The organism is Shewanella sp. 10N.286.51.B8 (genome assembly GCF_041469325.1).
GTDB lineage: Bacteria > Pseudomonadota > Gammaproteobacteria > Enterobacterales > Shewanellaceae > Shewanella.
In genome coordinates this window covers 1-57,671 of the sequence record NZ_JBFRKG010000015.1, presented here as the reverse complement: position 1 = coordinate 57,671, position 57,671 = coordinate 1, and the positions used below count along the sequence as shown (strand labels likewise).

Below are 57,671 nucleotides of genomic sequence, written 5' to 3'. Positions count from 1 at the left end.
TGTTCAAATAGCGAAACACTCTATTTTTATACATGTTCAATAAGTGAACAATGTTTGATCTGTATCAATATACCTATCCCTAACAGATCTATATTTAATAAAGCAGTTTGATCCTCCAACATGGATAAGGTTATCAGATGGATACACATGCAGCTTTATATCAACGATGTAAAACACGAATTGCGCAATTGCAGCAGTTACAACCACGTCACAGCGTTAGCCTAAAAGATAAATTAATAAAAAATGGCATTAGCCGACGTGAGTTTATGACTTGGAGTGCATCTGTTACCGCACTACTCGCATTGCCCCTGCCTTTCACCAATCTAGTTGCCGAAGCCGCTGAGCTTGCTGATCGAGTACCACTGATTTGGCTGCATATGGCCGAATGTACCGGTTGTTCAGAATCCCTTATCAGAACCGACAGCCCTAATTTAGACAGCCTCATCTTTGATCATATTTCTTTGGAATATCATGAAACATTGATGGCTGCAGCCGGTTGGCAAGCGGAAGAAAACCTTGAGCATGCTATGGAGGCATATAAAGGTAATTACTTATTAGCGGTAGAGGGTGCTGTACCAACGGCTAATAATGGCACTTATTTAACGGTCGGCTGTAAAGGCCATACCGGAATGCAAATAGTAAAAGAAGCAGCTGCTGGGGCGGCTGCAATTATTTCTGTTGGAACTTGCGCCGCATTTGGCGGCGTACAAGCTGCAGCCCCAAACCCTACTGGTGCTAAAGGTGTGCAAGAGGTTATTGATAAACCGGTGATTAATTTAGGCGGTTGTCCTCCTAGTGAAAAGAACATTGTCGGTACCTTGATGTATTTCATCATGTTCGGAAAACTGCCCGCGTTAGATATGTTTAATCGCCCTAAATGGGCATACGGCGCTAGAGTGCATGATAACTGTGAACGTCGTGGTCGTTTTGACGCTGGCGAATTTGTAGAAACCTTTGGCGATCAAGGTGCTAAAGATGGCTACTGCCTATACAAAATGGGCTGTAAAGGCCCTTATACCTACAACAACTGCCCCACTGAACGCTTTAATCATCATACCAGTTGGCCAGTACTTGCAGGTCATGGCTGTATTGGCTGCGCTGAACCTAATTTTTGGGATGATATGGCGGATTTCGAAAAGCCATTAGGCAGACAGTTGCTCCACGGTATTGATGCCACTGCCGATACCATTGGTACCGTCATTCTTGGTGCGACCGTTGTGGGCATAGGTGCTCACGCAGTAACTAGTCTTTTTGCTAAGCCGCTAGAGGAATAAACCATGAGTAAACGAGTCGTTATCGATCCTATCACCCGTATCGAAGGCCATTTACGTGTTGAAGTTGAAGTTGATGAAAATAATGTTATTCAAAAGGCCTGGTCATCTTCTACCCTTTGGCGTGGTATTGAAGTCATTTTAAAAGGCCGTACTCCTATGGATGTCGGCCTAATTGTGCAACGTATTTGTGGGGTATGTACCTATTCTCATTATCGCTGCGGTACTGAAGCGGTTGAAAATGCCTTAGGGGTTAAAATCCCGCTCAACGCAAAGTACTTACGCTCGTTAATGCAAACCTCTTTGTATATGCATGATCACATTGTGCACTTCTATCATTTACATGGTTTAGATTGGGTTGATGTGGTGTCAGCCTTAAGTGCCGATCCGGCATTAGCCGCCCAAGAAGCCAATAAATACACCGAAAACCCTATCGCCACTGGCGAAGGTGAATTACGCGCCGTACAGCAAAGAGTCAAAGGCTTGGTTGATACCGGAAAGCTTGGGCCTTTTGCTAATGCCTATTGGGGCAATAAAACCTACAAGTTCACGCCAGAGCAAAACCTCATTGCCCTATCCCATTACCTTAAAGCGTTAGAAGTTCAGCGTGTAGCAGCTGAAATGCTAGCAATATTTGGCGGCAAGTCGCCGCATCCGCAATCCCTTGTAGTTGGCGGTGTTACCTCTGTTAGAGACATGCTAAGTCCTGCACGTTTACAAGAGTGGAAACAAAAACACGCTATCGTCCATGACTTTATTATCCGCGCTTATAAAGCCGACATCGTTATGGCAGCTGCCGCCTTTGGTGGCGAGCCAAGTGTGTTAGGCGGCGTCAATGTTAAAAACTTTTTAGCCACCGATGACTTTATCTTAGCTGATGGTCAATATCTGTTTGAGCAAGGCGTGATAATGAATGGAGATTTAGCCGGGGTAAGCGATTTAGATCCCGATGCCATAAAAGAAGATGTCACCCACTCATGGTATGACGCAAAAACCGCCCAGCACCCCTATGACGGCACAACGATTCCAAATTACACCGGATTTGTTGAGCGCGATACCGTGTATGGCAAATTACCGACTGTCGATGGTGATGGAAAATACTCTTGGGTTAAATCCCCACGATATCAGGGCGAACCCGTAGAAGTTGGGCCGTTAGCCTGTTTACTGGTGAACTATGCCCGTGGCAACAAGATTGTTGTTGATAGTGTTAATGGGTTGCTCGCCGCAACAGGCCTGCCTATAGAAGCATTATTCACCACCTTAGGCCGCACCGCGGCGCGCATGCTGCAAACCGTGATTGTGGCAGAAGAAGGCTTAAAAACCTTTGATGCCATGTTAACCAATATGCAATCGGATGAATCTACCTATGTGACACCAGAAATAGACTCAGATCGCGATTACATCGGCCATGCGATGATTGAAGCGCCGCGTGGAATGCTCAGTCACTGGATCAGAATTAAGGGCGGTAAGATAGAAAATTACCAAGCTATTGTTCCTACCACGTGGAATTCTGGCCCTGTCGATGCTGACGGTAAAGTTGGCCCTTATGAAGCATCACTGATTGGGCTTGAACTTGAAGATCCAACCAAACCACTGGAAGTCATTCGAATTATTCACTCGTTTGATCCATGTATGGCCTGCGCGGTACACGTAATGGATTATAAAGGTAATGATTTAGGTGAATTCCGCATCGATCCTAACGGGTTTTAGCAAGTTTGCGGATCTAAGAGGAAAGGATTATGACTCAAATTGCAACCCATCGCAGAGAACTCATCTTCTCACCTGCCATACGGATATTCCATTGGCTTAGAGCACTGTCTATTTTGATGTTAGTGGTAACTGGTTTTTACATTTCATGGCCATTTTTGGTGGCGCCCGCATCTTCTGATGTCTTGGTTCAAGGTGGGATCCGCTTTGTACATCTCGTGTTTGGCTTTGTACTTACCAGTATCACCATAGTACGTTTTTACTTGTTCTTTTTTGCTAAAAGCGCCATTGAACGACGTTCAATCAGAGATGTTTTAAGCCTGAAGAGCTGGATAGCACAAATTAAATCCTATATCTGGATGGGACACTTAGATAAAGCTGGCGTATACGGACCTTTGCAGTTTGTGACATACGTTGCCATATCATTTGCGGCTTTATTCATGTGTATCACTGGCTTGGTGCTTTATGCCAATGTTTATCATCAAGGGTTAGGTGGCGCTATATGGGAAGTTTCAGCTTGGTTTACGGCCTTAATGGGCGGGTTAGCACAAGTACGAATTTGGCATCACATAGTCACCTGGGCTTTCATTATATTTGTGGTTATTCATATCTATATGGCGGTTTGGTCAGGCATACGCTTTAAGCATAACTCTGTTGACTCTATCGTCTCCGGTTATGACTACCATAAGGATCACTAGCCTTTGTCTACTAGCTTACTAATAGGTATAGGAAACGTTTTGTACGCTGATGAAGGGATCGGCGTACATTTTGTTAATTATATCGATGAAAAATACGCTTTCTATCAGCCAAACCATCAACTCGATATTTTAGATGGTGGCACCCTTGCTCAAGGACTTATCCCTATTCTTTGTCAATATGACAACTTAATTGTGGTGGATACCGTAAACAGTCCAGGGGTAAAGCCCGGAGAGGTGTATTCATTTAATTTTGATCAAGCGCCACCCGAAATTGATTGGCAAGGCAGTGCCCATGAGGTTGAGATGCTGCAAACCCTGATCATGATGGACATGGTCGGTGATAGACCCAATACTCACGTGATTGGAGTTACGCCGACAGTCATCGAGCCGATGACATTAGGCTTAACTGAGTCAATACAAGCTGCGGTGCCGACGATGGAAAAAGCCTTACTGGCACACCTTGAAAAAGCAGGTTTTAGCTATACAAAAAAACACAGTGTTAATATTAACGACTTAATCCCTGATTCCTATAAACGTGGATGTCAGCCCTATGCATAAAGTCAGTTTTAATTTTACCTGCCAGCGCCCAGTGGCCTTTTATGCGCAGCTTTGTAATCAATATATAGCCGATACCCGCTTTGACTTTAGCGCGGGTTTTAACAACAATCGCTATTTTTTAGAAGTTGAGGCCACAGAGCCACAACTCGCCGCCCTTGCCGATGAGATTGCCGCCAAATTTTTATATTCAATCTGGTTATGCTCTGCTGATGTCGGTGTCATCAAAACCCGTAAAGGCAGCCAAAAGCCGCTAGCCCATGCTGAGCTCAACATCAGTTACTGTAGTGAATGCCAGCCGCAGATGGTTAATGCCGCTAATGATAACTTTTTAAAGCTTGATCTAGTTTGTCCCCATTGTCACGGCCATGAGCGTATAAGCACCTTAGAGCAATCTATGGCGCCGCAAGATCTTATTGCAATTGCAGCGCGGTTAAAAAATGACACCAAGATTAGTTTAAGCAGCAGTGGCAGCACTTATTTAAGTTCTGAATTAAGTTCTGTATCAAGTTCGGATCCAAGTTCAAATTTCAGTTTGAGCTTACAACCTTTTGCCAAAAACGCTGGCCAACAACATATTTTAATCTGTAACCCCCAGCATTTAAGTAAGTATTTTGCAGTGCAGCAGTACCATACCCTCGCCTTATCCAGTTTAGAAAAACCGCGACTCAAACTGATGTCAGCTGATGCAGCAGTCTTTTCAGGTGTTACTACTGCTAAACATCAAGCTAAGTGTAAAGTCCAGCCAACACTTACTGATCCATACTATCAAGTGAGCTTTGCTGACAGTCGTTTACTTATGGCACTGGCTGATCAGCTAAACACTATTGGTATTGATTGGGTCTATATTGATATAAACGATTCAGTTAGCGCTGATACTCATAACGACTTACACAAGCCTTTAACTAAGTCCATAGCTAAGCCAAGCGTAACTCGCATCAATAATGCTTGGGTAGAAATCGCCAGCAATCACCAATTCTCCATTAATGGCGCCAGCCCATTACATGATGTTGCTCAATACAAACACTATGAAGCCAGCTGGAATAACAAACAGATCCATTGCCGTATGTCAGCAGCTGATAACACCGCTGTGACTGAATTAACAGTGACTGGAATAGACGCGGCTAGCTGCGCCATGCACGCAGGTTTGCTGAATTTGTCTGAAGCTGTGATCAGTCAAATTGCCAATCGAATGCTGTCGAATCAAACGCTAGCAGCAACAGACAAACAATCCATCACCAGTGCCACACTCTATTTTAGCCATGACAACCCCAGTGTAGTTATTACCCAAAATAAACAACAAAAAATTGCCCAGTTTTTACGATTACCGACTTTTGAGCAACATGGCGCTGATATTATTGCGCAATTACAGCACGAAGAATCAAAAGTACTCGCTAAGTTTACCCTAGCATTTCCACAACAAATCCATCAATTAGCACTAACCACACTGGATAAAACTAGTGATAATATTCAACATTTTATTGGCCTAGCTGCCATGTTGATTTTAAATGATGAGGCCTTAAATCAATTAACCAGTATTGACGCGAAAGCAGATGCGTTTCATGCACTGGCGCAGCAGTATCATGGTAATAATGCCCCTAGAATTGATTTTCCACTTTGTTCAGAAAACGGCTATAGGAGCATTAATTGGCGCCGTACCTTTGCCAGCTTAATGAGTTTTAAATTAGCTGGCGCCAATCCCGCCATTTTAGCTTTTGGCTTTTTTGATTCACTGGCTGATTATCTTAGTAACTGGCTTGATCATCTGGAGCAGCAACAAGGAATTGATGCCGTGGTGTTAGCAGGCAACGATTTAGTCTATAGCGTACTTGCTGAGCGCCTATGTATGCGGCTACAAAAGAATTACCCTCTAGTGGTAAACCATCAATTAGATCTCGATGGCGCCAACATTGCCATTGGTGGTTTGTATCTCGCCAAAAGACGCGGGTTAAGGTAAGCCTATGGGACTGCACCAAGCCTATCTTCAACAGGTAAAACTCAATATAAACGGCATAGTCCAAGGGGTTGGTTTTCGCCCTTACGTTTATCAATTAGCCACTCAGTCTAATTTGCTCGGCAGTGTGCTTAATAATGAGCAAGGTGTATGCATTCATCTACAAGGATTAAATACTGATATCAATCATGTGATCCATCAGTTAAGAGTTAATCCACCGCCATTAGCCAGAATCGATAAACTGAATGTGGTAGAAGAACGAATCGATACAAGACTAGCCGACTTTTCAATCAGCCAAAGTCAGTCTAATCAACAAGCAATAGTGTCAATTTCAGCCGATAAAAGTAGCTGCACAGATTGCTTAGCTGACATCGCCGCCCCAAATAATCGTCATTACCAATACCCTTTTACAAATTGCACCAATTGCGGGCCAAGATACAGCATTGTTAAGCAACTTCCCTATGATCGCCATCTTACCTCAATGGCTAATTTTGCTATGTGTGATGACTGCCGAAAAGCCTATGAAGATCCCTTAAATCGACGCTACCATGCTCAGCCAGTGAGCTGCCCTAAATGCGGCCCAAAGTTACGTTTTGACATGCTTACCCATGGGCAGATAACTGAGGTTATTGCTGTTCAACAGCAAGTGTTTTCAGCCATCATCAGCGCGTTAAATAATGGCAAAATTTTAGCAGTTAAAGGTCTAGGGGGCTTTCATATTATTTGTGATGCCACTAATGATGAGGCCATTAAAAAGCTAAGATCACGTAAAAAGCGCCCAGCAAAGCCCTTTGCCGTTATGGCAGCGAATATCGAGCAAGCCAAACAACTCGTTACTGGCACAAAAACAGAGTGGCAACTCTTAAGTAGTGCTGAAAAACCTATCACCTTAATGGCTAAACACGCCAATATTGATAATTTTATCAGCAAGTTAATTGCACCCGACATAGATAAATTAGGACTGTTTCTGCCCTACACTCCCATGCATCATCTGTTGCTTAATGCCTTTAACAAACCTATTGTTGCCACCAGCGCAAATCTTTCAGGCTTACCCATTATTACCGACGCCAACGAGATTATGTCGCAACTAGTCCATGTGATTGATGGCCTCGTTGACCACAACAGAGCCATTGTAAACCCTTGTGATGATAGCGTTGTTCAAGTAATTAACGAGCAAATTCAGGTTATTCGATTAGCAAGAGGCTATGCGCCATTAAGTATTGCCTTACCCAGCGCCATTAAATATCCAATTCTTGGGGTCGGGGCGCAGCAAAAAAATACTCAATGCTTTGCTTTTAAACAACATGCCTTTATTAGCCCGCATATTGGTGACTTGTATAACCTCGAAACTAACCAATTATTTGAACACACCTTAAACACATTTAAGCGACTGTATCGTTTTAGCCCTGAGAAAATCATCACTGATAAGCACCCTGATTATGCATCTAGCCAATGGGCTAATAATCAACACAATGTCCCGATTTCACAGGTTCAACATCACCATGCGCATATCCTTAGTGTGCTGGCGATCAATAACTACCAAAAACCAGTATTAGGATTTAGTTTTGATGGCACAGGCTTAGGTGATGATGACAGCCTTTGGGGCAGTGAGTGCATGTTGCTTGATGGCATTAATTATCGCAGTGTCGCTCACTTGAAGTCATTTAAGTTAATTGGTGGCGAGCAAGCGATTAAACATCCCGTAAGGATTTTATTAGCCTTGTTATTCGAGCACTTCAGCCTTGCTCAAATAAAAAACCTGCCCATCGAGGCAATTCAAACAATGCCTGCTCATACCTTAGATAATTTACATCGTATGTGGCTTAAAAATAGTGCTTGCATTGAATCACGCTCAATAGGACGGCTGTTTGATGCCATTGCTGTTGCACTTAATCTTATTGAAACGAATCAGTTTGAAGCCCAAGCAGGCATGTTAATTGAAACTTGTGCTAATAACTGGCTCAAGCAATCAATAGCATCTAATACAACAAATACTGCCAACACTGAGCAGCAATTACTGGCATTGTCTCCAGAGCCAACAGTAGCTGCTTCTGCAGTTAAAGTTTGGGATAGCAGCGGATTAATCAAACAAGTTATCGGGCTTATCACGGCTAAACAGCCGCCATCGACCGAACAATTATGTTTTGCATTCACTGCGAGTTTAAGCCGAGCTGTCGCTGATGTTGCTAATCAGTACCCTGAATATGCTTTAGTGTTTAGCGGCGGTGTGTTTCAAAATAAATTACTACTAACACAATGTCAGCAAGCGTTAAAGCAGCGGCAAATACTACCCAGTAAACTTATCCCTATAAACGATGCCGGCATCTCTTTAGGGCAATTATGGTTTGCCTATTTACAACAACAAACAACACAAATAGCCAATTAATATTTAAATAACGATTAATTGCTGATGTTAATCAAAGAATAATTTTTAACCGCCATTGATACTGAGATATAGCAAGAGGCGTTTCGAATAAGGAATATTGATATGTGCCAAGATTGCGGATGTTCAATTACAGATCATCAACATAGCCTACACTCTAACCCGCAGCTTAATGATACTAAGACCTTATCTGTTATTCATAAAATATTAGATAAGAATGATCATGAAGCCCAGCATAACCGTGCGCATTTTGAAGCCAATAACGTCATGGCTTTTAACTTAATGAGTAGCCCTGGTAGCGGTAAAACCACTTTACTGGAATATTTACCCACTCATTTAATGGCTAAATTCGCGGTCATTGAAGGCGACTTAGAAACCTCTCGTGATGCTGACCGCTTAATCGCTAAAGGCATTAGTGCTTATCAAATTCAAACCGGCTCAGCCTGTCACTTAGATGCCTTTATGGTGCATCAAGCGCTGCACCATATTGACCTTAAACCTATTGATGTCTGCTTCGTAGAAAACGTTGGCAATCTTGTTTGCCCCGCCAGTTACGATGTCGGCACCCACAAAAATATCGTACTGTTATCTGTGCCTGAAGGTGACGATAAAATTGAAAAGTACCCGGTGATGTTTCGCCGTGCAGATTTGGTACTCATAACCAAAATGGATTTAGCCGAGCATTTTGACTTTTCCTTAACCGAATGCGAGCAGCAACTAAAAAAACTCAACCCTGATGTGACCTTATTACCCATTTCAGTCAAAGACCCACAATCTCTTAACCAAGTGGCTGATTGGATAAACAGCGCAATTGGAGCGCAATAATATGTGCTTATCAGTGCCTTCTCAAATTACCGCTGTTCACGATGATACTAGTGTCACCGTCGATACCTTAGGGGTTAAACGCCGGGTCAGTAGTCACCTAATGACAGAGCCATTAAAGGTGGGCGAATTTGTGCTGATCCATATCGGATTTGTGATGAATAAAATCGATACAGAAGATGCCAAATTAAGTTTGGAACTCTATAAAGAGATTGTTGATAAACTTAATGATGAAGGAAATGATTTATGATCCTCACTGATCTATATCAACAGTTTCGCAATCCTGACACCATCAAAGCGTTAGCAGAAGAGATAAACTCACATGCTAGTCAGATAGATACTGATATTAACATAATGGAAGTATGCGGCGGTCATACCCACACCATAATGAAATATGGTTTAAAGCAATTGCTGCCAGCTAACATCAATTTTATTCATGGACCTGGCTGTCCTGTGTGTATTATGCCAAAAGAGCGTATCGACCACGCTGCTGCATTAGCACAGCTTGATGACGTTATATTATTGACCCTAGGCGATATGATCCGAGTGCCTGGTTCAAAAGGTAGCCTTGCTCAATTTCGTGCTAAAGGTTGTGATATTCGGCCTTTATACGACCCTATGGATGCGCTTAGTATCGCAAAAGACAATCCCGATAAAACCATTATCTTTTTTGCCATCGGCTTTGAAACATCAACCCCAATGACTGCCGTGTTAATTGACCAAGCTGAAAAACAGCAAATAAATAATCTGTTATTTCATATCAACCACGTACTAGTGCCACCAGCGATTGATGCCGTGATGGCCAACCCACAAGCTAAAGTAAATGCCTTTATAGGACCTGCCCATGTGAGCGTGATTAGCGGCGCTAAAATTTACCAAGCGGCTGTAGATAACTACAACACACCAGTGGTAGTAGCGGGTTTTGAACCTGTGGATGTGATGGAATCGATTCTTAGAATTGTAAAACAAAAACAGCAAAATATTGCCCAGCTTGATAATCAATACAGCCGCGCGGTCAGTTACGAGGGTAATCAAGCAGCGCAGGCATTAATCGACCAATACTTAACCCTTAGAGCATCATTTAGGTGGCGTGGTTTAGGGCCGATTGCAAAATCAGCATTGACCTTAAAACCCCAGTACGCCCATCGCGACGCCGAAATTATATTCAAACAACAGCTACCCACTGTAGAAATTGATGACCACAAAGCCTGTCAATGCGGTGATATTTTGCGCGGTCTCGCCAATCCACAAGATTGCAAAGTCTTTGGCAGAGGCTGCTCTCCAGACAATCCATTGGGCAGTTGTATGGTCAGCTCAGAAGGTGCCTGCAATGCATATTATCGTTATACAGGAGTAACGAATGCCAGCGAATAAATATCAACACGTGCAGTTAAGCCATGGTGGTGGCGGTAAAGAGATGAACAGTTTAATTACTGATATGTTCTTTAAAGCTTTTTCAAATCCAATTTTGGAGTCTCAAGAAGATGCTGCGGATTTAAATTTAACTGGCCATTGTGCATTTACTACCGACTCTTTTACCGTTGAGCCTTTATTTTTTGCTGGTGGTGATATCGGCAAACTGGCCGTTGCTGGCACAGTCAACGATCTAGCCATGATGGCAGCGCAGCCAGAATATTTAAGCTGCAGTTTTATTATTGAAGAAGGCTTTGCCATTAAAGATCTGAATACCATAGTGCAAAGCATGGCCGCTGAATTACATAAATCTGGTGCACGTATTGTCTGTGGTGATACTAAAGTAGTGCCTAAAGGTTGCGCTGACGGCATATTTATCAATACCTCAGGTGTGGGCCGAATTTTAAAACCCGGTATTTCAGTTAAAAACCTGCAACAAGGTGACGCTATTATCGTATCCCGCGACATTGGAAGGCACGGAGCAGCCATTTTAATGGCACGTGATAGCTTATGTTTAGAGTCTGAACTCACCAGTGATTGCGCCACACTCTGGCCCATAGTCGAGCAACTCATTGCAGCGAATATCGAAATCCATGCCATGAGAGATGCCACTCGCGGCGGCCTGTCTGCGGTATTAAATGAATGGGCCAATGCATCTGCTGTTGGCATTGAAGTCGATGAAAAATTAATTCCAATATCGCCACAAGTCCAAGGCCTGTGTGAACTTTATGGTTTTGAAGCCTTTGATTTAGCAAATGAAGGCACCTTTATTATGGCCCTGCCACAGGAGAGAGCTGAGCAGGCTTTAACTATCATGAAACAATATTGCCACTGCGATCAAGCCTGCATTATCGGCAATGTGACTAATCAACACCTTGGCAAAGTAGTATTAACCACACCATGGGGCAGTAGCCGCTATTTAGATGTTCCCCAAGGTGAGCTATTACCAAGGATTTGCTAATGCACGAGTATTCAATTGTGATGTCATTATTGGAGCAAATTGAGCAATTAGCGGCCCAAAATCAAGCTAATGAAATCATCAGAGTACAGATTAAAGTTGGGGTGTTAAGTGGCGTCGAGCCACGTTTATTGGCCACGGCGTTTGAAACTTTCAAACTTGAAGGGATTTGCCACAACGCTATGCTGGATATGAATATACAGGCGCTAATCATTCACTGCCGCCAATGTGACACGCAATCAGAATTAACCGAACGTAATATTGTTTGCCCAAGATGTTTAAGTACCAATACTCAGGTAATAGATGGCGAGCAGATGATGTTAATGCAACTTGAAATGAATACCGATTAAAGCTCAATTTGTAATAACTTTTATTAACCAATTAAAAAGAATTATTGAGGAACTAACAATGAAAACGAAACTAACCGCAATGCTAATGGCTGCATCCCCTACTCTTGCGTTTGCCCACGAAGGTCATGGCGCAGTCAGTCTATTTCATCATCTGTATGAACTCGCACCTGCTATTGCATTAGTAGCCATTGTCGCCTTAGTTATTTACAACAAAACGCGATAACTTGCTTAGACAGCACTTATTTAAAACAGCACTTATTTTAACAAAAGTCGCTTAGTCAATATTAGTTAGCCAGATACAGCCGGCTTACTTTTAATGCTATCCCTTTGAGCCACAGCTCCCCACTGCGCTCAATGGGTAGTTTTTTTGTATTTATCAGCCAGCCCCGCAAACATAACTAATTTGTCTGGCAATAATGCTAAGCTGCCTCACCTTCTATCTTGAAACAGTCGTGGTTAAAATAAATCCTCAGCAGTGCAAGCGTCTATCAAGCCAAAAATGATATTACCCTCTATTTTGTGTAGTTTATGTCATTCTTAAGGCTAATTTGTTCATAAAACCATCTAAAAAATCTAGTTCACGCTTATAAATCGGCTTTGTTTAGCTTAAGGTAATATTTCACCAAGACCACAAGTTAACTGATCCAAGGATGTACTATGTCAGCAGCTGCGATAATTGCCACTAACCGATTTGGACTTGGCGCGAGGCCAAACGAACTATCCCTAGCGACTAACGATCCAAAAGCCTACTTAGTTAAACAATTGGTGATCCCAGAGTTTGAAGCAACTGAATTCAACTCTGACGAAATAATCCGTCAAGTAAGCGAATTTTTAAGACAAGAGCAGCTAGCAAAAAAAAACCGTCAAACTGAAAATATGATGTCCATGCAAGGTCAATCTAATGCAAATAAAGCCAACAATAAAAAGAAATTTAACGGGCCAAAGCCACTGCCGCCACACAAACAAGCCTATTACCAGCTAACAGCCAGTGCATTTAATAGCGCAATCAATTCTCCAAACTCATTAAGCTGGCGTTTATTACATTTTTTTTCAAATCATTTTAGTGTCACAGTCAGTGGACGAGTGATGACAGCACTTGCCGCCACATTAGAGCGTGAAGCCATAGCGCCAAATTTATTAGGATCATTTGCAGACATGCTACTGGCAGTGACCAGTCATCCTGCCATGATACGTTATCTCAATAATGAAAAGTCGTTCGGTGCAAATTCCCCTCTTGGCAAGCGAGGCAAAGGGTTAAATGAAAATCTAGCTCGAGAAATCCTCGAACTACACACCCTTGGGGTTAATGGTGGTTACACTCAAGCTGATGTCATTGAGCTAGCAAACGGAATTAGCGGGTGGAGCATTGCCAACCCCAGAAAAGATAATGCCACAGGTTTTATCTATCGAGTCAATGGCCATGAGCCAGGACCTAGAACCCTACTTGGTAAACAATATCCTGCCGCACAAGACAATGCCTCTGGCGTTAAGCAGGGTCAAGTTATGCTAGCTGATATTGCCAAACAGCCACAAACTGCAACCCACCTGTGCTATAAAATAGTTAAATATTTTATAAGTGATAATCCTTCTGAAACACTGCAAACCAAGCTTGTTGAAACATGGAACAGCACCAATGGCAACATCAAACAAGTTATGCTGACCTTAATTAATGCAGACGAGTCATGGCAGCCTGAACAGCTGAAGTTTAAAACCCCCGTTGAACATGTCATCTCTAGTTACCGCGCAGTTAATAAGCCTGTCACTAACATGCAAAAATTACTTAAGCAGTTAGGTGAAATGGGTCAACAGCCTTTTAAAGCGGGCTCCCCTGAGGGATTTGGCGATCTAGAACCAGACTGGAACAGTGCTAATGCATTAATGACCAAAATCAACTGGACCACACAATTTGCTACCTCCCAACGAGATTCTGATACCGTTCAGGCAATTAATACCGTATATGGCAACTCATTATCTGAATTATCATTTAATACCATTACCCGTGCAGAAAGTCGTGAACAAGCTTTAGCGTTATTATTACTTAGCCCTGAGTTCTTAAGGAGATAACATGCAACGTCGTGAATTTATTAAAGGGATCAGTGCCAGTTTAGTGATGTTAAGCAGCGGCCTAGCGCCTAGCTCTGTGGCGAATGCAACATCCGCGTCCTCAGCTAAAACTAAAAAGAATATCGTCTGGGTCATACTTCGCGGCGCACTTGACCCATTACATACCATAGTGCCACTAAAGGAGCCTAACTTTTCTCAATTAAGACCCACGCTAGCCGATAATGTCGCCAATTCAAAACTCGTGTTAAACCCACAATTTAGTTTAAATCCAGTATTAACCAATATGCATCAGTGGTATCTCGACAAGCAACTGTTACCTATTGTGGCAGTATCGTCTGGTTACCCTGAGCGGTCACATTTTGCTGGACAAGACTTTTTAGAAAGCGGTGGAGAACTTAAAGAGCTTGAGTCTGGCTGGTTAGGACGAGCCATAAGTGCTTCACTAGATGATAAAAACAATAGCGCTATCGCCATTTCAAACGCTATCCCTATCAGTTTACGCGGGAGTGATAGTGTCAATACTTGGTATCCCACTAAAGGAGAGCCAGCTGATGAAGATATTTATCAGCAGTTAGCCCTGCTATACCAACAAGACAAAAAATTATCTCAAAACCTAATGGATGGGATCTCATTGAAAGAAATGGCCATGCGAGGTGGTGGCAATAAGAGTCGTAAATTTGTCGCCTTAGCTAAAGCCTGTGGTAATTTTTTAACCCAAAGCGATGAAATAGATTGCGCCATGTTAGAAATGGGCGGCTGGGATACCCATAGCAACCAACATAGTCGCCTTAACCGTCAATTGAGCCAATTAGATAATGGCCTTGAAGCACTTAAAACCGCTTTAGCTAATCAATGGCAAAATACTGTGATAATTGTTGCTACCGAGTTTGGCCGCACTGTAAAAGAAAATGGCACATATGGTACGGATCATGGCACTGGTAGTGCTATGTTTATCGCAGGTGGCGCAGTAAAAGGCGGTAAAGTCTTAGGGCAATGGCCGGGGCTTAAACCTGAGCAGTTATTTCAAAATCGAGACTTACAACCTACCAGTAATAGTTTTAGCTGGATAACGACTGTGATGCAGCAACATTGGCAATTAACAACTGAAGAGATAAATCACATACTGCCAAACAACACACCCTATGATGTACCTATAATTAGCTGAAACGATTAATAGTAAATTACAAACAAAAATGCCTGACTTATTGCTAAGTCAGGCATTTATTATCTAAGGCTATTAACCCTTTGGTTTAAACTTTAGGCTTTTAACGCACTATCAATCATGACTTGTGCCTGACTGATAATTTCAGCTAAATGCGCCTCACTGACAAAGCTTTCAGCGTAAATTTTAAATAATGCTTCAGTGCCAGATGGACGCGCGGCAAACCAGCCATTTTCGGTGGTGACTTTAATGCCGCCAATTGCCGCATTGTTACCTGGCGCATGAGATAAAATAGCCGTAATGGTTTCACCAGCAAGGACTGTATCGGTAAAGCTATCTGACGATAAGGTCTCAAACTTGGCTTTTTTCTTCAGGCTTATAGGACTATCGATACGGGTATAGTAACTCTTACCAAACTGTTCAGTTAGCTCGACATAACGCTGGGCAGGCGTTTTACCTGTTACCGCTAAAATTTCAGCGGCTAACAAAGCCAGAATAAAACCATCTTTATCGGTACACCAAGTAGAACCATCTTTATTTAAAAAGGCAGCGCCGGCACTTTCTTCACCGCCAAACGCAATACTGCTGTTAGCAAGACCGTCAACAAACCATTTAAAGCCCACTGGTACTTCTAAACAATGTCGTTGATGTGATTGACAAATTCTGTCGATAATTGCACTTGATACTAAGGTTTTACCAATGGCTAAGTCTGCCGCCCAATCTTTGCGGTAAGTCAGCAAGTAATCTATAGCGACAGCAAGGTAATGATTTGGGTTCATTAATCCAAAACCTGGGCAAACAATACCGTGACGATCGTAATCTGGATCATTACCAACACACACATCAAAGTTTTCGCTATGTGCCAGTAATCCCGCCATGGCATAAGGTGATGAACAATCCATGCGGATTTTTCCATCTTTATCTAACGGCATAAAACCAAAACTTGGGTCGACTTTGTCATTGACTAAGGTAATGTCTAAACCATATTGCTCAGCAATGTGAGACCAATAATAAATACCAGAGCCACCCAATGGATCAACACCAATTTTTATCTTGGCTTTTGCTATCGCTTCTAAATCAATAACACTGCTTAATGCATTAACATAAGGCGCGATAAAATCAACTTCATCAATCCAGCCTGACTCTACAGCAGTACCGTAATTGACTTTTTTAACGCCATTTAATTGATTAGCTAAATATTCATTGGCAGCGGTTTCAATTTGTTTAGTGATCTCGCCTTCAGCAGGTCCACCATGGGGCGGATTATATTTAATACCACCATCTTGAGGCGGATTATGCGATGGTGTAATAATAAGACCGTCAGTGAGATCGCCGCCATTAACATTGGCACTCACAATAGTTTGTGAGACGACCGGTGTTGGGGTAAAACCCTCATCTTTTTGCACTCTTACAGCGACTTGATTCGCTGTGAGTACTTCAAGCACCGACATATAAGCTGCATACGATAGGGCGTGGGTGTCAAAACCTACAATCATAGGCCCGCTGATACCCGCTTGTTGACGATAATCAACCACAGCCTGAGTAATAGCCCAAATATGATTTTGGTTAAAACTGGCCTTAAGTGAACTGCCGCGATGACCTGATGTACCAAAGGTCACTTTTTGCTGCACATCTTCAACATTAGGGACGATTCGGTAATAGTGGCTCATCAATTTGGGTAAATTAATCAAATCCTTTTGTATTGCTACAGTGCCTGCTCTGTCATGAATTGCCACGGTATACTCCCTATTTTAGAAATTTAAAATTGCCTTAGATTCTGTCTGAAATTGATTTTGCCAGCTCTTCATTACAGCCGAGTTGCAATAACACTTCTGATAAAATAGTGCGCTTTTTGGCGGTGTTGTTATTAGTGGTAACCCAATAACCGCTAGTACCAATTTCCTTCGGATTAGCAGACTGACTGGCTTTTAATAATTCCGCTTTTGAACGAGCAAAATATAAACGGCCCCGGCCTTGGATTTTTAATATTTGATCAAAAGTGGCTGGCGTCATTGCAGAAAGTGACTCTAACAAAAACAAAAAGCGCCCTACTGCGCCTTTTTGCTGAGATAACATATGTTCATGTACAACAGTGTTGAAATCGACCTCAGTGTTTACTTCTTCAATTACGGCAGGTTCAACGACTTCTGGTGTGATAACCTCAGCCTTTACTTTAGCAACGCTTTTAGCATGGGCGGTTTCTAAGCTAGGTTGGCTTATCGCTAAAGGCTCTACAGGTTCAACTGATTCAATAGAAAGATCCAACAAACGGCGTAAAATATCAGATGCACTTTCACCAATGCGTTCTGTTTTACTTGCAATATAACGATAGAGTTCTTCGTCTATCTCAATATATTTACTCATTAATGCTTCCTTTGGTCTTAATCTATAGTCAAAAACGTCAAGCCACTTACGACATTAAATAATGACCAGTGGCATTACCGATCGATTTAGATCGATCTTTATATAATGACAGTCTACCCATCTCGCGCCGATGGTAAAGAGTAAAAACAGCTAAACATCTCAAAATTAGTCAATTTCACATCATCAATGGCACTGATGGATGCTTTAATGAACATATAACAACTGACTAATTCATTTCAGTTCTTGATCATCATCCCCTTTTACAGGCAAAATCACGCCTTCGTTGACAATCAAAATGGACATTTCAATGCATTACGTTTCATCAGGTACTGGCCCTGCAGTGGTTTTAATTCATGGCTTATTTGGTAATTTGGACAACCTGAAAAACCTCGCAAATGCACTGGAAGCAAACCATCAGGTTATTCGTGTCGACTTACCTAACCATGGTTTAAGTGTACATTGGCAATATTTGGACTACCCACTCCTTGCCGAAGCTTGCGTAGAGTTGCTAAACAGCTTGAATTTAACCGAAGCACATTTTGTTGGCCATTCGATGGGCGGTAAAGTCGCCATGGCTTTAGCGTTATTACATCCCGAAAAAGTCACTAGTTTAGTCGTAGCAGATATCGCCCCTGTGGCTTATGAACCACGTCATCAAACCGTATTTGCAGGGTTAACATCCTTAACTCTAGATCAATCCACCAACAGAAAATCAGCATTAGAGCATTTAATCAGCGCTGATATTGATTTAGGTACCGCGCAGTTTTTGCTTAAAAACCTGCAGCGAACCGACAATGGCTTTGAGTGGAAAATGAATCTTGACGGTTTAATCGAGAATTATCCGCAAATCATTGCTTGGGATATCACCGACAAACAATACGATAAGGCCTGTTTCTTTATCCGTGGTGGTGACTCTCAATACGTGCTTGCAGAGCACACCAATGCCATCATGACGCAGTTCCCTCGTGTCAGTGCCAAAACCATCAATGGTACAGGTCATTGGTTACATGCCCAAAAACCTGAAATATTTAATCGATTAGTTTCTGAGTTTATCGATAGCAATAGCCAATAATTAACTTGTAAATTTTCATTAATAGAAGCCAACAAATATGGCTCATAGTATATCTATGTGATATATTCCCGCCCTCTTTTAGCCTTAAAGCATTACTAAAGGAAAAAACATGTTGAATCAGTATATGGATCAAATTGAGACATTAGGTCTAAACTTGTTTTTTGCTTTAATATTTTTCTTTATTGGTATGGCTATTCACGATGTCCTTAAGCAAGGCCAAGTGCCCAAATTTGGACGTTACATCGTATGGTTAGTATTATTCCTTGGCTGTGCCGGGTTTGTAGCAAAAGGTATTATTCAGATCACCTGGGAAGGTTCAGGGATCGGTTAAACAGAACGATGGCAAAAGAAACAACAGATAGAACCACCATTGACCTGTTTGCTTCAGAGAAGCGTCGTGGACGTCCTAGAAGCAACCCCTTAAGTCGGGAACAACAGTTAAAGGTCAATAAGCGCAATCAAATACAACGTGATCGCGCTAACGGATTAAAACGAATAGAGTTAAAGGTGTCACAAGTTTTATATGACGCCTTGAACGAACAAGCATTGGCCAGTAACATCAGCCGTAGCCAGTTAATCGAATTAATCTTGCAACAACAAATCGACAACTGAACCGTTTTTTTAAATTCGCAAAGCGAACATGATATTTAAAGGATAGACAATGGCAACTGTAGGTCTTTTTTTCGGTAGTGACACTGGTAATACCGAGGCTGTAGCCAAAATGATCCAGAAGAAGTTGGGTAAAAAAATGGTCGATGTCAAAGACATCGCCAAAAGCACCAAAGAGCAAATCGCTGAGTTCGATTTGATCTTATTTGGTATTCCAACATGGTATTACGGTGAAGCTCAATGCGATTGGGATGACTTTTTCCCAGAGCTAGAACAAGTTGACTTCACTGATAAGTTAGTCGCAATTTTTGGCTGTGGCGATCAAGAAGATTACGCTGAGTACTTCCTTGACGCTATGGGCATGGTTGGTGATATCGTATCTGAGCGTGGCGGGATCATTATTGGTCATTGGCCAACAGAAGGTTACGACTTTGAAGCATCAAAAGGTTTAGTTGACGACAAACACTTTATTGGTTTAGGTATTGATGAAGATCGTCAACCTGAACTGACTGAAGAGCGTGTTGACGCTTGGGTTAAGCAAATTTATGAAGAAATGTGCTTAGCTGAATTAGAAGACTAATATTGAGTCTCTAACTTTGTTTTTACTGTTAAGTAAAAACAGTTTAAAAAGCGGCCATAGCCGCTTTTTTTAGCGCTGACATTTAGCGCCAAATAGCTAGCTGCTGTGTTGAGAGAAAAAAGTGAACAAATCAAGCAATCAACATTGGGATATATTCTGCGCTGTTGTTGATAACTACGGCGACATCGGTGTCACCTGGCGTTTAGCCAAACAATTGCACGCAGAATACGGTATTGAAATCAATTTATGGGTCGATGACTTACACAGTTTTTCGCATATTTTGCCGCAGTTAAACCCAGCTATAGCCCAGCAATACTTTTGCGGTGTTAATATTTTTCAATGGAACAACCCATTAGATATAGAGTACAAAGCTGGAAGCGTATTGATTGAAGCTTTTGCTTGTGAATTACCTTCACAAGTTAAAAGCAGTATTGAAGAACTCCATAATCATAATAAACACCACACTTCAACCTCATCACATACTCCACCGCTATGGATAAACCTTGAATACCTTTGCGCTGAAGATTGGGTCGACGGCTGTCACGGTTTACCTTCAATGCAACAAAGTGGCCTTAAAAAGTATTTTTATTTTCCTGGGTTTACTGCAAAAAGTGGCGGATTGATTTGCGAGCAAGACTTATTTAGTCAACGTAATGCTTGGCAAGCTGATAGCAGTAATAAACTGTCATTGTTTCGCCAATTAGGTTTATCAGGCATTAACGCTGAAGATGTCGTCGTATCAGTATTTAGTTATGAGTCACAAGCCCTAGCAAGTTTGGTCAAGCTTTGGCGTCAATCAAGCCAAACCATGCATGCGTTAATTCCCGTGGGCAAAAGCTTAACCAGCATCATTGATTTATTGCCAGTGACCATAGAAAACATTAAACCAGGTCAGCAATATCAGCTGGAAAATCTGGTTATTCACATTCTGCCTATGACAGATCAAAGCGGCTTTGACCGACTGCTTTGGAGCTGTGATATCAACATTGTTCGCGGAGAAGACTCTTTTTTGCGCGCTCAGTGGGCAGCTAGGCCGTTTATTTGGCATATTTACCCACAAGATGAAGATTATCACCTAGTAAAACTGCAGGCTTTTGTTAATATCTATACCCACAAACTTGATGATAGATTTGCAAATATCTTCTCGGAAGTAAATTTTGCATTCAATCAGCAACGTGCCGATATCTCAGATTATTGGCAACAACTTATTTCAGTGCAATTGCCTATGCAGCGTCATGCTACAGATTGGGCAGTTGATGCTAAAAATGATGCAGATCTTGCTACACGTCTGGTTCAATTTATTAAAACCAGCTAAGATACTGCGCAATTAAAATTAATACCTAAAATATAGGAATAAAGTAATGAAAACTGCTCATGAACTCCGTCCTGGTAACGTGATCATGTTAGATGGCAGCCCATGGGTTGTTCAGAAAACTGAAACAACTCGCTCTGGTCGTAACGCTGCAATCGTTAAAATCAAATTAAAGAACGTTCTACAAGACTCTACCACTGAAACCACCTTTAAAGGTGATGACAAAATGGAAGATATCATCCTAGAACGTTTAGCATGTACTTATTCTTACTACGCAGATCCTATGTATGTATTTATGGATGCTGAGTACAACCAATATGACGTTGAAGCTGACAACTTAGGTGATGCTTCTGCTTATATCGTTGACGGTATGGAAGAAGAATGTTCAGTCACTTTCTACGAAGGTAAAGCGATTTCTGTTGAATTACCGACTAGCATCGTTCGTGAAGTAACTTACACTGAACCTGCTGCTCGTGGTGATACTTCAGGTAAAGTAATGAAGCCAGCAACCATTACTGGTGGTGGTACTGTTACGGTAGCTGAATTCGTTAAAATCGGTGATAAAATCGAAATTGATACTCGTACTAACGAGTTCAAAAAACGCGTTTAATTATCGCTATCATTAGGGAGGCCCTTAACGGAACCACCCTAAAAGTCTAAAAGCCAGCAATTGCTGGCTTTTTTGTTTTTTGTATTTATTTTAAGCACTTAGTTAGCTTATCTTTAATAAGAGAGTTGCACTCAAAAAAACCAGCAATTCAGTGTTTCATCTTACTCATGCTCACCAATTTAGTCATTTAACCTAACCGGGTGTCGATAATATAAGCCGCACAGTACAATCCGCTAATAAACTCAATAAAATATTCAATTAATCCTTTTCTCACTGCCATTAATTCGTTATTGTTCGGATACTTATGTCGTATTAGTAACTTGAGGCAAGTATGCGCCCTATTATCAAATCCAATAAACTCGATAGTGTTTGCTATGATATTCGAGGACCTGTTCATAAAGAGGCACGCCGCCTAGAAGATGAAGGTCATAGAATATTAAAACTTAATATCGGCAACCCTGCCCCTTTTGGATTTGAAGCCCCTGAAGAAATTGTCCGTGACGTCATTTTAAACTTACCAAGCGCTCAAGGTTATTGTGAATCAAAAGGGCTATTTTCAGCCCGTAAAGCCATTGTGCAGCATTATCAAGCTCAAGGGATCTTTGGTATTGATATCGAAGATGTCTATATCGGTAACGGTGCATCTGAGCTTATCTGTATGGCATTACAAGGTCTACTTAATACCGATGATGAAGTACTGATCCCCTCACCTGATTATCCGCTATGGACCGCTGCTGCCAACCTTGCTGGCGGTAAAGCGGTGCATTATCGCTGCGATGAAGAGTCAGACTGGTTTCCGGATATTGACGATATTAAAAGTAAAATCACCCCGCGTACCCGCGGCATTGTGATCATCAACCCCAATAACCCTACAGGTGCGGTATACAGTCGTGAGTTATTGTTAGAGGTGGTTGAACTGTGCCGTCAACATGACATCATTTTATTCGCCGACGAAATCTACGATAAAATTCTTTATGATGAAGCTGTGCATGTACATGCAGCTTCGCTTTCAGATGATATTTTGACAGTGACGTTTAATGGCTTATCTAAAGCTTACCGCGCTGCAGGTTTTCGCGTTGGCTGGATGGTTCTCAGTGGCAATTTAAAAGCCGCCAAAAATTATATTGAAGGTTTAGACATGTTGGCCTCAATGCGCTTGTGTTCAAACGTACCTAATCAACATGCGATACAAACTGCTTTAGGTGGCTATCAAAGTATTAACGAGTTAATACTGCCAAATGGCCGTTTAACCGCCCAAAGAGACGTCTGTTATGACGTGCTTAATTCAATACCCGGTGTTAGCGTTAAAAAACCTAAGGGAGCTTTATATGCCTTCCCTAAGCTGGACTTAAAGAAATTTAACCTTAGAGACGATGAAAGACTGGTACTGGATTTATTAAAATCTGAAAAAATGCTTTTAGTCCAAGGTACCGCCTTTAACTGGCCAGAGCCAGATCATCTGCGAGTGGTATTTTTACCCCACAAAGAAGACTTAACTAAGGCACTCACAGATTTTGGCAACTTTTTAGAGAACTACTCACAGTAATCAAATTACTGCCGTATTTATCAGTAATAGTCATAACAAACACAGCCACTATAGTTTTTATCGTGGCTGTTTTTATATGCTCATGACAAGGCGCTATCGATTACGCGAAACTCTATAGCAACCAGCTAAAGTGAACGGCTAAGTGAAAAGCTATAGTAAAGGGCTAAACAAATAAAAAACTTGTTCAATCACCCTTTTGTACCAAGGGCGTTTATTCCACTGTGCTAAAGTAAGTTGCTCAGAATCATCAATATAGCTTTGCTGTAACTGCTGTAATTTATAAGCAAACTTAACATCGTCAACCGCTAAAGTGAGTTCAAAATTTAGCCACAAGCTACGCATATCCATATTTACCGTACCAATCAAACAATGTTCATCATCAATCAACACCGACTTAGTGTGCAGCAAACCACCGTTAAACTGATGAACTTTTATGCCAGCATTTAACAGTTCAGTGAAAAACGAACTACTGGCCCATTTGACCATAGTGGAATCGTTGCGCCTTGGGATAATAATATTAACATCAACTCCCCGTAACGCTGCGGTGACTAAGGCCACTAACAAGTATTCACTGGGTACAAAGTAAGGTGTGGTAATAACAATGCGTGTACGGGCTTGATATAAACTTTGTAATAATACTTGATGAATAACATCTTCCGGCATCCCTGGGCCCGATGGAATAACTTGAACTAATGACGATGTATGAGTCGACTCTGCCGCTGGCGGCTGCTCAGGTAAAAAGCGCTCATTGGTTTCAACTTCCCAGTCCCAGCTGCTTACGGTATTAATCACTGGTACAACAGGTCCGGTGATCCGCACCATCATATCAATCCACTCTCCCACCTCGCTGGACTGCTTAAAATATTTAGGATCAACTAAGTTCATTGAGCCGGTATAGCCCACGGTATTGTCTATGACAACAATTTTACGATGCAAACGCAGATCCATGCGCCTAAACAGCATACGCAGTGGACTAACAATCAATGCCGGCACCACTTTAATTCCTGCATCTGTCATTAACTTTGGCCATGATGATTTGAAAAACTGGCGACTGCCGGCGGCATCCAATAGTAATTTAATGGCGACATTACGCTGGCTAGCGGCAATCAATGCATTAGCCACTTCATCTGCAAGACCACCGGGATGCCAAATATAAAACTCCATATGAATACAATTTTTAGCCTTATTTATATCGCTAATTATTGAGTTTAAAATGTCATCGGTAGTATGTTTTAACACCATTTCATTGGCAGTAAGAGATGGGATCCTTAATTGGGTGTCACACAAATGACTAATAGGAATAGCATAATGACTTTGGCTTTCTGGTTTATGGGCATTATGCTCATATAACGCTTTAAACCACTCGGCATAGGGTTTATACATGGCTTTTGAACGATTTGAGCGGGTTTTACCCAAATGCAATTCACCAAATAATAAGTAGGCAAACACCCCAACAAAAGGCAAAAAGTAAATAATCAACAACCAAGAAAATGACACGCCGATACTTCGACGTTTGATAACGATTCGAATTGCCACCACACCTAAAATAAGCCAATAAAGCACCACACCAACAATGGCAATAATTTGGGTCAATTGATCCATAGTTTTTACAGTATTCCTAGGTGTATTGAAAAGTTAATAGTAAAGTTGATTGTACTCTTTAAACAAGCAAGCATATAGCAAAGCTAATCATTCAGCTGTCATACATCTATCTCGAGGTAACATTGAACCTTAACAAATTAAAATATTGGATCATGATCGGGCTATTGTTAAGTGGCGGTTTGTATTTATTTGTAGTGACGAAATTCAATGGCGAAGCCGAGGTTATGATGAGTGAACTACAACCCATGTTTGTGTCTCAATGTTTATCCCAAACAGTCAGCAAGCCCCTTGATCAACAAGGACGCTTACGTATTGCTGTTTGGAACATTTATAAACAACAAAAGAGAAACTGGCAAACTGAATTACAGCAAATCACTCAAGGCTCAGATTTGTTACTTCTGCAAGAAGCCAAACTTAATCGTCGTTTCTCAAAGTACTTAGCCGATACCCAGCACCATGTGGTAATGGCCAAAGGGTTTAACCTGCTTAACGTACCAATGGGGGTTATGAATATTTCATCTCAACCAGCTAGTGAAGCCTGTGCCTATCAAACTGCAGAACCGTTAATCCGATTCGCCAAATCGACTCTTGTGGCCGCCTACCCATTATCTAATGGCCAGCAATTACTGGTGGTCAATTTACACGGCGTTAATTTTGACTGGCGACTAAATAGTTACGAATCACAACTGAAAAAAGTGCTAAAAAAAGTCGCCATACATCAGGGGCCGGTTATTTTAGCAGGAGACTTAAATACCTGGCGAGAAGGTAGAATGAGTATCGTAAGGCAACTCACTCATGGCCTGAGCCTAACAGAAGCTAAATACAAAGCAGATTTTCGTAAACGGGTGTTTGGCTTACCACTTGATCATATATTTTATCGCGGTTTAACCTTAATAAATGCAGACTCTAACGAAACCTCAGCCTCAGATCATAATCCGATCCAAACAGAGTTTATCCTGCAATAACACCCTGAGCAAAATTAAACCACTTTAAAACTAATCAATTTGGCTTCTTCAGCAAAAAAGCGATAAAAATCCTCTTGCTGATCTTGCTTGCCAACAAACGCCACTAAAGCTTTTTTATTGGTACCTTTTACTAGCTCAAGTATCTGACTCAAGCGTGTTACAAAATTTGTCTTTACCGCTTCAGGCCATGCACTGGTTTGAATTTTGACAACATAGGGTCTGAGGTTTTTATTCTTATTATCCACTTTTTGCCACCAGCCAGCGGATAACTTAATCATAATATAGTCAGCTTCAACTTGTGGTTTATCCCATGCTAAGGTGCTGTAAAACACCTTGGTATCATTATTGTCAGTTTGAAAACGAAACTTTTGCTTGCCTACTGGGTTAATGATTTTTGTGAAAATCTGCCCATATTGGTTTCCCTCAACCCCTTCAAATGAAAGCGCCCTGTCACGATCGTAAGGAAAGTCAAAATACTGATCGACTATGCTTTGAAAAGAGCTGGTCAGATAATTCGCTTTACGCTTACTGCTTACAGTTTTCGCGGCCTTCGACCTTGTTAATTGATTAACATCATCAGCGGCAATCTCGGTAGTACTCACCGCTTTAACGGACTTTGCGGCGGTTAAAGTAAACCGATTTGGATAGGCTAACGGAAAGCCTTCATCACTGCTCAGCCGTGATGTTTTGCCTTGCTGCTTAATTTTACTGCTGGCTTTAGCGTAACAATGCTGCTCATGTTCAACGTTTTTTGAGGTTTTAAAATAAGGTCTACGTAAGTTAACCGCTTTTTTGTAAGAGCAAGGTATAAGCGCCACAGCGCATTCATCGCAAACAAAATTAAGTGATTTTACATTGTCGAGTATATAAAGCTCTTCGTTGGTGACTAATCTATCTAATTGCAAACAGCGAGCATCATCCATATTTAATCTCATTTAACTTAACATTTTCTTTCATAATCAAGCTTATCCGTTGTTATGCTAACGTAAATTTTGGTTAATTGTTAATATAAAATACAGTTGTATGGCGCAGTGTAGTTGATTACAGTAGACAGATAGCTTTTTAGCCGTAATCCGTATTCATTAGCGACACGGATCTGCTATTCGCCTTAATCCTATTACCGAGGCAGATTATGAAACCAAGCACTTTTATGGCATGGATCACCCGTATGCCATTGTTAGAACGTTGGGCTTTGATGCATTGTTTTCAAAAAGAAAACGTATCAGAGCATTGTCATCAAGTCGCTGTGATTGCGCACTTATTGGTGGTCATTAAAAATAAACGCTTTGGCGGTAAGCTAAATCCAGAAAAAGCAGCTACCATCGCCCTTTACCATGAAGTATCAGAAACCAAGCTCCAAGATATCAACTCCAACACCAAATATCACAGTCCTGAATTTACCAAAGCCTTTAAAAAGCTTGAAGATCTGGCAGAAAAAGAATGCTTAGCCTCGTTACCTGAAGATCTGCGTGAAGAAATGGAGCCACTATTAGTTCAAACCCAAGTCGACCCAGAATACAAAGCTATCGTCAAAGCCGCAGATATTTTACAAGCCTATGTGAAAACCATGAATGAGCTACGCTTTAACAATGACGAGTTTCAACATGTAAAAATTAACTTGGATAAAAAGCTTAAGCAAATGGAACAAGATTTACCTGAAGTAAAATGTTTTATCGAAATTTTCCTCGATAGCTGCACTTCCACATTAGATAAATTGACTGAAAACGAATTAACTAACTGATGCTCACACAGTAAAGGATGATCAATGTCAGACAATGAAATACACAGTAGTGATGTCACTGAAAATGAATTACCTGCCATCAATGACAAACAAATGAACGCTGATATTGAGGGCAGCACTAAGATAAATCCATGGCATGAACGCCGCCTAGGTGAAGATAAATTACGCCGTAATGATCACCGCAGTCCATTTCAGCGTGACAGAGCAAGAATACTGCACTCAGCCGCCTTTCGTCGCCTACAAGCTAAAACTCAGGTACACGGCATTGGCATGAACGATTTTTTTCGCACTCGTTTAACCCATTCATTAGAAGTATCACAAATAGGCACAGGCATCGCTGCCCAGCTTAAACGTAAATTCCCTGACATTGAGCAACTATTAGATTCAATGAGCTTAATAGAGTCACTATGCTTAGCCCATGATATTGGTCATCCGCCATTTGGTCATGGCGGTGAAGTGGCCTTGAACTATATGATGCGCCATCACGGCGGATTTGAAGGCAACGGTCAAACTTTTAGAATTTTAGCCAGACTTGAACCCTACACCGAATACTGGGGCATGAATCTAACCAGGCGAACCTTACTTGGAGTGTTAAAGTATCCCGCTTTATATAGCCAGTTACATGTCGATTTAGGTCACCCAGAAATAACCAGCCACAGACAATTAAGACCTTCACAGTGGCCATCGGTAAAAGGCCTTTTTAACGATGACAAAGATATCTTCGATTGGGTGCTTTCAGGTTTGAGTGTAAATGATAGAAACCGCTTTATCAGCATTAAAAACAGCACTAATCAACACTATCCTCACCACAGAACCCAGTATAAATCTTTTGATTGCTCCATTATGGAACTGGCGGATGATATCGCTTATGCAGTCCATGATTTAGAAGATGCTATCGTGATGGGCATAGTCACGCCTTTGCAATGGCAGCAGGATGTCGCTGACAAATTAAGCCAAAGTAATGACCCATGGCTTACTCACGAATTTACCCATATCGCAGATAAATTATTTTCCCATCAACATCACTTACGTAAAGATGCCATAGGTACCTTAGTGAATGGTTTTGTCACTGCCATTAATATCGAGCAAGACGACAAATTTGATGAACCTTTATTAAAATACAATGCCAGCCTAGAGCCTGACTTTGCCATCGCACTGCATACTTTAAAACAATTTGTCTATAAGTACGTTATCCGTAAACCTGAAATGCAAATGCTCGAATACAAAGGCCAACAAATTGTCATGGAATTATTTGAAGCCTTTGAGTCTGATCCACAACGTTTGCTGCCATTAAACACTCAAGAACGTTGGTTACATGCCAAGGAGAATAACCTTAATCCAATGCGAATTATTGCAGATTATATTTCTGGAATGACCGATGAATTTGCCGGTAAGTTGCATCAGCAATTATTTGGCCCCAAGTCTTCTGGCATTTTTGAGATTAGCTTAGAAAGATAACCTTACTTACCTATCAAGATGAGACCCCTGTGTTAGTGGCTTTGATGAGCGTTAAGCATCTAAAGTCACTAACACTGTAATAAAACTTCAATTTACTTCCAGCCAAAGCACACTCAGTTAGCTTAAATTTTTATGCTATTAATTCAAAGGTAAAACACTCTTAGTGAATTAACCGCCAGCTTTGCTGGCATGATAATAATCACTTAACTAAGCCTTTTTGTGTAATTAAATTACCATTCGTAGCGATTTGTGCTGTGGATCACGACATATATACCGCTAAAGGAGTAATTTTATCACGTAGACGCTAATAATTTGCCAAGGTCACAGCTATAACAGCTGCTAAGAGTTGTTAACTAAAACGCTTTAGTTAACAATTTTTGAGGACGTAATAATGACTGTCAACAACACCGAACAACTTGAGCTACTGGTAGAGCGAGTCGCTAAAGCGCAGAAAGAATATGCTAATTTCAGCCAAGAACAAGTCGACAATATATTCAGAGCAGCAGCGCTTGCCGCCACAGATTCTCGTATTAAACTTGCTAAAATGGCAGCAACAGAAACCAACATGGGTTTATTAGAAGACAAAGTCATTAAAAATCACTTTGCATCTGAATATATATACAACAAATATAAAGATGATAAAACCTGCGGTATCATCGCTGAAGACATCACTTTTGGCACCATCACCATTGCCGAACCTGTAGGGATAATTTGCGGCATAGTGCCCACAACTAACCCTACCTCAACTGCCATTTTCAAAGCGCTGATTAGCCTTAAAACCCGTAACGGTATTATATTCTCGCCACATCCAAGAGCCAAGCAATCCACCACGACTGCAGCACGTATTGTTTTAGATGCCGCCGTTGCCGCTGGTGCACCCAAAGACATTATCGGCTGGATTGACGAACCTTCAGTGGCGCTGTCTAACCAACTTATGACACACGATAGCATCAACCTTATCCTCGCAACTGGCGGCCCCGGTATGGTTAAAGCTGCATACTCATCGGGTAAACCTGCCATTGGGGTTGGTGCGGGTAATACCCCAATCGTGATTGATGAAACCGCTGATATAAAACGCGCAGTAAGCTCAATCCTTATGTCAAAAACCTTCGATTACGGCGTCGTGTGCGCCTCAGAGCAAGCCATCATCGTGGTAGACAGTATTTATGAGCAAGTTAAACAACGCTTTGAAACTCATGGCGGTTACCTGTTATCCGATTCAGAGACCGCTGCCATGCAAGAGGTTATTCTTAAAAATGGTGGGTTAAATGCTGACATCGTTGGTCAAAGTGCCCCAACCATTGCCAACATGGCAGGAATTACTGTCCCAAGCTGGACTAAGGTATTAATTGGTGAGGTGACGGATATCAATGAAGCTGAAGCCTTTGCCCATGAAAAGTTATCACCACTTTTAGGTATGTACCGCGCCACTGATTTTAATGATGCCATGGACAAAGCTGAAGCATTAGTGACATTAGGCGGCATTGGTCATACCTCAGGGTTATACACTGACCAAGATGGCCAAGTAGAAAGAGTTAAAGCCTTTGGTTTTAGGATGAAAACTGCGCGGATATTAATAAACACTCCAGCATCACAAGGAGGTATTGGCGATTTATATAACTTTAAATTAGCGCCATCACTGACTTTGGGCTGTGGTTCATGGGGCGGTAACTCAATATCTGAAAACGTTGGCCCAAGCCATTTAATTAATAAGAAAACTGTCGCTAAAAGGGCTGAAAATATGTTGTGGCACAAACTACCCTCTTCAATTTATTTCCGCCGAGGCAGTTTACCCATTGCATTAGAAGAGCTATCAACTAAAAAACGCGCCTTAATTGTCACTGACAAGTTTCTGTTTAATAACGGCTATTGCGATGAAACCATTAAAATCTTAAAAGCTCAGGGGCTTGAAACAGAAGTATTCTATGACGTTGAAGCGGATCCTACTTTAGCCATTGTGAAACAAGGCGCTAAAGTTGCTCAAAGTTTCCAACCTGATGTCATCATAGCATTAGGTGGTGGTTCGCCTATGGATGCGGCTAAAATAATTTGGGTATTGTATGAACATCCTGACGTTGATTTTGCTGACTTAGCTTTGCGTTTTATGGATATTCGCAAACGTATTTATAAGTTCCCCAAATTAGGGGTTAAAGCGCAAATGGTGGCAATACCGACCACCTCTGGCACAGGCTCAGAAGTGACCCCGTTTGCCGTGGTAACCGATGAAGTGAGCGGCATGAAATACCCTATTGCTGATTATCAACTCACTCCTAACATGGCAATTGTCGACCCCAATTTAGTAATGGATATGCCAAAGTCATTAACCGCTTTTGGTGGCATTGACGCTGTAACTCACGCATTAGAAGCTTATGTTAGCGTGATGGCAAATGAATTTAGTGACGGTCAGGCTTTACAAGCATTGGAATTATTATGTGAGCATTTACCGGCAGCTTATGAACTGGGCGCTAAAGCCCCCATAGCCAGAGAAAAAGTCCATAACGGCGCCACTATCGCAGGTATTGCCTTTGCTAATGCTTTTTTAGGCATTTGCCACTCAATGGCCCATAAGCTCGGTGCTGAGTTTCATTTAGCCCATGGGTTAGCAAACGCATTGTTAATCAGTAATGTTATTCGCTTTAACGCCACCGATATGCCGACCAAGCAAGCTTCTTTTAGTCAGTACGACCGCCCAAAAGCCTTATGTCGTTATGCAAAGATAGCTGAAACCCTAAAGCTTGAAGGTATTGACTCAAACACCACTGATAAAGACAAGGTAGCATTGCTAATAAGTAAAATAGAACAGTTAAAAACCGCAGTCGGTATTCCGACATCTATCAAGGAAGCTGGTGTTAATGAAGCCGATTTCTTAGCCAAATTGGATGAATTAGCCGAGCACGCTTTTGATGATCAATGTACTGGCGCCAATCCGCGCTTCCCGCTTATTAGTGAGTTAAAGCAGATATTATTAGATAGCTTTTATGGTAAGCCATATCAAGATAACTAATGGCTATGTTCTAGTTGCTACTTTTCGGCACTGGCTCTGGTACAAGTCTACACAAGCTAGAGTTATAAAAGAACTGGCTTGAACAGTAGCGATTAATTAACAGCTGATACAATATTGATTATCATCAAATGTATCAGCGGTATTTTTATTTAATAATTTACTGTTTACCTTTGCTTTATTAGTGTCAGTGAGCCATCCAGATGCACATCACGTTGTGGATATGCCACCACAATATTGTTTTGATCTAATAATTCATCCAGAGCAAAACGAATATTACTTCGCGTTACCCTTAACCCCCCTTCTACAGTGGAGTTAATCCAAAAGTTAACTTCAAATATTAGCGCGTTGTCACCAAAGTCTTCAAAACTCACCACAGGTTTAGGCTCAATTAATACCTCTTTTTGTGCGATAGTTGCTTCATATAACAAATCTGCGACAACTCTTGCCTTAGTCCCATAAGCTACGCCAACCCGCACATTTGACCTGACTAAATTATCAACTAGTGTCCAATTCACCACAGTGTTTTCTAATAACGTGCTATTGGGGATCAACAAGTGAACGCCATCAACCCGTCTAATCCGAGTCGAACGATTATTAATGGCTTCGACAATGCCTTTAGCACCTTCAACTTCAAGAAAATCACCAATTTTAATGGGGCGTTCCCACATTAATATCCAACCACTAATGAAGTTGTTAATAATGTTTTGAGCGCCAAAACCAAAACCGATTGCAATGGCACCGGACAAAAATGCAAATGCGGTAATGGGCACATTAATTAAATCAAGCGAAGTAATTAATAATATTGCAATGGCGATAACATACAATATACGTTGCAACAGATGGATAATATTAGGGTCAGTCTTTTTAGACGTTAACCGCTTAGTGATCAGTTTTACTAGCAATTTGGTGATGAACAAACCAACAATTATGATCACCGGAATGATCAATAACCCACCTAAGGTAATTGGCTGTTTTGCCACAGTAAACACAGTCAAATCTAGCCATTGTTCAACTTGTACGAAATCCATTATTGCACCTCTTCGTTATTACTAAACCTGAATTCATATTTAGATTCAAGATCCTAAATACACTGCTGACGGGTCCACTAAAAACCGTGTTCCTAATGCCTCACGACCAAATAGCATTAAATAACTCATGTCAGATCTATCGGTAAGAGTAATCTCAATCGACCACTTTTGTTCACCAAGAATTACCGGGGTTTTAATCACGTAACGTTGCTCAGACGTGCCATTAGATGACTTGATTTTACGGATATCACTAATTGGGGCATGGCAACTTTTCACCTTTTCAACATTGTGTGAATCAGGGTGAATATCAAACGAGACACAATGCTCGCCATCTATCAGCACCTTTTTAATATTATCGACATGCAATGACGAGGTTTTAGCGCCCGTATCCACGCGAACTTGTAACTCTGAGATACCAAATTTAGGCAGAGCGATATACTCTAAGTTGCCAATAATCGTTTTATTTTTCATACCGAAACTCATTAATTTACATTATCTGGTAATAGTTGTTCTTGAACATTTTCAATATGTTCTGCAATTTTTTCATCATTTTCGCTAAAGTACGCTATATGAAACATGGCTTCACCTTCTTGCACTAGCGGTATGTTTTGTTTACCGATTAATATGCCAGAGCGTGATGCGATCACCGAATCAATCACTTCGCCATAAGGGCTACCAATTTCAGCTAAAACTTGTCCTTTAGTAATTTGTTCACCCAAATTAGCAATGTTATGCACAATACCACTGGCATTGGCACGTACCCACTGACTGCCGTTGGCGATAAATGGGGCGCGCTTTTTCTTTGCTTTTGATGATGATTTTCTAATCATGCCTAAGTGCTGCAACACATTTAAAATGCCTTTCATGCCTGCACGTATTGAAAACTCATCAAATCTTAGCGCTTCACCTGCTTCATACAAGAGGATTTTGGTTTCATTCTTAACAGCTGCCTCCCTTAAAGAACCATCCACTAGGTTTGAATTTAAAATCACTGGCACGCCAAACACTTCGGCAAGTAGTTTGGTTTCCTCATCGTCCATATCCGCTCTAATTTGCGGGAAATTAGAGCGGTGTATCGCGCCAGTATGTAAATCGATGCCGTAATCGCAGTGCCTGACAATTTCATTAAGAAATATATGTGCCACCCGTCCAGCTAATGAACCTTTCGCAGAGCCAGGAAAACAGCGATTTAAATCCCGTCTATCTGGCATGTAGCGGCTTTGATTCACTACCCCATACACATTGACCATAGGTACAGCTATGAGGGTCCCTGAAGTGATCTTAAATTTATTTTGTTTAATTAGCCTTCGTATAATTTCAATGCCATTTAATTCATCACCATGTACCGCCGCACTGATAAATATTGTTGGCCCCGGCTTTTTAGCTCGGATTATATGTACCGGTAAAGAAACATCAGCATCGGTATATAATTTTGCTACCGGTAGCTCTATTTTGCGCTGCCCACCGGGTAAAATGGTAAAATCGCCAATAATTAACTTATCCAAAATGACGTCCTAATCAGCCTTTACCACGGGTTTTGTTTTTATGGGGCTTGGCATTCTTTTCTAAAAATTGAAATACCATTGACGCGACATCTTTACCCGTTGCCGTTTCAATACCTTCAAGCCCTGGCGATGAATTAACCTCCATCACCATTGGCCCGTTTTGAGAGCGCAGTAAATCAACGCCGCATAAGTTTAGCCCCATAATTTTGGCTGCATTAACTGCTGTTTCACGCTCCTCTTTAGATAACTTAACCACTTCAGCTGAGCCACCACGGTGCAAGTTGGAACGAAACTCACCTTCAGCGCCTTGACGTTTCATTGCCGCAACAACCTTACCGCCTACCACTAAACAACGAATATCGGCGCCGCCAGCCTCTTTTACAAACTCTTGCACCAAAATATTGGCCTTTAACCCCATAAAAGCTTCGATAATGGCTTCAGCAGCTTTAGCTGTATCAGCAAGAACCACCCCGATACCTTGAGTGCCTTCTAGTAGCTTAATCACAACAGGCGCACCACCAACGTTTTTAATTAAATCTTTAATGTTGTCAGGCTTATTAGCAAAACCGGTACGTGGCAGCCCAATGCCTTTACGTGACAATAATTGCAATGAACGTAATTTATCGCGAGATCGGCTAATGGCGACAGATTCATTGATATTAAAAGTCCCCATCATTTCAAATTGTCTCGCCACAGCAGTACCGTAAAATGTCACTGATGCACCAATACGCGGGATCACAGCATCATACATAGGAAGCTCTTTACCATCGTAGCGCAAGGTTGGTTTGCTGCTGGTAATATCCATGTAGCAATGTAATGTATCAATAATATCAACAGTGTGACCCATGGCTTCACCGGCCTCTTTTAAGCGGCGAGTTGAATATAAATTTGGGTTTCTTGATAGAATGGCAATTCTCATAATATGTCCTGAACATGTTTCTTTTATTGCACAAAGGTGCTGTAATTCGCTGAGTGTAAGAGTATCTCTCTCATAAATATAACGTTATATTTTGATGTGTTTAATTAAAAAATTTAATCACAGCTTTTAAAGGATTTTGATGAAAGTAGAATTATTAAAAACATTTTTAGAAGTTAGCCATACGCTACATTTTAGAGTCGCTGCCGAAAATTTGTTTATCACTCAATCTGCTGTCAGTGCCAGAATCAAGCTTTTAGAAGAGGACTTGGGGGTGTTACTGTTTGATCGCAGTAAGAAACACCTCAAATTAACCCCTGAGGGTAACCGCTTAATTAAGCATGCCAATGAGCTGTTATTGATGTGGCAAAAAGCCAAGCAAGATGTGGGGATTGCTGAGGGTGATAACCACCAACTGGCCATAGGTTCTATCATGTCTATATGGGATATCGTCCTACAAGGCTGGCTCACTAAAATTCACCTCAATATCGAAGGGATGAGTTTATTAACCAGTACCCTATCGCCCGTTGAATTAAGAAAAAGCCTGTTAAGTCGCGTTATTGATGTGGCCTTTTTATTCGAGCCGCCTTATGTAGAAGATCTTGTCATCACTAAGGTTGCGACTGTGCCGTTATATCTTGTGAGCACTGAAGCGAACTCAGACAGTCAAAAGTCGACATTAGCAAACTACATTATGGTGGACTATGGTGAGTCGATTAACAGCCAATACCGCCGCAGTTTTCAAGACTCACCGCCAGCAAAACACTCGATGAACCAACCAAGGATTGCACTTAATTTTTTATTGGATGTCGGTGGCTGCGCATACCTGCCAAGACAAATGGCGTTTGAATATATTGAAAGCAATAGACTTTTTATTGTCGAAGATGCGCCGGTTTTTTCTCGAGAAATTTATGCAGTGTATCTAGAAAAAGGTCATAAAGTGGATATTATTGAACAAACGCTACAGCTATTTCCCTATTTAAAAACATAAAGCTAATGGACAACTAGCATTTGTTACACGTTTTTTTAGTCTGGTAATAACAAAGCCCAACAAGGATTACTATGGATAGAAGATCATTTTTAACAACCTTGGCAAAAGGCAGTGCTGCTGTAGTCGCTGGCACCACGATTGCTGGAACAGCAACTTGGTTTAGCATCAGCCCAGCACCTCGGCCATTGACTATCGATAATATATTATCTCAAATAGCGCAATTGCTTGCTGCAGCCGTCATTGGCAACAACCCAGAGCAAGCAGCAAAGGCTACTTTAAGCACGACATCAGCAGGTTGGGATTTAAACCAAATTTTTACTCATTGCGCCCAAAGTGTTGAGTATTCAATGACAGGTTATCCCCAGCAAAAAGCAGAGATTTTTAAACACACTATTGGGGCTAGCGCATTTGCTTTATTCAATGCTAAAGGCAAGATGACTCATAACCTTGCAGAAGTCATACCCGGTGCACCTTTAATTTCAAAGCAGGCTGATTATTTGCTAGCCCTCAAAAGGTTGCAACAATCGCTCGTAGATTTTCAGCAATATAACGGTCATTTACAGCCCCACTTTGCTTATGGCAAGCTCAGTAAACAAGACTACGCCCTTGCCCATGTAATGCACTTTAATAATCATATGCAGCAAATACAGCTGCGCACGTTAAGCTGAAACTATATAAGGTCAATAACAGCCATTATATTGGCCTAGTGTCAGCAATTTGGTTTAACGAGACCTAGTGTTAGTTCACCAATAAGCGCATCTGGTTGATCGACTCCAATATATACACTATCAATACCTTTAATAGGCTCAACTAAGGTTAGTTTGACATTGGGAGCGCCAGAAAAGTTAAAGCGTTTTATCGTTTCAGCACGTCGAATGGCTAATTTGTTGGGTTCGACAGTTTTAATATTACTTAAATCAATGCTAAAGCTATTAAACACTCCGTAGCGAATATGTAATTTATTCTGAATTATGACGCTTGCTCCTGAGCCTGAATTTAAATCTGCGAGGCCAAGCTCAGCTTGAGTGTTTGGGTTGTAATTATCAGTGACTAATGAGGCTGCACAAGTCTCTATTGTGATCGGTCTGCGTGACATAGCACGGTATTCAGCAATAAAGAATACTAAACTCACCAAGGTTAATGCCGTTACCACATTAGCGCTGAACGCTGAAAACATAAAATGAACCAGTAAATGCATCAGCGGTATTTCAAACATTATCATCATTATAAATCCTAGCGCGTTAGACTGATTACCGTCTTTATGATGATAACTAAATTGTGAATCACCGTGATATGTTGACGGTTTGATTAAATGGCCACACAAAAAGAAGCTCCAAACTCTGGCTTCAAAAATCATGATATCGGCTACCAAGTTATTACCAAATAAAGCACTAATTGGCTGCTTAATTGCAATATCAGGATCAACTCCTGATTTAAGCGCCGTTTTTATGGCAAATATCACGCAGGTAATTGAAAATACCTCAATTAATACAAATACCGTCAGTAACAGGTAACGGATCTGAGTTAAATAAGGCCATAATATTTGTTGCTCTGAGGGAATAATATAACTGCCAAGCAGTATTAAAATAGCAAAATAACCGAGTGCCTTAACGAGTGCTAACTTGGTAGATTTGATACACAAAAAGCAAATTATGGGTAAAATGATAGCAGCGTCAATGAGTAACAACCAATCGAATTTTGCTGCGCCATAATCATTAATCCACATATCGTTTTGATAAAATAAAAACCAGGCAAACGATAGAACTAGCAGACTAATAAAAGGGATTTTGGAAGCTAATGGCCATGTTCGCATTCGATCACTCCTTAATTAACACTGTTTTCTTAGCAAATAAAAACCTATCAGTGGCCATCTTCTGACCATCGACGATATGATCTTGGGTAAAGCTGGTGACAATTTCAAAATCATATTGGCAGAGCAAAGACGCTATAAATTCAGGTTGATAAAAATACATATGTAATTTGTCACCCTCAGCAGATTCCTGCACACATGATTGACTGTAATCAGCTTGCATAAAACCGATATAGACTAACGCTTGTGCTGTGGATACCTTAGCTAAAGATTCAATAAAAGGCGCTATATCGCTTTTTGCTAAATACGGCAGACAAAATGAGCACAGCAGTACATTAAATTTATTATTTGTTGCCGCAATCTGGCGAATATCGTTAACTTCAAATGTCGCTGCGGGGTTTTGCTGCTTGGCAATCGTTATCATCGCCGTAGATAAATCTATTCCACTGATATTTATCGGGACATTTCGTTGCTGAGCTAATGCTTGTTGCAAATACAAACTGGCGTTACCTGGTCCGCAACCGATATCGTATACAGAAATACCCGTTTCTGTTTTAAATGCCGATTTAGAACTAGATTCAATGTTGAATTGAGTGTCTATTAACGCAGCAAAACGATTAAGACTATCAGCATATAAGGCACAATCCATGTATTTTTGCTGATATTTATCAGCTGCTTTGTCAAATACGTTTACCGTTTGCTGGTACTTGTCCATTTAAAGAAGTGTCCATTTTTATAATGTTAATTCACCAGTATTAATTTATACACTATAAAATTGATGATCGGACTTATTTTAAAAACAAAAAAACCACTCGAAAGTGGCTTTTATTAATCGTTAGTTAAACGCTCGGGTTATAAAGCGCCGATGGCATCTTTACAGAGCTGGGTAATACGACCCCAATCTTCTTGTTCCATTGCATCAGTAGGCGCTATCCAGCTACCACCAATACAATCAACATTAGCTAATGCTAAGTAATTTTTATAACTTGTCGGCGTAATACCGCCTGTTGGACAAAAACGAATATTCGCCAATGGACCCGAGAAGGCTTTCAGTGCATTAACGCCGCCAGACGCTTCAGCTGGGAAGAATTTAAAATGGGTGTAACCCAACTCCATCCCCGCCATGACTTCTGAGATGCTCGCAACACCTGGAATTAACGGCACATTACCACGCTTAGCTGCTTTTAACAGGTCAACGGTAGCACCTGGCGTAATAATAAATTGTGAACCCGCATCTACAGCTTGCTGCAGTTGCAATTCATTTAAAATAGTACCTGCCCCCACTAACGCCTCTGGGACTTCTTTAGCAATCAATGCAATGGCTTCTAAAGCACATTCTGTGCGTAAAGTGACTTCTAAAACACTGATGCCGCCCGCTACTAATGCTTTAGCTAACGGTACTGCATGCTCAATTTTATTGATAACCATTACAGGAACAATCGGGCTGCGTTTAAAAATATCTTGTGGCTGTAACGTCCAGTTATTCTCAAGCATTCGAGTATCTTCCTTTTAATTAATAAATTTCGTCAATGGCACTGGTACTACGAGCGCCCGTTTCTGGGCTGCTTAAACTATTTCGTAATGCACCAAATAATTCACGGCCCATGCCATAACTTGAGTGATGTAGATCTACTTTCCCTGCTACACGTGCAGTTAAAGTGGCTTCATCCACCAGTAAACTTAGCTCGCCGGTATCAGCATTGACACGGATCATGTCGCCATCTTCAACCTTAGCGATAAGGCCACCATCTAATGCTTCTGGCGTTAAGTGAATCGCTGCAGGCACTTTGCCTGACGCGCCAGACATACGGCCATCTGTAACAAGCGCCACTTTGAAGCCCTTATCTTGTAAGGTACCTAAATATGGCGTGAGTTTATGTAACTCTGGCATACCGTTAGCTTTCGGGCCTTGGCCTTTTACCACCACAACACAATCTCGGTCTAAACCACCTGCTTGGAAAATTGCATCAAGCTTGTTTTGGTCGTCAATCACAACCGCTGGACCTTCAACAATTCTGTTAGCTGCTGGTACAGCAGAGACTTTGATCACTGAACGACCAAGGTTACCTTTAAGTAATTTTAGACCGCCGTTATTTTGAAAAGGTGTGTCGATGTGAGTTAACACTTCTTTGTCTAAACTTTCTGTTGGCCCATCAACCCAAGTTAACTTGCCATCAATAATGCGCGGCTCTTGGGTATATTTTCGTAAACCAAAGCCAGCTACAGTGTTGACATCTTCATGGATAAGACCTGCATCTAACAGCTCTTTTACTAAAAATGCCATGCCGCCTGCGGCGTGGAAATGGTTAATATCAGCATGTCCATTTGGATAAACCTTGGCCATTAACGGTACGCAATCAGATAAATCTGAAAAATCGTCCCAGTTGACAATGATGCCAGCGGCGCGCGCGGCAGCAACAATGTGCATAGTCAGGTTGGTAGAACCACCTGTTGCAAGGATACCGACGATGCCATTAACCACTGATTTTTCGTTAACAATCTCACCGATTGGGGTGTATTGGGTACCCATTTCAGTTAAACGACACACTTGTTTAGCTGCCATTGCGGTTAGTTCATCACGTAGTGGATCATCAGGATTCACAAACGAAGAACCAGGAAGCTGTAGCCCCATCATTTCAAGCATTAACTGATTAGAGTTAGCAGTACCGTAGAAAGTACAAGTACCCGCACTGTGATAAGAGCTTGATTCAGCTTCTAACAATGCAGCTCTATCAACTTTACCTTGTGCAAATTGTTGACGTACACGGGCTTTTTCTTTGTTTGGAATACCAGATTTCATTGGGCCTGCTGGCACAAACATCATTGGTAAATGACCAAAACTTAACGCGCCAATCAATAAACCCGGAACAATCTTGTCGCAAATACCTAATAATAAGGCGCCGTCAAACATATTGTGAGATAAACCCACCGCCGTTGACATTGCAATCACTTCACGACTCAGTAAGCTTAGCTCCATGCCAGGTTGGCCTTGGGTAACACCGTCACACATTGCCGGAACGCCCGCAGCAACTTGAGCAACACTACCGACTTCTTGGCAGGCTTTTTTAATGAAATTTGGGTAATCTTCATATGGCTGATGAGCAGATAACATGTCGTTAAATGCCGTCACAATACCGATATTCGCTTTGGTTAATTGACGTAAAGAGTCTTTATCATCTGGCTTACAAGCCGCAAAACCGTGGGCTAAGTTACCACAGCTTAATGCACTACGATGTACGCCTTTGGCGCGAGCATCGTTTAATGCTTCGAGATATTTTTTACGTGAATCTTGGCTACGAGCGATAATTCGATCGGTAACAGCTTGAACTACTGAGTGCATGGTTAACTCCTTTACGCGCTATAAAACACATCAACGGGCGTTTTACGCTGCGCTAATACGGCTCTAATTGGCATTGCATTCACATCGTCGCTTTCCAAAGCTTGGCGATATACGGATAGTTTTGACTCACCTACTAAATGCAGATAAATCTGGCGACTGTTTAAAATGGCACCTTTAGATAAGGTAATACGTGCATGTGGAGCAGTCGTTGGATTGACGGCTGCGCAAAGTAAACCAGTCGTAAAAGCGTTTTCTAATTCTTTACTGCAAGGGAACCACGAACAAGTGTGGCCATCTGTACCCATGCCTAATACCACAACATCAAATGGTTTAGGGAAGTTAGCCAGAGACTCAATCGTCATGTCACAGCCCTTTTCAGGGCTATCAAACATATTCTTTAAACCACGGAATTTGGCACTTGCTGCGCGATTTTGTAATAAATGTGCTCTTACTAAGCGCTCGTTAGAATCTGCAGCTTCTGCATCTACCCAACGTTCATCGGCAAGTGTGATATAAACATCACTCCAGTCGATCGCTTTATTGCTTAGTAATTGAAATAATTTAAGCGGTGTCGAGCCACCTGAAACAACAAGACTTGCTTTACCACGGCTATCAACCGCATCCTGCAACTGACTGGCAATTTTGTCAGCTAATTTGGCTTCGAGATCCGCTGGGGTTGCAAATGCTTTAAATACAGATTCTTTAATCATAATATTTCCTTACTCGTCCCAAGAACGACCATCTTTAGTGATTAAAGCAACTGAAGCCACAGGGCCCCATGTACCTGCTGGATATGGCTTAGGCTTCTCGCCGCCATTTTCCCAAGAATTGATGATGCCATCGACCCAAGTCCAGGCTTGCTCAACTTCATCACGGCGCACGAACAATGCTTGATTACCTAACATGGCTTCAAGTAATAAACGTTCGTAAGCGTCGGCAATGCGTTCGTTTTTAAAGGTATCGGTGAAACTTAAATCAAGTTTGGTAGTTTGGATGCGTTGCTTTTCTTCCAGACCTGGGACTTTATTCATCATTTGAATTTCAACACCTTCATGGGGTTGCAAACGAATAGTCAACTTGTTTGGTGGTAAGTTACGCATGGTGTCACGATATAAATTATGCGGCGGGTTTTTGAAGTAAACCACAATCTCACTGCTCTTAAACGGCATACGTTTGCCACTACGTAAGTAGAACGGCACGCCAGCCCAGCGCCAATTATCAATATCAACGCGAAGCGCTACAAAGGTTTCAGTGTTAGATTTAACATTGGCGCCCTCTTCTTCTAAATAACCAGGAACAGGTGAGCCTTTTAAATAACCACTAGAATATTGACCACGAACCGTGTTTTCAAACACGTTGTTTGGGGTAATTGGACGCAATGACTTAAGTACTTTTACTTTTTCATCACGAATGCTATCAGCATCTAAATTTACTGGCGGGTCCATTGCCACAAGCGTCAGCACTTGCAGTAAATGGTTTTGGATCATGTCACGCATTTGACCTGCAGTATCAAAGTATCCCCAACGACCTTCAATACCGACTTCTTCAGCTACGGTGATTTGTACATGATCAATCGTGCGGTTATCCCACTTAGAAGCAAACAATGAATTCGCAAAGCGCAGGGCAATGAGATTTTGAACGGTTTCTTTACCTAAATAGTGGTCAATTCGGTAAACTTGATTTTCATTGAAGAATTCAGAAACTTTGTCATTAATGACTTTTGATGACGCAAGGCAAGTGCCAATTGGCTTTTCAAGCACGATACGGGTGTCGGAATGAATAAGGTTTTGCTCATTAAGACAACGACAGATTTCACCAAAGATTGACGGAGGCGTGGCGAAATAGCTGACCATTACACGCTTAGTTGGCTCTAAAAGACCATGGAAAGCTTTGTAGCCTTCAGAATCGGTAAAATTAGTACCGATATAATGACAACGAGCAATAAAGCGAGCGAGGGTCTCTTCACATAACTCGTCCTTTACAAAAGTGTTTAATGCTTTATTGACAAGTTCAATGAACTCTTCTTGAGTAAAGGCATCTTTAGCGACACCAATAACTTTGGTGTCTTTATCTAATAGATTCGCTTTATCAAGCTGATAGAGAGAAGGTAACAACTTACGGCGTGCTAAATCGCCTTTGGTGCCAAAAAGTACAAAGTCGCAAGCCTTGGCGCCTATTGATGAGTTACTCATTGCTTAAAATACTCCTTTATTATGCGTGTTCACAGGCAAACCATTTTTAGTTGCCAGTGAATAAAAGCACACTTTTGTTGTAATATAACAACAGAATTAAATTTGTGCATTATAATTTTACAATTATTGATATTGGTTACATCTAGCCTTTTTCACATAAAACCTGATAGTATTTTAGTTGTTAAATTACTTTACTATCATAGATTAGTTACAAAAAATAAAACAAAACGGCTTATAATCGTTTTTAGAGGTATGAAAATTACTTCATTTCCTCCTAAATTGTAATTTATGATATAAAATTACATCATCCATTTTAGCGGACAATTACTTATGAATACCCTTGAGAAGGTGCAAAAAAGCCTTACACAATTTAGTAAGTCAGAGCGAAAAGTTGCAGAGGTCATTCTCTCTTCTCCGCAAACGGCGATTCACTCTAGTATTGCAACGCTTGCCAAAATGGCTGACGTCAGCGAACCCACTGTGAACCGTTTTTGTCGCAGACTTGATACTAAGGGCTTCCCTGATTTTAAGTTACATTTGGCCCAAAGTCTTGCTAACGGTACACCTTATGTAAGCCGCCATGTTGAAGAAGATGATTCTCCTGAATCCTATACAACAAAAATCTTCGAATCTTCAATGGCATCCCTTGATACTGCCCGTCAAAGCCTTGATGTGGTTGCAGTCAATAAAGCCGTAGATATTTTAACGCAAGCTAAAACAATATCGTTTTTTGGCTTGGGAGCATCCTCATCAGTTGCTCACGATGCGCAAAATAAGTTCTTCCGTTTTAACGTACCGGTCATTTGTTTTGATGATGTATTAATGCAACGTATGAGCTGTATTGGCTGCGATGAAGGTGATGTTGTGGTGCTTATATCCCACACTGGCCGTACTAAATCATTAATTGAAATAGCCCGAATTGCCCGTGAAAATGGCGCTGCGGTGATTGGGATTACTGCTCGTAACTCGCCACTGTCTCACGAATGTACGTTGCCGGTGACCATGGAAGTGCCAGAAGATACTGACATGTATTTACCTATGGCTTCACGTTTAGCACAGCTGGTTACTATTGATGTGTTAGCCACAGGCTTTACCTTGAGAAGAGGCCCGCGTTTTCGCGATAATCTAAAACGTGTTAAAGAAGTATTGAAAGAATCTCGGATAAATAAAGATCTTACCATCTAATTATTACTAAATAATTACCTGTCCGAAAGGCCGAACAATATTACCTGTTCGGCCTTTTTTATTGAATTTATACGACTCAGTCACAGATATACATCTCAAAAACGATCTTTTTGTTCGTAACTTTCCTACATAATTCGAAAATCTCTGTTAATATAAGTCCATAATATTTAGTACCGAATTCTTTTTCTTTTAAATTAACGGAGTATCCTATGTTCCGCAGAACTAAAATCGTTACGACACTTGGACCTGCAACCGACCGCGATGATAACCTACGTAAAATCATTGCCGCTGGTGCAAATGTTGTACGTCTTAACTTCTCACACGGCTCACCAGAAGATCATCTTAAACGTGCTACTGACGCTCGCAATATTGCAAAAGAGTTAGGTGTTCACGTAGCTGTATTAGGTGATTTGCAAGGCCCCAAAATTCGTGTATCTACCTTTAAAGATAACAAAAAAATTCAGTTGAATTTAGGTGATACTTTCATTTTAGATGCAGATCTTGCTAAAGGTGAAGGTGACGAGAAACAAGTTGGTATCGATTATAAAGAATTGCCAAATGACGTTGTCATAGGTGACATTCTTATGCTTGATGACGGCCGTGTTCAGCTTAAAGTTGAATCTGTAGAAGGTCGTAAAGTTTTCACTAGTGTTACTGTTGCGGGTCCTTTATCTAATAATAAAGGCATCAACAAAAAAGGCGGCGGATTAACAGCCCCTGCACTAACTGAAAAAGACAAAGCAGATATTTTAACGGCTGCGCAAATTCAGGTTGATTACTTAGCCGTTTCTTTCCCACGTACTGGCGCTGATTTAGATTTAGCACGTAAGCTTGCTGAAGATGCGGGCAGTTTTGCACTTATTGTATCAAAAGTAGAACGTGCAGAAGCTGTTGGTACTGATGAAGCGATGGACGATGTCATTAAAGCATCTGACGCGGTAATGGTTGCACGTGGTGACTTAGGTGTTGAAATTGGCGATGCTGCATTAGTTGCAGTACAAAAGAAACTTATCCGTCGTTCACGTCAATTGAACAAAGTTGTGATTACTGCAACTCAAATGATGGAATCAATGATTTCAAGCCCTATGCCAACTCGTGCTGAAGTTATGGACGTAGCGAACGCCGTACTAGATGGCACTGACGCTGTGATGCTTTCAGCTGAAACTGCTGCCGGTGACTTCCCTGAAGAGACTGTGTTAGCAATGAGCAATGTTTGTGCTGGTGCAGAACAGCATCCATCAGTGATGTCTTCTAAGCATAGAATGAACGAAACATTCGATACTATTGAAGAAACCATTGCCCTTTCAACTATGTATGCTGCAAACCATTTAAAAGGTGTTAAAGCTATCATCAGCTTGACTGAATCAGGCGAAACCACCAAGTTAATGTCGCGCATCAGCTCTGCATTACCAATTTTCGCACTGTCTCGTCATCAAAAGACCTTAGCAAAATTAGCTTTATTCCGTGGCGTTATGCCAGTTCAGTTTGATTCTACAGCTTTCCCAGCTGATGCATTAGCATCAGAAGCGTTAAAAGCGGTTGCAGCTGCTGGTTACCTTAAATCAGGTGACATGGTATTAATGACTAAAGGCGATGCAATGGAAACTGTTGGTGGCACTAACACTTGTAAAGTACTTGTTGTTGCTTAATATGAGTTAATTGCTTCAAATAGCTAATAAAAAACCACCTGATTAGGTGGTTTTTTTATGTGCTAAATATGTGTGTTTTGATTTAGAAAATTGTGTGTCGTCATTATTTCAGGCTAACAGTACCCAAGGCATAAACATTACTTGTTTAACATTCAAACCTCAGGTAACGCTAGACCGTTACAGTCAAACGTCAGTTAACTTTCGATTATAGGCTTTCAAAATCATTGACATGAATCGCAGCTAAGCGCTTTTCATTGGCATCAAGTAGCTGCTCAAGCTCTGCTTGATTAATCACGTCATTGGCTAAAGCTTGGTTAAACAAGTCAACCATTGGCTGTTTCGCATCAAGAGTCCCCGCTTTTTGGGCTTTCTTAAGGCGAGAGTACAAACCTTTACAAGCATATTTAGCTGTAAATGCTTGCTCAACTTCAGCAATGCCGCTGCTATCTCCGTCAAAATCAGCACATAAGAAAGTTAACCTATCTCTTGCTGGCGAAGGTTGCATGAAACCATCTGCTAAGGTCGTTGCTTGTTTGTCAGTTGGCGCATTAAAGTGATTACCTAATGGAAATATGATCACTCTAAGCAATACGCTAACAAACTTATTTGGGAAGTTACGAATAGCCTCTTCCAATGCTTTTGCGGCAAGATGTAATCTTTCAGTCATGACATAATGCACTGCCGGTAAATCATCTTGTTGACGGCCATTATCTTCAAACAGCTTTAAGGTTGCTGATGCTAGGTATAATTGACTTAGCACATCGCCCATACGCGCTGAGATCATCTCTTTACGTTTTAAATCACCGCCCATGACCAACATAGCTAAATCAGTCATTATCGCTAAAGCTGCCGAGATACGGCTCATATCACGATAATATTGCTGAGTGGTACCACTAACTGGCGATGAATTGGTTTTACTGGCTGTTAATGCATTAAAGAAAGCCATGACACCATTTCGAATAGCATAAGTCATATGGCCCATTAATAATGAATCGAAACGGTTAATGGCTGCTTTTTGATCTTCCATCGCCGCAGTTTCCATTTCAGCCAATACATAAGGATGACAGCGTGTTGCCCCTTGACCAAAAATCATCAGCGAACGGGTCAAAATATTCGCCCCTTCAACAGTGATAGAAATAGGACTGGCCATATAAGCATGACCGAGATAGTTTTTCGACCCTAACTGAATACCTTTACCAGACTGAATATCCATCGCATCTTCTACCACATCTCGACCTAATTCAGTCATGTGATATTTAGCAATCGCGGTAACCACCGATGGTTTCACTTTTAAATCAATACCGGTGGTGGTTAAACATCTGGCCGCTTCTAATTGATAAGTGTTAGCGATAATACGCGCTAGCGCTTCTTGTACACCTTCAAATTTACCAATTGGCATACCGAACTGCTGTCTTACATAACTATAAGCTGTTGTGGTTTTAGTGGCCATATGACCCGATGCAGTTGCCAATGCTGGCAATGAAATACCACGGCCGGCAGATAAACACTCAACCAGCATTCTCCAGCCTTTACCCGCAAACTGAGGGCCGCCAATAATCCAATCCAGTGGAATGAATACATCTTCACCACTTGTGGTGCCGTTCATAAAGGCCATCATCAATGGATTATGACGACGACCAATTTCAACACCGGGATGATCGGTTGGAATTAACGCACAGGTAATACCAAGATTAACCGTATCACCTAATAAGCCCTCAGGGTCACGCATTTGAAATGCCAGACCAAGCACTGTAGCTACAGGTGCCAAGGTAATGTAACGTTTATCCCAAGTAAGACTTAAACCTAATACTTCTTCACCATTAAATTCGCGGCGACACACAATACCAGTATCAGGTATTGCACCAGCGTCTGATCCCGCCTCTGGGCCAGTTAACGCAAAACACGGTAGCTCATCACCATTAGCTAACGCAGGTAACCAACGCTGTTTTTGCTCTTCAGTACCATAATGAGTTAATAACTCACCAGGGCCTAAAGAGTTAGGAACCATAACCGTAACGGCTGCACTAATGCTGCGAGAGGCAATTTTACTGACAATGGTTGAGTTGGCGTAGGCAGAAAACTCTCGACCACCAAATTTAGTGGGAATAATTAATGCAAAAAAACCTTCTTTTTTGAAGTAATCCCATAACTCAGGTGGTAAGTCTTTGCGGTTGTGAACAATGTCATAATCATCAATCATACTCAGCGCTGTTTGCACTTGGTTATTGATAAAGTCTTGCTCAGCTGCTGTTAATTGGGGTTTACCGTAATTGTGAAGCGTGTTCCAGTTTGGATTTCCGCCAAACAATTCACCTTCCCACCACACATCACCCGCTTCCATCGCCTCTTTTTCAGTACTAGATAATGGCGGAAGTACTTTCTTAAAAAACGAAAAAACCGGACGCGTGATAAATCGCATCCTTAAATTACGCACACCAAATAACACAGCAAGTGCTATTAAAACCAGTATAACGACAGTCATGTTAATCCCTTATTACTTAGCTAAAATTGGCACTGAAACACCAGCGGCCATATATGGAATCACCTTACGAATGATTGCTTCAGTATCATTATGTTCACCATAATCAGCTTCTGCAATTTCGTTAAGTGCATCAGCTGAAGCCATGGTGAATACTATGGTCCCTAAGGTAAAGTGTAGTCGCCAAAACATTTCTGCAGGCGGAATATGCGGCGCACTTTCTGATACCGCTTTAACGAAAACTTTTAAATAATCACCATAATGCGTGGTGATAAACCACCTTAAATGGCCCTGACTTTCGATATAACCACGACCTAACAATTGCAGAAATATCGTTGTTCCCCCCTGCCTAACTTGGTTTAATTCCAATAATGGATTAATTAGAGATGAAAATATCTCATTCAAATTAGCTAGTTGTGGATTTTTAAATAATCTATCTATTTCAGCAGCTGCGCTTGGCATGAACACATCTAAATAGCGTGCTAATACAGCTCTAATCAGCTCTTTCTTTGAACCAAAATGATAATTAACTGAAGCTAAATTAACTTCGGCTTTGCTAGTAATTAGACGTAAAGATGTTTCTGAAAAGCCCCTCTCAGCGAAAAGTTTTTCAGCAGCATCTAATATTCTTGTTTTTGTATCTGTTCTGCCTGCCATTCCATGACCCAAATCAATTAAAACACTCGTTTAAATTAAACATTGAGCGCACAGTTGTCAATCTAATTTCTTGTAGCTATTACATCTCAACACAATAGCAGCAACCCTTTGCGCACCAAGTTGCAACTAAAATGCAATATTTAAGTTAATTATGTAAACTGTCGTCGAAAATAAAAATAAGGAAACCTGTAAGATGAAGTTAACTTTTAAACAACCGTCTACTATCGCTGTTGTTATTTCAATGGCGCTTGGCCTTTCAGCCTGCCAACAAATGGATGAAGAGATTAATTTAACCACCACAAATCCTCTGCCACCAGCTAGCCAATCAACTGAAAAAACAACCAAAATTGATAGCGCTTCAGCAATCGCATTTATTAATGATGCTGAAGCACAGTTGGCCAAACTCTCTGTAGAAGGCGCACGCACCGAATGGGTTTATAGCAATTTTATCACTGAAGATACTGCTGCGCTTTCTGCTGCAATTAGTGAAAAAATGACTTCGATGTCAGTTGGCTTTGCCACCGAAGCGGCTAAATATGCCAAGGTCGAATTAGATCCTGTTAACGCCCGCAAGTTACATATTTTACGAAGTAGCTTGGTATTACCTGCGCCATTAGATCCTGCTAAAAACGCTGAGCTTGCACAAATTAGCTCAGAACTGAATGGCTTATACGGTAAAGGGAAATACTGTTTTGCCGATGGTCGCTGCTTAACCCAGCCAGAATTATCAAATTTGATGGCTGAATCTCAAGATCCTGCGGTGCTATTAGAAGCATGGCAAGGATGGCGTGAAATAGCCAAACCTATGCGTCCATTATTTAAACGTGAAGTTGAGCTGGCTAATGAAGGCGCGCAAGATTTAGGCTTTAGCGATTTATCAGAACTTTGGCGTAGTCAATATGATATGGAGCCTGAGGCGTTTTCAGCCGAATTAGACCGACTTTGGGGTGATATTAAACCTTTATATGATTCACTACATTGTTATGTCCGTGGCGAACTAAATCAGCAATATGGAGACGAGGTAGCACCAGATAATGGTCCTATTCCTGCGCATCTATTGGGTAATATGTGGGCTCAGCAATGGGGAACCATTTACAATACTGTCGCCCCTGATGATGCAGATCCTGGCTACAATGTTACCGAGCTTTTAGCGGCCAATAACTATGATGAAATTAAAATGGTTAAGCAAGCTGAAGGGTTTTTCTCATCATTAGGCTTTGAAGCGCTACCAGAAACATTTTGGACTCGCTCATTATTTGTGCAACCTAAAGATCGCGATGTCGTTTGTCATGCTTCAGCTTGGGATCTAGATAACGAAGACGATATTCGCATTAAAATGTGTATTCAAAAAACCGCCGAAGACTTTACCGTTATTCATCATGAATTAGGTCACAACTATTATCAGCGCGCTTATAAAAACCAACCTCACCTATTTAAAGGTTCTGCAAACGACGGTTTCCATGAAGCCATTGGTGACACGATTGCGCTATCAATTACGCCGAGTTACCTCAAACAAATCGGTCTATTAGATGAAGTGCCTGATGAATCAAAAGACATCGGACTGTTACTGCGTCAAGCCCTTGATAAAATTGCCTTCATGCCATTTGGTTTGATGATCGATCAATGGCGCTGGAAAGTATTTAATGGCGAAATTAGCCCAGCTCAATATAACCAAGCTTGGTGGGATTTACGTGAAAAATACCAAGGCGTTAAAGCGCCTATAGCACGTACTGAAGCAGACTTTGATCCGGGCGCTAAATATCACGTCCCTGGCAATGTTCCTTACACACGCTACTTTTTAGCCCACGTACTTCAATTCCAGTTCCATAAAGCATTATGTGAGATCGCCGGTAATGAAGGCCCAGTGCACCGTTGTAGTATTTATGGTAATAAAGACGCCGGAGATAAGCTTAATCAAATGCTTGAGTCAGGTTTAAGTCAGCCGTGGCCTGAAGCGTTAAATATCGTCACTGGCACTAAAAACATGGATGCTAAAGCGGTACTCGATTATTTTGCGCCATTACAAGTGTGGTTAGATAAGCAAAATAGCCAACAAAACCGTCAATGCGGTTGGTAACTCATCGTTAGCTGTTTTAAATGAACTGCCAATAACAAATAGGCCCACTGACTGTTTTAGTGAGTAGGCCTTGTTATAAGGGTAATAACGCTATGTGATGCCGATAATATAGACTACCTAAAACCGCTTCCTTTACGATTAGTTTCACTTGCCTCAATTCGTTGCTGAGCGGATTTAACCAGCATAACAAATACTGCACCGGTGCCACCCTGAGTACGAGTAGCAGAATGATAGGCTTGCACTTCGTCTAACTGCATCAACCATTGGCACACTGCTGATTTCATTAACCCTGGGTATGGCTTACTTTTAAAGCCTTTACCGTGAATAACCAAAATATTACGCTCACCACGATGATGTGCTTTGATAATCGCCTCGATAAGGTATTCCCGCGCTTGAGCTAAGCGATAAACATGTAAATCAACCACTGTTTGATATTTATATTTACCAAGCCGCAGATGACTAAACACTTCATCTTGAACCCCATCAAGCTTGTAACTCACCATGTCTTCCGGTTTTACCGCGCTAATCATCATCGGATCTACAGTAAGTTTACTAATGTACTCATTCTGCGCTGCAGCAGCTCGTCTGGCTAATTGCGCTTCTGTTGCGATGTCGGAATCGAAGCTAAAAATACTATCACTGGCCTTAATGGGTTTTACCCCTGCCATTTCTGCTAAAAACAGTGCGCTGTCATCGTTATTCATTATTGGTTCCTACACACTTTGTAAAGATTATCCACTTTAGTATCACTACCGAATAATTTATAGTGTTGCCATTGTCGTAATGACTATTGTTAGAATCACTAAGAGCAAAATAATTGCATGCCTCATTATAAAATATTTTTTATTGCCTGCTTCTCATTAATCAGTTTTTTCAATCAAGCTGTGACCTTGACAGATAACGAAATCATAAACCAAAACTATAAAACTTTTGCGTCAGGTTTTGAAAATTTAGATATCAGTATCATCGAGACCATGTATACCGATGATGCGGTGTACCTTTCTGAAACACCAAGTCAAGGTATCATTACCGGTAAACCACAAATAGTTGAACTTTATCAGCATTTTTTTGAAAAAATTGCTAAAAGAGAAGCCCGTATTGAAGTCGATTTTCGAGTCATCAATAGAAAGCTAACTAACGATAGTGCTACTGACGTTGGCTTTTATTTGGTTCGATTCCACCCTAAAAAAGAAACAGGCGATCAAATTAGTGTATTTTCAGGTAAATTTGTTTTTGTGTCACAAAAAGATACTAACAATCAATGGCAGTTTATTGTTGATTCAAACACCAAAATGAACCCTGAGCTTTACTATTCGGCAAAACCCATTTCTAACTTATATTATGGTCGCCAATTCAATACTGAAGCTAAATCAATATCAGTTGAAAATGAAGCTGAAGTGGGTTCTGTACCCGTTGAAGCAGAACATCGAATTCCATAGCAATTGTTAAAGCTACTAGTTTAAAACTCTTATTAACCAGTTTAATAATCAGTGCTTTAAGCCATTAAAGATAAGCCTTCAACACTTTATAACCCATTTTTACTCATTGCATTTAAAAGACAGCTACTATGACGACTAAAATACATTGTCCCTGCGGCAGTGATTCAACTTATGAAGATTGTTGTAAGCCATACCACAGTAATGTTCAAGTTGCAGCCACAGCTGAGATCCTGATGCGCTCGCGTTATTGCGCCTTTGTATTACAACACTATCCCTATTTAATCGAGACTCATCATGCTAACTATCGCGGCGGCCTATCTATTAATGATTTGTCTCAAGGGGCTGAGCTTACTCGATGGCTTGGATTAGAGGTGATTAATTTTGAGCCACAAGATGAGCTCGCCACGGCAACGGTGACCTTTAAAGCTTGGTTTTATCATGACGGTGAAATCGATGCGATCTATGAAAAATCACAATTTGTTCGAGAAGACGCTAAGTGGTTTTACACCACTGGTGAGCAATTTAACGCGGATTTACCAAAGCGAAATGACCCATGTATCTGCCATAGTGGTAAAAAATTTAAAGCCTGCTGCATGAAGTTAACAGGCTAACACGCCATCAAATAACAACAAGTCGTGCTAATGCACGACTTCATTTTTTTCAAAAATAAACTGTGAAAATTCGTTTTCTCTTATGGCTGGGCTGTATAAATAACCCTGTGCGTGATGGCAACAGCTATCTTCAAGGAACAGCTCTTGCTCCTTGGTTTCAACCCCTTCTGCTGTTAGGGATATATTTAACGCCTTGGCCATAGCAATAATGGCGCTGACAATTTCACGGCTCTGATGACTGGTGGTTAAATCGGCAATAAATGAGCGATCGATTTTTAACTTAGTAATTGGAAACTGCTTTAAATAACGCATAGAGCTGTAACCTGTACCAAAATCATCGATGGCTAAGCCAACGCCTAAATCGGCTAATTCTTGGCAAAGTCGGGTTGCATGGCGAATATCTCCCATTAACTCAGTTTCAGTAATTTCTAAAATTAAGCTTTGTGGTTTAATCCGGTAGCGGGTAACTAAGCTCCAAACTTGCTCAAATAAATTGCCACTGAAAAATTGCCTTGCAGCAACATTAACATGCATGACGATATCAACATTCTTATGCTGCCATAAGTTAAGTTGCTTACAGGCCGCTTCCAATACCCATTCGCCAATGACAGTGATCATGCCGGTTTGTTCAGCGATATCAATAAATGCCCCCGGGTAAAGCACACCTTTTTTGGGGTGATGCCAGCGGATTAATGCTTCTGCGCCAATAAATTTATGATTTTTTAAATCCATCAGTGGCTGATAATACAGTTCAAATTGCCTGTTACGTACCGCGGTTTGTAAATCTCGCTCTATTTCGGCGTTATTTTTAAAGGTTGCTAATAAGTCATCATTAAAGACTTGGTAATTCAGTGATGGCTTCTTTTTCGCGTACTGCAGAGCAATATCAGCACAGGATAGTGGTGAAAACTGATCTGCAACCGCAGCTATATCAACAATGGCTAGCGCCGCTTTAGGGTCAACTTTTTCACGACCAATTACCGAGGTGACCAGTAATTGTTGATATAACTTATTAATATTGTTCTCGAGTAATTCAGCAGCATCAAATTGCGGTAAAATCATTGCAAATTCGTCACTGCCGACTCGCGCCACATCAATAGCATCATGGCTGTTAGCAAAATGCTTTAATCGTCGAGCGACTTCGGATAACAAGGCATCGCCTTGCTCATGACCATTGGTATCGTTAAACCGCTTAAAGCCCATTAAGTCGATAAGGATCAACGTGCCTTGTGAGAGCCTTTCTAATTGCTGAGTAAAATGAAGGCGATTACTCAGGCCGGTGAGGCTGCAATTCCAAGCAAGATGCTCGAGCTGCTCTTTGCTTTTACGCTGAGCAGTAACATCAAGGCATGACACTAAGGCGTAATCGTTTCCTTGCTCAGTGACAAAGCGGTTGGCTTGATACTGCACCCAGTAGTTCGAGCCATCAAGACGAGTTAGCTCACTTTCACCTTCTACCACATTGCCATTGATTAACGCTTGGGTCATTTCATCAGCAAGCTCTCGTTTGCCACGAAAAAAATCTAAGCTGACTAATTGATTATCTTGAACAATATCGCGACTTAGGCCAGTCATTTTTTCATGAGCTGGATTTATATATTCAATAATTTGGGTTTTAAGATTAATAAGCATCAATACATGCTTAGCTTGCTCTGTAGCACTATGAAATAGTGTTATTCGCTCATCTTTATCGTAGGCATAGCGGGTGGCAAGGGTTAAAGCCAATTGATCGGCAAATTGACAAGCAAATTGTATTTGATCGCTTGTTAGCTTTAGAGGATGTTCAAACTCAATGCACAATAGCCCTTCTATATGACCATTGATACGGATGGCAACATCTAAATTTGCGTGAACATTGGCTTGCTTATAATAAGCACTTAAGCCCTGCAGACGGGTGTCAGTTTGAGAACTGTCACTGACAATATGACGGTAACGGCGTATATCATCAAAGTAGGCATTTGCAACAAGATTATCGTTGCGGTGTTGGTAAATTAATTGTTTTAGGCTGTCATCAGCAGACAGACAAGCAATGATTTCTTGCTTTAGTGACTTGTTACGTAATGAAATAACTGAAACGCTACTAGCATTAAAAAACTTTAGTAGTAATTTACAGACTAACTCTGAGGTCTGTTTAAAGTCGCCTTGTTCTTTGGCGACAGAGTTTACAATTAACTCTAATAAATGTTGTTGCTCAGTTTGCTTCATTATTATTCCCAAAGGACAACTTAACAGTCGGGTAAACCTCTTTCTGTGGAGGTTTTTTCTACTTAAAATAACGGAACTTAGCCGTTAATAACACTCTAAAAATGTTAAGAAGTGTTGCTAAAAAGAGATATTTACAAAAATGTTATTATCAAAATCATGATGTTGAATTTTACTCAACTTCGGTAAATGAAGGTTACACTTCCTATTTTAAAACAGCAAGTTGTAACCTTCAACACCTCATAGAAACGACTAATTAAAGGCCGTTTTCTAATTGGAAAATCATTTTTTCTACCGTAACGTCAAACTCAAAAGTAACCACCACATCTTGCTCGGTTACTTGCTGCTGTACTTTGACATTGCTAAAACGTTCTTTGGCTTTGCTAACTAAGTCATCTGCAATTTGCTGAAAGTTTTCACCATCAACTTGCAAGATAAGTTGTGTATCTTCTTCTTCGATAACAGCACCAATATCGACAAAGCTGCCACAATCATTACAGTTGTCACTGACTTGTACTTCTTGCTTAGTAATCGTTTTTATCACTTTTATCACCTATCAATACACATTAAAACGTCAGCATAGCCCAAAAACTGAAATAAAATTTTTATATGCCTCACAATATTACCAATCAGTAATACACCTAATTGGGGCTGTCTAACCAGCGGGCGCTTAACGCTTAGTAGCAACTAACTCAAGTAACGGCTTAATCACTGCCACGGCATTTACTAAGCACCTGCATTAACTAGGCAACGGCATAAAGTTGTGATGCTAGGGTTTCGCTCATCTTTCTTTGTATGGTTAATTGCTCAAGAAATTCATTTTGCGCTAGAGCTGATGTATCTGGGACTAATTGTTGGTGCTTAAGTTTAGTCAGTAGATCACAATTCGCTAAGGTGATTTGCAAATCTTCATCATATTTTCCCCGCGTCACTACAGCTTCAGGTTTTAACGCCTGCTGTAAATGAAATTGGCTTAAACCGCTTTCATAAAAATCACCGGCATGATTAATCGCCTGTTGCTGAGATATATCGCACACTAATGCTTGGGGTTTAGGAATATGTAACTGTTTATATAATTTTTCATCAATGGATAAATTTTTATCGACTTGAAATTGCGCCATATCGCAAGCGTCATTAGACAACATAGAAAGTAGTAGCGCGAACTCGCCCCTTCTATGGTGTTCAACTGCATCATTAAGGCGATTGCCTAATTGCAGTTCGTTGACTAATGGCGACTCAATTTGCATATATTTACATCAAATTTATCAAGGTTGATATTTTATCGACCACTTAAACAAATACTTGAGCATTATTTTCGATTTTTCCTTTACTTATATTTAATTCGTGACTACTATTGCCGCCGCAATTGAGGAGGGGTTCCCGAGTGGCC

At 41.1% G+C, this 57,671-nt stretch carries 52 protein-coding genes; 32 read left to right on the top strand and 20 right to left on the bottom strand.

From position 1 onward, the window contains the following. Positions 1 to 137 precede the first annotated feature (137 nt). The 14 genes from hyaA to AB4160_RS06935 all read left to right on the top strand — a co-directional run bounded on the left by hyaA (position 138) and on the right by AB4160_RS06935 (position 15,340). Complete coding sequence (hyaA, locus tag AB4160_RS07000) at positions 138 to 1,274, top strand: nickel-dependent hydrogenase small subunit (RefSeq protein ID WP_102435474.1); 1,137 nt, start codon at positions 138 to 140, stop codon at positions 1,272 to 1,274. Between the two features lie 3 nt (positions 1,275 to 1,277). After that, positions 1,278 to 2,981, top strand: a complete 1,704-nt coding sequence (gene hyaB, locus AB4160_RS06995) for a nickel-dependent hydrogenase large subunit (protein ID WP_102435476.1) — start codon at positions 1,278 to 1,280, stop codon at positions 2,979 to 2,981. 29 nt (positions 2,982 to 3,010) lie between these two features. Further along, positions 3,011 to 3,676 carry a Ni/Fe-hydrogenase, b-type cytochrome subunit gene (gene cybH / locus AB4160_RS06990; protein WP_076540932.1) on the top strand — a complete coding sequence of 222 codons (666 nt, stop codon included), beginning with the start codon at positions 3,011 to 3,013 and terminating at the stop codon, positions 3,674 to 3,676. Positions 3,677 to 3,679: 3 nt separating this feature from the next. Beyond that, on the top strand, positions 3,680 to 4,234 hold the full coding sequence (locus AB4160_RS06985; RefSeq protein WP_102476759.1) for a HyaD/HybD family hydrogenase maturation endopeptidase: 555 nt from the start codon (positions 3,680 to 3,682) through the stop codon (positions 4,232 to 4,234). Then, entirely contained in the window at positions 4,227 to 6,188 is a 1,962-nt protein-coding gene (locus AB4160_RS06980) for a hypothetical protein (RefSeq protein ID WP_372004035.1), read from the top strand. Before AB4160_RS06985 ends, AB4160_RS06980 begins: the two co-directional genes overlap by 8 nt. Positions 6,189 to 6,192: 4 nt before the next feature. Further along, positions 6,193 to 8,571 carry a carbamoyltransferase HypF gene (gene hypF, locus AB4160_RS06975; protein ID WP_372004034.1) on the top strand — a complete coding sequence of 793 codons (2,379 nt, stop codon included), beginning with the start codon at positions 6,193 to 6,195 and terminating at the stop codon, positions 8,569 to 8,571. Between the two features lie 102 nt (positions 8,572 to 8,673). Next, entirely contained in the window at positions 8,674 to 9,393 is a 720-nt protein-coding gene (hypB, locus tag AB4160_RS06970; protein WP_303446323.1) for a hydrogenase nickel incorporation protein HypB, read from the top strand. A gap of 1 nt (position 9,394) precedes the next feature. Next, positions 9,395 to 9,640 (top strand): HypC/HybG/HupF family hydrogenase formation chaperone, encoded by a 246-nt coding sequence (locus AB4160_RS06965; protein WP_102435486.1) that lies wholly within the window; start codon positions 9,395 to 9,397, stop codon positions 9,638 to 9,640. After that, positions 9,637 to 10,764, top strand: coding sequence for a hydrogenase formation protein HypD (gene hypD / locus AB4160_RS06960; RefSeq protein ID WP_372004032.1), 1,128 nt, complete (start codon positions 9,637 to 9,639; stop codon positions 10,762 to 10,764). Before AB4160_RS06965 ends, hypD begins: the two co-directional genes overlap by 4 nt. After that, complete coding sequence (hypE, locus tag AB4160_RS06955; protein ID WP_102476754.1) at positions 10,751 to 11,764, top strand: hydrogenase expression/formation protein HypE; 1,014 nt, start codon at positions 10,751 to 10,753, stop codon at positions 11,762 to 11,764. Before hypD ends, hypE begins: the two co-directional genes overlap by 14 nt. Then, positions 11,764 to 12,111: a hydrogenase maturation nickel metallochaperone HypA gene (locus AB4160_RS06950; RefSeq protein WP_102435491.1), complete on the top strand. Its 348-nt coding sequence runs from the start codon at positions 11,764 to 11,766 to the stop codon at positions 12,109 to 12,111. The genes hypE and AB4160_RS06950 overlap by 1 nt, the downstream gene beginning before the upstream one ends. A gap of 58 nt (positions 12,112 to 12,169) precedes the next feature. Then, entirely contained in the window at positions 12,170 to 12,334 is a 165-nt protein-coding gene (locus AB4160_RS06945) for a hypothetical protein (protein WP_198589276.1), read from the top strand. Positions 12,335 to 12,768: 434 nt separating this feature from the next. Continuing rightward, positions 12,769 to 14,175 carry a DUF1800 family protein gene (locus AB4160_RS06940; protein ID WP_372004029.1) on the top strand — a complete coding sequence of 469 codons (1,407 nt, stop codon included), beginning with the start codon at positions 12,769 to 12,771 and terminating at the stop codon, positions 14,173 to 14,175. Position 14,176: 1 nt separating this feature from the next. Then, positions 14,177 to 15,340 (top strand): DUF1501 domain-containing protein, encoded by a 1,164-nt coding sequence (locus tag AB4160_RS06935; protein ID WP_372004027.1) that lies wholly within the window; start codon positions 14,177 to 14,179, stop codon positions 15,338 to 15,340. Positions 15,341 to 15,432: 92 nt separating this feature from the next. Here the strand turns inward: AB4160_RS06935 and pgm are convergent, their stop codons facing one another. Both pgm and seqA read right to left on the bottom strand, forming a co-directional pair. Then, positions 15,433 to 17,073 (bottom strand): phosphoglucomutase (alpha-D-glucose-1,6-bisphosphate-dependent), encoded by a 1,641-nt coding sequence (gene pgm, locus AB4160_RS06930; RefSeq protein ID WP_372004025.1) that lies wholly within the window; start codon positions 17,071 to 17,073, stop codon positions 15,433 to 15,435. Between the two features lie 34 nt (positions 17,074 to 17,107). Next, complete coding sequence (gene seqA / locus AB4160_RS06925) at positions 17,108 to 17,701, bottom strand: replication initiation negative regulator SeqA (RefSeq protein ID WP_372004023.1); 594 nt, start codon at positions 17,699 to 17,701, stop codon at positions 17,108 to 17,110. A 307-nt stretch (positions 17,702 to 18,008) separates the two neighbouring features. Here seqA and AB4160_RS06920 point away from each other — a divergent pair, with 307 nt between their 5' ends. From AB4160_RS06920 to AB4160_RS06890, 7 genes are all read left to right on the top strand, one after another. Further along, the gene (locus tag AB4160_RS06920) at positions 18,009 to 18,773 is read left to right on the top strand and encodes an alpha/beta fold hydrolase (RefSeq protein ID WP_372004021.1); all 765 of its coding nucleotides are present in this window, start codon (positions 18,009 to 18,011) and stop codon (positions 18,771 to 18,773) included. 109 nt (positions 18,774 to 18,882) lie between these two features. Then, positions 18,883 to 19,104: a DUF2788 domain-containing protein gene (locus tag AB4160_RS06915; protein WP_076540959.1), complete on the top strand. Its 222-nt coding sequence runs from the start codon at positions 18,883 to 18,885 to the stop codon at positions 19,102 to 19,104. A gap of 8 nt (positions 19,105 to 19,112) precedes the next feature. After that, on the top strand, positions 19,113 to 19,385 hold the full coding sequence (ybfE, locus tag AB4160_RS06910; protein ID WP_076540961.1) for a LexA regulated protein: 273 nt from the start codon (positions 19,113 to 19,115) through the stop codon (positions 19,383 to 19,385). A gap of 49 nt (positions 19,386 to 19,434) precedes the next feature. Further along, on the top strand, positions 19,435 to 19,962 hold the full coding sequence (gene fldA, locus AB4160_RS06905; RefSeq protein WP_076540963.1) for a flavodoxin FldA: 528 nt from the start codon (positions 19,435 to 19,437) through the stop codon (positions 19,960 to 19,962). Between the two features lie 121 nt (positions 19,963 to 20,083). Continuing rightward, entirely contained in the window at positions 20,084 to 21,277 is a 1,194-nt protein-coding gene (gene earP / locus AB4160_RS06900) for an elongation factor P maturation arginine rhamnosyltransferase EarP (RefSeq protein WP_102435502.1), read from the top strand. A 46-nt stretch (positions 21,278 to 21,323) separates the two neighbouring features. Then, on the top strand, positions 21,324 to 21,884 hold the full coding sequence (gene efp / locus AB4160_RS06895; protein WP_076540967.1) for an elongation factor P: 561 nt from the start codon (positions 21,324 to 21,326) through the stop codon (positions 21,882 to 21,884). A gap of 331 nt (positions 21,885 to 22,215) precedes the next feature. Continuing rightward, positions 22,216 to 23,430, top strand: a complete 1,215-nt coding sequence (locus tag AB4160_RS06890) for a pyridoxal phosphate-dependent aminotransferase (protein WP_102476748.1) — start codon at positions 22,216 to 22,218, stop codon at positions 23,428 to 23,430. A 150-nt stretch (positions 23,431 to 23,580) separates the two neighbouring features. Here the strand turns inward: AB4160_RS06890 and cls are convergent, their stop codons facing one another. Further along, positions 23,581 to 25,032 (bottom strand): cardiolipin synthase, encoded by a 1,452-nt coding sequence (gene cls, locus AB4160_RS06885; protein WP_102476747.1) that lies wholly within the window; start codon positions 25,030 to 25,032, stop codon positions 23,581 to 23,583. Between the two features lie 152 nt (positions 25,033 to 25,184). Between cls and AB4160_RS06880 the strand changes: the two genes are divergently transcribed. After that, a complete protein-coding gene (locus tag AB4160_RS06880) occupies positions 25,185 to 25,997 on the top strand; it encodes an endonuclease/exonuclease/phosphatase family protein (protein ID WP_372004018.1) in 813 nt (270 codons plus the stop codon). Between the two features lie 14 nt (positions 25,998 to 26,011). On the opposite strand, the gene AB4160_RS06875 is transcribed toward AB4160_RS06880, so the two are convergent. Further along, entirely contained in the window at positions 26,012 to 26,920 is a 909-nt protein-coding gene (locus AB4160_RS06875) for a hypothetical protein (RefSeq protein WP_372004016.1), read from the bottom strand. A gap of 209 nt (positions 26,921 to 27,129) precedes the next feature. On the opposite strand from AB4160_RS06875, the gene yfbR reads away from it, so the two are divergent. From yfbR to adhE, 3 genes are all read left to right on the top strand, one after another. Continuing rightward, positions 27,130 to 27,738, top strand: coding sequence for a 5'-deoxynucleotidase (gene yfbR, locus AB4160_RS06870; RefSeq protein ID WP_102435511.1), 609 nt, complete (start codon positions 27,130 to 27,132; stop codon positions 27,736 to 27,738). A 93-nt stretch (positions 27,739 to 27,831) separates the two neighbouring features. Further along, on the top strand, positions 27,832 to 29,196 hold the full coding sequence (locus tag AB4160_RS06865) for an anti-phage deoxyguanosine triphosphatase (protein WP_102519551.1): 1,365 nt from the start codon (positions 27,832 to 27,834) through the stop codon (positions 29,194 to 29,196). A gap of 391 nt (positions 29,197 to 29,587) precedes the next feature. Continuing rightward, on the top strand, positions 29,588 to 32,200 hold the full coding sequence (gene adhE / locus AB4160_RS06860; protein WP_102435513.1) for a bifunctional acetaldehyde-CoA/alcohol dehydrogenase: 2,613 nt from the start codon (positions 29,588 to 29,590) through the stop codon (positions 32,198 to 32,200). Positions 32,201 to 32,364: 164 nt separating this feature from the next. On the opposite strand, the gene AB4160_RS06855 is transcribed toward adhE, so the two are convergent. Genes AB4160_RS06855 through rimK form a run of 4 tightly spaced genes read right to left on the bottom strand, consistent with a single transcriptional unit; the run spans position 32,365 to position 35,652 of the window. Further along, positions 32,365 to 33,228 carry a mechanosensitive ion channel family protein gene (locus AB4160_RS06855; RefSeq protein ID WP_372004014.1) on the bottom strand — a complete coding sequence of 288 codons (864 nt, stop codon included), beginning with the start codon at positions 33,226 to 33,228 and terminating at the stop codon, positions 32,365 to 32,367. A 45-nt stretch (positions 33,229 to 33,273) separates the two neighbouring features. Continuing rightward, positions 33,274 to 33,699, bottom strand: coding sequence for an ATP-dependent zinc protease (locus AB4160_RS06850; protein ID WP_372004012.1), 426 nt, complete (start codon positions 33,697 to 33,699; stop codon positions 33,274 to 33,276). Positions 33,700 to 33,710: 11 nt separating this feature from the next. Continuing rightward, positions 33,711 to 34,733: a succinylglutamate desuccinylase/aspartoacylase family protein gene (locus AB4160_RS06845; RefSeq protein ID WP_372004010.1), complete on the bottom strand. Its 1,023-nt coding sequence runs from the start codon at positions 34,731 to 34,733 to the stop codon at positions 33,711 to 33,713. A 13-nt stretch (positions 34,734 to 34,746) separates the two neighbouring features. Continuing rightward, a complete protein-coding gene (gene rimK / locus AB4160_RS06840; RefSeq protein WP_372004008.1) occupies positions 34,747 to 35,652 on the bottom strand; it encodes a 30S ribosomal protein S6--L-glutamate ligase in 906 nt (301 codons plus the stop codon). Positions 35,653 to 35,791: 139 nt separating this feature from the next. Between rimK and AB4160_RS06835 the strand changes: the two genes are divergently transcribed. Next, positions 35,792 to 36,640, top strand: coding sequence for a LysR family transcriptional regulator (locus tag AB4160_RS06835; protein WP_372004006.1), 849 nt, complete (start codon positions 35,792 to 35,794; stop codon positions 36,638 to 36,640). 71 nt (positions 36,641 to 36,711) lie between these two features. Continuing rightward, entirely contained in the window at positions 36,712 to 37,308 is a 597-nt protein-coding gene (locus AB4160_RS06830) for a DUF1569 domain-containing protein (protein WP_372004004.1), read from the top strand. A 41-nt stretch (positions 37,309 to 37,349) separates the two neighbouring features. On the opposite strand, the gene AB4160_RS06825 is transcribed toward AB4160_RS06830, so the two are convergent. From AB4160_RS06825 to zwf, 6 genes are all read right to left on the bottom strand, one after another. Next, positions 37,350 to 38,453, bottom strand: coding sequence for a hypothetical protein (locus AB4160_RS06825; protein WP_303461513.1), 1,104 nt, complete (start codon positions 38,451 to 38,453; stop codon positions 37,350 to 37,352). A gap of 4 nt (positions 38,454 to 38,457) precedes the next feature. Beyond that, the gene (locus AB4160_RS06820; protein WP_372004002.1) at positions 38,458 to 39,165 is read right to left on the bottom strand and encodes a class I SAM-dependent methyltransferase; all 708 of its coding nucleotides are present in this window, start codon (positions 39,163 to 39,165) and stop codon (positions 38,458 to 38,460) included. Between the two features lie 137 nt (positions 39,166 to 39,302). Further along, positions 39,303 to 39,944 carry a bifunctional 4-hydroxy-2-oxoglutarate aldolase/2-dehydro-3-deoxy-phosphogluconate aldolase gene (locus AB4160_RS06815; protein WP_102435530.1) on the bottom strand — a complete coding sequence of 214 codons (642 nt, stop codon included), beginning with the start codon at positions 39,942 to 39,944 and terminating at the stop codon, positions 39,303 to 39,305. A gap of 19 nt (positions 39,945 to 39,963) precedes the next feature. Beyond that, positions 39,964 to 41,790 carry a phosphogluconate dehydratase gene (edd, locus tag AB4160_RS06810; RefSeq protein ID WP_303446772.1) on the bottom strand — a complete coding sequence of 609 codons (1,827 nt, stop codon included), beginning with the start codon at positions 41,788 to 41,790 and terminating at the stop codon, positions 39,964 to 39,966. 11 nt (positions 41,791 to 41,801) lie between these two features. Beyond that, positions 41,802 to 42,500: a 6-phosphogluconolactonase gene (pgl, locus tag AB4160_RS06805; protein ID WP_102435534.1), complete on the bottom strand. Its 699-nt coding sequence runs from the start codon at positions 42,498 to 42,500 to the stop codon at positions 41,802 to 41,804. 9 nt (positions 42,501 to 42,509) lie between these two features. Next, entirely contained in the window at positions 42,510 to 43,982 is a 1,473-nt protein-coding gene (gene zwf / locus AB4160_RS06800) for a glucose-6-phosphate dehydrogenase (protein WP_102435536.1), read from the bottom strand. 330 nt (positions 43,983 to 44,312) lie between these two features. On the opposite strand from zwf, the gene AB4160_RS06795 reads away from it, so the two are divergent. Both AB4160_RS06795 and pyk read left to right on the top strand, forming a co-directional pair. Next, a complete protein-coding gene (locus AB4160_RS06795) occupies positions 44,313 to 45,167 on the top strand; it encodes a MurR/RpiR family transcriptional regulator (protein WP_102435538.1) in 855 nt (284 codons plus the stop codon). Between the two features lie 209 nt (positions 45,168 to 45,376). After that, a complete protein-coding gene (pyk, locus tag AB4160_RS06790) occupies positions 45,377 to 46,816 on the top strand; it encodes a pyruvate kinase (RefSeq protein WP_102435540.1) in 1,440 nt (479 codons plus the stop codon). 205 nt (positions 46,817 to 47,021) lie between these two features. On the opposite strand, the gene AB4160_RS06785 is transcribed toward pyk, so the two are convergent. Continuing rightward, positions 47,022 to 49,298 (bottom strand): acyl-CoA dehydrogenase, encoded by a 2,277-nt coding sequence (locus tag AB4160_RS06785; protein ID WP_102435542.1) that lies wholly within the window; start codon positions 49,296 to 49,298, stop codon positions 47,022 to 47,024. A gap of 12 nt (positions 49,299 to 49,310) precedes the next feature. After that, a complete protein-coding gene (locus AB4160_RS06780; protein ID WP_076541009.1) occupies positions 49,311 to 49,952 on the bottom strand; it encodes a TetR/AcrR family transcriptional regulator in 642 nt (213 codons plus the stop codon). Between the two features lie 193 nt (positions 49,953 to 50,145). On the opposite strand from AB4160_RS06780, the gene AB4160_RS06775 reads away from it, so the two are divergent. Then, positions 50,146 to 52,029 (top strand): M2 family metallopeptidase, encoded by a 1,884-nt coding sequence (locus AB4160_RS06775; protein ID WP_102435544.1) that lies wholly within the window; start codon positions 50,146 to 50,148, stop codon positions 52,027 to 52,029. A gap of 113 nt (positions 52,030 to 52,142) precedes the next feature. Here the strand turns inward: AB4160_RS06775 and smrA are convergent, their stop codons facing one another. Then, a complete protein-coding gene (gene smrA / locus AB4160_RS06770) occupies positions 52,143 to 52,733 on the bottom strand; it encodes a DNA endonuclease SmrA (RefSeq protein ID WP_102435546.1) in 591 nt (196 codons plus the stop codon). A gap of 186 nt (positions 52,734 to 52,919) precedes the next feature. On the opposite strand from smrA, the gene AB4160_RS06765 reads away from it, so the two are divergent. Continuing rightward, positions 52,920 to 53,468, top strand: coding sequence for a DUF4440 domain-containing protein (locus tag AB4160_RS06765; protein WP_372003999.1), 549 nt, complete (start codon positions 52,920 to 52,922; stop codon positions 53,466 to 53,468). Positions 53,469 to 53,596: 128 nt separating this feature from the next. Continuing rightward, on the top strand, positions 53,597 to 54,079 hold the full coding sequence (locus tag AB4160_RS06760; protein ID WP_102435550.1) for a YchJ family protein: 483 nt from the start codon (positions 53,597 to 53,599) through the stop codon (positions 54,077 to 54,079). Positions 54,080 to 54,106: 27 nt separating this feature from the next. On the opposite strand, the gene AB4160_RS06755 is transcribed toward AB4160_RS06760, so the two are convergent. The 3 genes from AB4160_RS06755 to AB4160_RS06745 form a co-directional block, all read right to left on the bottom strand. Continuing rightward, positions 54,107 to 56,284: a bifunctional diguanylate cyclase/phosphodiesterase gene (locus AB4160_RS06755; protein ID WP_102435552.1), complete on the bottom strand. Its 2,178-nt coding sequence runs from the start codon at positions 56,282 to 56,284 to the stop codon at positions 54,107 to 54,109. A 253-nt stretch (positions 56,285 to 56,537) separates the two neighbouring features. Further along, positions 56,538 to 56,825, bottom strand: coding sequence for a DUF406 family protein (locus AB4160_RS06750; RefSeq protein ID WP_102435554.1), 288 nt, complete (start codon positions 56,823 to 56,825; stop codon positions 56,538 to 56,540). A 199-nt stretch (positions 56,826 to 57,024) separates the two neighbouring features. After that, positions 57,025 to 57,528 carry a VC2046/SO_2500 family protein gene (locus AB4160_RS06745; RefSeq protein ID WP_102435556.1) on the bottom strand — a complete coding sequence of 168 codons (504 nt, stop codon included), beginning with the start codon at positions 57,526 to 57,528 and terminating at the stop codon, positions 57,025 to 57,027. Positions 57,529 to 57,671 lie beyond the last annotated feature (143 nt).

Coding starts and splice junctions, on each gene's coding strand:
- hyaA (WP_102435474.1), top strand. CDS start 138: ATGGATACACATGCAGCTTTATATCAACGATGTAAAACACGAATTGCG.
- hyaB (WP_102435476.1), top strand. CDS start 1,278: ATGAGTAAACGAGTCGTTATCGATCCTATCACCCGTATCGAAGGCCAT.
- cybH (WP_076540932.1), top strand. CDS start 3,011: ATGACTCAAATTGCAACCCATCGCAGAGAACTCATCTTCTCACCTGCC.
- AB4160_RS06980 (WP_372004035.1), top strand. CDS start 4,227: ATGCATAAAGTCAGTTTTAATTTTACCTGCCAGCGCCCAGTGGCCTTT.
- hypF (WP_372004034.1), top strand. CDS start 6,193: ATGGGACTGCACCAAGCCTATCTTCAACAGGTAAAACTCAATATAAAC.
- hypB (WP_303446323.1), top strand. CDS start 8,674: ATGTGCCAAGATTGCGGATGTTCAATTACAGATCATCAACATAGCCTA.
- AB4160_RS06965 (WP_102435486.1), top strand. CDS start 9,395: ATGTGCTTATCAGTGCCTTCTCAAATTACCGCTGTTCACGATGATACT.
- hypD (WP_372004032.1), top strand. CDS start 9,637: ATGATCCTCACTGATCTATATCAACAGTTTCGCAATCCTGACACCATC.
- hypE (WP_102476754.1), top strand. CDS start 10,751: ATGCCAGCGAATAAATATCAACACGTGCAGTTAAGCCATGGTGGTGGC.
- AB4160_RS06950 (WP_102435491.1), top strand. CDS start 11,764: ATGCACGAGTATTCAATTGTGATGTCATTATTGGAGCAAATTGAGCAA.
- AB4160_RS06945 (WP_198589276.1), top strand. CDS start 12,170: ATGAAAACGAAACTAACCGCAATGCTAATGGCTGCATCCCCTACTCTT.
- AB4160_RS06940 (WP_372004029.1), top strand. CDS start 12,769: ATGTCAGCAGCTGCGATAATTGCCACTAACCGATTTGGACTTGGCGCG.
- AB4160_RS06935 (WP_372004027.1), top strand. CDS start 14,177: ATGCAACGTCGTGAATTTATTAAAGGGATCAGTGCCAGTTTAGTGATG.
- seqA (WP_372004023.1), bottom strand. CDS start 17,701: ATGAGTAAATATATTGAGATAGACGAAGAACTCTATCGTTATATTGCA.
- AB4160_RS06920 (WP_372004021.1), top strand. CDS start 18,009: ATGCATTACGTTTCATCAGGTACTGGCCCTGCAGTGGTTTTAATTCAT.
- AB4160_RS06915 (WP_076540959.1), top strand. CDS start 18,883: ATGTTGAATCAGTATATGGATCAAATTGAGACATTAGGTCTAAACTTG.
- ybfE (WP_076540961.1), top strand. CDS start 19,113: ATGGCAAAAGAAACAACAGATAGAACCACCATTGACCTGTTTGCTTCA.
- fldA (WP_076540963.1), top strand. CDS start 19,435: ATGGCAACTGTAGGTCTTTTTTTCGGTAGTGACACTGGTAATACCGAG.
- efp (WP_076540967.1), top strand. CDS start 21,324: ATGAAAACTGCTCATGAACTCCGTCCTGGTAACGTGATCATGTTAGAT.
- AB4160_RS06890 (WP_102476748.1), top strand. CDS start 22,216: ATGCGCCCTATTATCAAATCCAATAAACTCGATAGTGTTTGCTATGAT.
- cls (WP_102476747.1), bottom strand. CDS start 25,032: ATGGATCAATTGACCCAAATTATTGCCATTGTTGGTGTGGTGCTTTAT.
- AB4160_RS06880 (WP_372004018.1), top strand. CDS start 25,185: ATGATCGGGCTATTGTTAAGTGGCGGTTTGTATTTATTTGTAGTGACG.
- AB4160_RS06875 (WP_372004016.1), bottom strand. CDS start 26,920: ATGGATGATGCTCGCTGTTTGCAATTAGATAGATTAGTCACCAACGAA.
- yfbR (WP_102435511.1), top strand. CDS start 27,130: ATGAAACCAAGCACTTTTATGGCATGGATCACCCGTATGCCATTGTTA.
- AB4160_RS06865 (WP_102519551.1), top strand. CDS start 27,832: ATGAACGCTGATATTGAGGGCAGCACTAAGATAAATCCATGGCATGAA.
- adhE (WP_102435513.1), top strand. CDS start 29,588: ATGACTGTCAACAACACCGAACAACTTGAGCTACTGGTAGAGCGAGTC.
- AB4160_RS06855 (WP_372004014.1), bottom strand. CDS start 33,228: ATGGATTTCGTACAAGTTGAACAATGGCTAGATTTGACTGTGTTTACT.
- AB4160_RS06850 (WP_372004012.1), bottom strand. CDS start 33,699: ATGAAAAATAAAACGATTATTGGCAACTTAGAGTATATCGCTCTGCCT.
- rimK (WP_372004008.1), bottom strand. CDS start 35,652: ATGAGAATTGCCATTCTATCAAGAAACCCAAATTTATATTCAACTCGC.
- AB4160_RS06835 (WP_372004006.1), top strand. CDS start 35,792: ATGAAAGTAGAATTATTAAAAACATTTTTAGAAGTTAGCCATACGCTA.
- AB4160_RS06830 (WP_372004004.1), top strand. CDS start 36,712: ATGGATAGAAGATCATTTTTAACAACCTTGGCAAAAGGCAGTGCTGCT.
- AB4160_RS06825 (WP_303461513.1), bottom strand. CDS start 38,453: ATGCGAACATGGCCATTAGCTTCCAAAATCCCTTTTATTAGTCTGCTA.
- AB4160_RS06820 (WP_372004002.1), bottom strand. CDS start 39,165: ATGGACAAGTACCAGCAAACGGTAAACGTATTTGACAAAGCAGCTGAT.
- AB4160_RS06815 (WP_102435530.1), bottom strand. CDS start 39,944: ATGCTTGAGAATAACTGGACGTTACAGCCACAAGATATTTTTAAACGC.
- edd (WP_303446772.1), bottom strand. CDS start 41,790: ATGCACTCAGTAGTTCAAGCTGTTACCGATCGAATTATCGCTCGTAGC.
- pgl (WP_102435534.1), bottom strand. CDS start 42,500: ATGATTAAAGAATCTGTATTTAAAGCATTTGCAACCCCAGCGGATCTC.
- zwf (WP_102435536.1), bottom strand. CDS start 43,982: ATGAGTAACTCATCAATAGGCGCCAAGGCTTGCGACTTTGTACTTTTT.
- AB4160_RS06795 (WP_102435538.1), top strand. CDS start 44,313: ATGAATACCCTTGAGAAGGTGCAAAAAAGCCTTACACAATTTAGTAAG.
- pyk (WP_102435540.1), top strand. CDS start 45,377: ATGTTCCGCAGAACTAAAATCGTTACGACACTTGGACCTGCAACCGAC.
- AB4160_RS06785 (WP_102435542.1), bottom strand. CDS start 49,298: ATGACTGTCGTTATACTGGTTTTAATAGCACTTGCTGTGTTATTTGGT.
- AB4160_RS06780 (WP_076541009.1), bottom strand. CDS start 49,952: ATGGCAGGCAGAACAGATACAAAAACAAGAATATTAGATGCTGCTGAA.
- AB4160_RS06775 (WP_102435544.1), top strand. CDS start 50,146: ATGAAGTTAACTTTTAAACAACCGTCTACTATCGCTGTTGTTATTTCA.
- smrA (WP_102435546.1), bottom strand. CDS start 52,733: ATGAATAACGATGACAGCGCACTGTTTTTAGCAGAAATGGCAGGGGTA.
- AB4160_RS06760 (WP_102435550.1), top strand. CDS start 53,597: ATGACGACTAAAATACATTGTCCCTGCGGCAGTGATTCAACTTATGAA.
- AB4160_RS06755 (WP_102435552.1), bottom strand. CDS start 56,284: ATGAAGCAAACTGAGCAACAACATTTATTAGAGTTAATTGTAAACTCT.
- AB4160_RS06745 (WP_102435556.1), bottom strand. CDS start 57,528: ATGCAAATTGAGTCGCCATTAGTCAACGAACTGCAATTAGGCAATCGC.